General features: G+C 68.9%; 52 protein-coding genes (2 of these 52 cut by a window edge). 22 read left to right on the forward strand and 30 right to left on the reverse strand.

All coding sequences use genetic code 11. From position 1 onward, the window contains the following. Positions 1 to 528: the 3' end of an aldehyde dehydrogenase (NADP(+)) gene (locus tag AC1Q7H_RS07700; protein ID WP_492377785.1), read on the forward strand. The gene continues 1056 nt to the left of window position 1, outside the view; 528 of the gene's 1584 nt are visible here — the last part of the coding sequence; its start codon lies off the left edge, out of view; it ends in the stop codon at positions 526 to 528. Positions 529 to 531: 3 nt separating this feature from the next. On the opposite strand, the gene AC1Q7H_RS07705 is transcribed toward AC1Q7H_RS07700, so the two are convergent. After that, entirely contained in the window at positions 532 to 1458 is a 927-nt protein-coding gene (locus AC1Q7H_RS07705; protein WP_013951909.1) for a LysR family transcriptional regulator, read from the reverse strand. Between the two features lie 125 nt (positions 1459 to 1583). Then, positions 1584 to 2069, reverse strand: coding sequence for a SixA phosphatase family protein (locus tag AC1Q7H_RS07710; RefSeq protein ID WP_013951908.1), 486 nt, complete (start codon positions 2067 to 2069; stop codon positions 1584 to 1586). A 157-nt stretch (positions 2070 to 2226) separates the two neighbouring features. Between AC1Q7H_RS07710 and AC1Q7H_RS07715 the strand changes: the two genes are divergently transcribed. Then, on the forward strand, positions 2227 to 2883 hold the full coding sequence (locus AC1Q7H_RS07715) for a dienelactone hydrolase family protein (RefSeq protein ID WP_013951907.1): 657 nt from the start codon (positions 2227 to 2229) through the stop codon (positions 2881 to 2883). A 111-nt stretch (positions 2884 to 2994) separates the two neighbouring features. Then, positions 2995 to 4041 carry a phytoene/squalene synthase family protein gene (locus tag AC1Q7H_RS07720; protein WP_013951906.1) on the forward strand — a complete coding sequence of 349 codons (1047 nt, stop codon included), beginning with the start codon at positions 2995 to 2997 and terminating at the stop codon, positions 4039 to 4041. Position 4042: 1 nt separating this feature from the next. On the opposite strand, the gene AC1Q7H_RS07725 is transcribed toward AC1Q7H_RS07720, so the two are convergent. After that, positions 4043 to 5221, reverse strand: a complete 1179-nt coding sequence (locus tag AC1Q7H_RS07725) for an FIST signal transduction protein (RefSeq protein ID WP_041228516.1) — start codon at positions 5219 to 5221, stop codon at positions 4043 to 4045. Between the two features lie 152 nt (positions 5222 to 5373). Continuing rightward, positions 5374 to 6360, reverse strand: coding sequence for a Bug family tripartite tricarboxylate transporter substrate binding protein (locus AC1Q7H_RS07730; protein WP_211979558.1), 987 nt, complete (start codon positions 6358 to 6360; stop codon positions 5374 to 5376). Positions 6361 to 6559: 199 nt separating this feature from the next. On the opposite strand from AC1Q7H_RS07730, the gene AC1Q7H_RS07735 reads away from it, so the two are divergent. The 3 genes from AC1Q7H_RS07735 (at position 6560) to tcuB (ending at position 10193) form a co-directional block, all read left to right on the forward strand. After that, positions 6560 to 7486 carry a LysR family transcriptional regulator gene (locus AC1Q7H_RS07735; protein WP_013951903.1) on the forward strand — a complete coding sequence of 309 codons (927 nt, stop codon included), beginning with the start codon at positions 6560 to 6562 and terminating at the stop codon, positions 7484 to 7486. A 111-nt stretch (positions 7487 to 7597) separates the two neighbouring features. After that, positions 7598 to 9007 carry an FAD-dependent tricarballylate dehydrogenase TcuA gene (tcuA, locus tag AC1Q7H_RS07740; protein WP_211979557.1) on the forward strand — a complete coding sequence of 470 codons (1410 nt, stop codon included), beginning with the start codon at positions 7598 to 7600 and terminating at the stop codon, positions 9005 to 9007. Continuing rightward, complete coding sequence (gene tcuB, locus AC1Q7H_RS07745) at positions 8994 to 10193, forward strand: tricarballylate utilization 4Fe-4S protein TcuB (protein WP_492381089.1); 1200 nt, start codon at positions 8994 to 8996, stop codon at positions 10191 to 10193. The genes tcuA and tcuB overlap by 14 nt, the downstream gene beginning before the upstream one ends. Before the next feature lie 100 nt (positions 10194 to 10293). Here tcuB and AC1Q7H_RS07750 read toward each other — a convergent pair whose 3' ends face one another. The 5 genes from AC1Q7H_RS07750 to AC1Q7H_RS07770 form a co-directional block, all read right to left on the reverse strand. Next, the gene (locus AC1Q7H_RS07750; RefSeq protein ID WP_013951900.1) at positions 10294 to 11301 is read right to left on the reverse strand and encodes a Bug family tripartite tricarboxylate transporter substrate binding protein; all 1008 of its coding nucleotides are present in this window, start codon (positions 11299 to 11301) and stop codon (positions 10294 to 10296) included. Between the two features lie 204 nt (positions 11302 to 11505). Beyond that, positions 11506 to 12237: an SDR family NAD(P)-dependent oxidoreductase gene (locus AC1Q7H_RS07755; protein ID WP_211979555.1), complete on the reverse strand. Its 732-nt coding sequence runs from the start codon at positions 12235 to 12237 to the stop codon at positions 11506 to 11508. 90 nt (positions 12238 to 12327) lie between these two features. Then, positions 12328 to 13530 carry a 3-oxoadipyl-CoA thiolase gene (pcaF, locus tag AC1Q7H_RS07760; protein WP_492381090.1) on the reverse strand — a complete coding sequence of 401 codons (1203 nt, stop codon included), beginning with the start codon at positions 13528 to 13530 and terminating at the stop codon, positions 12328 to 12330. Positions 13531 to 13570: 40 nt separating this feature from the next. Beyond that, the gene (locus tag AC1Q7H_RS07765; protein WP_492381091.1) at positions 13571 to 14212 is read right to left on the reverse strand and encodes a 3-oxoacid CoA-transferase subunit B; all 642 of its coding nucleotides are present in this window, start codon (positions 14210 to 14212) and stop codon (positions 13571 to 13573) included. Between the two features lie 22 nt (positions 14213 to 14234). After that, positions 14235 to 14897, reverse strand: a complete 663-nt coding sequence (locus tag AC1Q7H_RS07770; RefSeq protein WP_041228515.1) for a 3-oxoacid CoA-transferase subunit A — start codon at positions 14895 to 14897, stop codon at positions 14235 to 14237. 482 nt (positions 14898 to 15379) lie between these two features. Between AC1Q7H_RS07770 and AC1Q7H_RS07775 the strand changes: the two genes are divergently transcribed. Then, on the forward strand, positions 15380 to 15637 hold the full coding sequence (locus AC1Q7H_RS07775; protein ID WP_013951895.1) for a hypothetical protein: 258 nt from the start codon (positions 15380 to 15382) through the stop codon (positions 15635 to 15637). An 18-nt stretch (positions 15638 to 15655) separates the two neighbouring features. On the opposite strand, the gene AC1Q7H_RS07780 is transcribed toward AC1Q7H_RS07775, so the two are convergent. Beyond that, positions 15656 to 18718, reverse strand: a complete 3063-nt coding sequence (locus tag AC1Q7H_RS07780) for an AAA family ATPase (protein WP_492381092.1) — start codon at positions 18716 to 18718, stop codon at positions 15656 to 15658. Continuing rightward, complete coding sequence (locus AC1Q7H_RS07785; protein WP_492381093.1) at positions 18715 to 19863, reverse strand: exonuclease SbcCD subunit D; 1149 nt, start codon at positions 19861 to 19863, stop codon at positions 18715 to 18717. The genes AC1Q7H_RS07780 and AC1Q7H_RS07785 overlap by 4 nt, the downstream gene beginning before the upstream one ends. 138 nt (positions 19864 to 20001) lie before the next feature. Between AC1Q7H_RS07785 and AC1Q7H_RS07790 the strand changes: the two genes are divergently transcribed. Further along, on the forward strand, positions 20002 to 20358 hold the full coding sequence (locus AC1Q7H_RS07790; RefSeq protein ID WP_211979553.1) for a YgiW/YdeI family stress tolerance OB fold protein: 357 nt from the start codon (positions 20002 to 20004) through the stop codon (positions 20356 to 20358). Between the two features lie 15 nt (positions 20359 to 20373). Here AC1Q7H_RS07790 and AC1Q7H_RS07795 read toward each other — a convergent pair whose 3' ends face one another. The 14 genes from AC1Q7H_RS07795 to AC1Q7H_RS07860 all read right to left on the reverse strand — a co-directional run bounded on the left by AC1Q7H_RS07795 (position 20374) and on the right by AC1Q7H_RS07860 (position 34576). Beyond that, on the reverse strand, positions 20374 to 21738 hold the full coding sequence (locus AC1Q7H_RS07795) for a sigma 54-interacting transcriptional regulator (protein ID WP_011616405.1): 1365 nt from the start codon (positions 21736 to 21738) through the stop codon (positions 20374 to 20376). Positions 21739 to 21776: 38 nt separating this feature from the next. Beyond that, complete coding sequence (locus AC1Q7H_RS07800; protein WP_211979552.1) at positions 21777 to 23465, reverse strand: TadG family pilus assembly protein; 1689 nt, start codon at positions 23463 to 23465, stop codon at positions 21777 to 21779. Then, complete coding sequence (locus tag AC1Q7H_RS07805) at positions 23462 to 23809, reverse strand: DUF3613 domain-containing protein (RefSeq protein ID WP_211979551.1); 348 nt, start codon at positions 23807 to 23809, stop codon at positions 23462 to 23464. Before AC1Q7H_RS07805 ends, AC1Q7H_RS07800 begins: the two co-directional genes overlap by 4 nt. After that, entirely contained in the window at positions 23806 to 24669 is an 864-nt protein-coding gene (locus AC1Q7H_RS07810; RefSeq protein ID WP_211979550.1) for a tetratricopeptide repeat protein, read from the reverse strand. The genes AC1Q7H_RS07805 and AC1Q7H_RS07810 overlap by 4 nt, the downstream gene beginning before the upstream one ends. After that, on the reverse strand, positions 24666 to 25712 hold the full coding sequence (locus AC1Q7H_RS07815; RefSeq protein WP_492381094.1) for a type II secretion system F family protein: 1047 nt from the start codon (positions 25710 to 25712) through the stop codon (positions 24666 to 24668). Before AC1Q7H_RS07815 ends, AC1Q7H_RS07810 begins: the two co-directional genes overlap by 4 nt. A gap of 31 nt (positions 25713 to 25743) precedes the next feature. Further along, positions 25744 to 26670 (reverse strand): type II secretion system F family protein, encoded by a 927-nt coding sequence (locus AC1Q7H_RS07820; protein ID WP_013951887.1) that lies wholly within the window; start codon positions 26668 to 26670, stop codon positions 25744 to 25746. Then, entirely contained in the window at positions 26663 to 27979 is a 1317-nt protein-coding gene (locus tag AC1Q7H_RS07825) for a TadA family conjugal transfer-associated ATPase (RefSeq protein WP_153954557.1), read from the reverse strand. Before AC1Q7H_RS07825 ends, AC1Q7H_RS07820 begins: the two co-directional genes overlap by 8 nt. 1 nt (position 27980) lies before the next feature. Beyond that, entirely contained in the window at positions 27981 to 29222 is a 1242-nt protein-coding gene (locus AC1Q7H_RS07830; RefSeq protein WP_492381095.1) for a CpaE/TadZ family protein, read from the reverse strand. Positions 29223 to 29268: 46 nt separating this feature from the next. After that, the gene (locus AC1Q7H_RS07835) at positions 29269 to 30714 is read right to left on the reverse strand and encodes a type II and III secretion system protein family protein (protein WP_492381105.1); all 1446 of its coding nucleotides are present in this window, start codon (positions 30712 to 30714) and stop codon (positions 29269 to 29271) included. Positions 30715 to 30733: 19 nt separating this feature from the next. Further along, positions 30734 to 31687 (reverse strand): Flp pilus assembly protein CpaB, encoded by a 954-nt coding sequence (cpaB, locus tag AC1Q7H_RS07840; protein ID WP_492381096.1) that lies wholly within the window; start codon positions 31685 to 31687, stop codon positions 30734 to 30736. 50 nt (positions 31688 to 31737) lie between these two features. Then, positions 31738 to 32214, reverse strand: a complete 477-nt coding sequence (locus AC1Q7H_RS07845) for a TadE/TadG family type IV pilus assembly protein (protein ID WP_013951882.1) — start codon at positions 32212 to 32214, stop codon at positions 31738 to 31740. Positions 32215 to 32286: 72 nt separating this feature from the next. Beyond that, complete coding sequence (locus tag AC1Q7H_RS07850; RefSeq protein WP_013951881.1) at positions 32287 to 32814, reverse strand: prepilin peptidase; 528 nt, start codon at positions 32812 to 32814, stop codon at positions 32287 to 32289. A gap of 24 nt (positions 32815 to 32838) precedes the next feature. Beyond that, complete coding sequence (locus tag AC1Q7H_RS07855; RefSeq protein ID WP_013951880.1) at positions 32839 to 33018, reverse strand: Flp family type IVb pilin; 180 nt, start codon at positions 33016 to 33018, stop codon at positions 32839 to 32841. Between the two features lie 370 nt (positions 33019 to 33388). Then, positions 33389 to 34576 carry a collagen-like triple helix repeat-containing protein gene (locus AC1Q7H_RS07860; RefSeq protein WP_211979547.1) on the reverse strand — a complete coding sequence of 396 codons (1188 nt, stop codon included), beginning with the start codon at positions 34574 to 34576 and terminating at the stop codon, positions 33389 to 33391. Positions 34577 to 35306: 730 nt separating this feature from the next. On the opposite strand from AC1Q7H_RS07860, the gene AC1Q7H_RS07865 reads away from it, so the two are divergent. Together AC1Q7H_RS07865 and AC1Q7H_RS07870 are read left to right on the forward strand one after the other, a co-directional pair. Further along, a complete protein-coding gene (locus AC1Q7H_RS07865; protein ID WP_492381097.1) occupies positions 35307 to 36734 on the forward strand; it encodes a collagen-like triple helix repeat-containing protein in 1428 nt (475 codons plus the stop codon). A gap of 183 nt (positions 36735 to 36917) precedes the next feature. After that, positions 36918 to 38585: a ShlB/FhaC/HecB family hemolysin secretion/activation protein gene (locus AC1Q7H_RS07870; protein WP_013951877.1), complete on the forward strand. Its 1668-nt coding sequence runs from the start codon at positions 36918 to 36920 to the stop codon at positions 38583 to 38585. 176 nt (positions 38586 to 38761) lie between these two features. Here the strand turns inward: AC1Q7H_RS07870 and AC1Q7H_RS07875 are convergent, their stop codons facing one another. Next, entirely contained in the window at positions 38762 to 38968 is a 207-nt protein-coding gene (locus tag AC1Q7H_RS07875; protein ID WP_013951876.1) for a dodecin, read from the reverse strand. Between the two features lie 233 nt (positions 38969 to 39201). On the opposite strand from AC1Q7H_RS07875, the gene AC1Q7H_RS07880 reads away from it, so the two are divergent. From AC1Q7H_RS07880 to AC1Q7H_RS07890, 3 genes are all read left to right on the forward strand, one after another. Continuing rightward, a complete protein-coding gene (locus AC1Q7H_RS07880; RefSeq protein ID WP_238553110.1) occupies positions 39202 to 39918 on the forward strand; it encodes a phospholipase D family nuclease in 717 nt (238 codons plus the stop codon). Positions 39919 to 40012: 94 nt separating this feature from the next. Continuing rightward, a complete protein-coding gene (locus AC1Q7H_RS07885) occupies positions 40013 to 40723 on the forward strand; it encodes a dienelactone hydrolase family protein (RefSeq protein WP_492381098.1) in 711 nt (236 codons plus the stop codon). A gap of 112 nt (positions 40724 to 40835) precedes the next feature. After that, positions 40836 to 42383, forward strand: coding sequence for an acyl-CoA synthetase (locus AC1Q7H_RS07890; protein WP_492381099.1), 1548 nt, complete (start codon positions 40836 to 40838; stop codon positions 42381 to 42383). Here the strand turns inward: AC1Q7H_RS07890 and AC1Q7H_RS07895 are convergent. Both AC1Q7H_RS07895 and AC1Q7H_RS07900 read right to left on the reverse strand, forming a co-directional pair. Beyond that, positions 42380 to 43099, reverse strand: a complete 720-nt coding sequence (locus AC1Q7H_RS07895) for a glycine zipper 2TM domain-containing protein (RefSeq protein WP_013951872.1) — start codon at positions 43097 to 43099, stop codon at positions 42380 to 42382. The genes AC1Q7H_RS07890 and AC1Q7H_RS07895 overlap by 4 nt on opposite strands. Positions 43100 to 43231: 132 nt before the next feature. After that, entirely contained in the window at positions 43232 to 43690 is a 459-nt protein-coding gene (locus AC1Q7H_RS07900; RefSeq protein WP_013951870.1) for a MarR family winged helix-turn-helix transcriptional regulator, read from the reverse strand. A 239-nt stretch (positions 43691 to 43929) separates the two neighbouring features. Between AC1Q7H_RS07900 and AC1Q7H_RS07905 the strand changes: the two genes are divergently transcribed. Continuing rightward, a complete protein-coding gene (locus AC1Q7H_RS07905; RefSeq protein WP_041228513.1) occupies positions 43930 to 44493 on the forward strand; it encodes a YggT family protein in 564 nt (187 codons plus the stop codon). A gap of 140 nt (positions 44494 to 44633) precedes the next feature. After that, entirely contained in the window at positions 44634 to 44915 is a 282-nt protein-coding gene (locus AC1Q7H_RS07910) for a hypothetical protein (protein WP_211979544.1), read from the forward strand. Between the two features lie 53 nt (positions 44916 to 44968). Here the strand turns inward: AC1Q7H_RS07910 and AC1Q7H_RS07915 are convergent, their stop codons facing one another. Further along, positions 44969 to 45949, reverse strand: a complete 981-nt coding sequence (locus AC1Q7H_RS07915; protein ID WP_013951868.1) for a LysR family transcriptional regulator — start codon at positions 45947 to 45949, stop codon at positions 44969 to 44971. Positions 45950 to 46010: 61 nt separating this feature from the next. Here AC1Q7H_RS07915 and AC1Q7H_RS07920 point away from each other — a divergent pair, with 61 nt between their 5' ends. Both AC1Q7H_RS07920 and AC1Q7H_RS07925 read left to right on the forward strand, forming a co-directional pair. Further along, positions 46011 to 47612 (forward strand): MFS transporter, encoded by a 1602-nt coding sequence (locus tag AC1Q7H_RS07920; protein WP_013951867.1) that lies wholly within the window; start codon positions 46011 to 46013, stop codon positions 47610 to 47612. A gap of 118 nt (positions 47613 to 47730) precedes the next feature. Beyond that, a complete protein-coding gene (locus AC1Q7H_RS07925) occupies positions 47731 to 48564 on the forward strand; it encodes an IclR family transcriptional regulator (protein WP_211979543.1) in 834 nt (277 codons plus the stop codon). 15 nt (positions 48565 to 48579) lie between these two features. On the opposite strand, the gene AC1Q7H_RS07930 is transcribed toward AC1Q7H_RS07925, so the two are convergent. After that, on the reverse strand, positions 48580 to 49401 hold the full coding sequence (locus AC1Q7H_RS07930) for a phytanoyl-CoA dioxygenase family protein (RefSeq protein WP_492381100.1): 822 nt from the start codon (positions 49399 to 49401) through the stop codon (positions 48580 to 48582). Positions 49402 to 49656: 255 nt separating this feature from the next. Between AC1Q7H_RS07930 and AC1Q7H_RS07935 the strand changes: the two genes are divergently transcribed. The 5 genes from AC1Q7H_RS07935 to AC1Q7H_RS07955 form a co-directional block, all read left to right on the forward strand. Next, a complete protein-coding gene (locus AC1Q7H_RS07935) occupies positions 49657 to 50583 on the forward strand; it encodes an AAA family ATPase (protein WP_013951864.1) in 927 nt (308 codons plus the stop codon). Between the two features lie 5 nt (positions 50584 to 50588). After that, positions 50589 to 51620 (forward strand): DUF58 domain-containing protein, encoded by a 1032-nt coding sequence (locus AC1Q7H_RS07940; protein ID WP_211979541.1) that lies wholly within the window; start codon positions 50589 to 50591, stop codon positions 51618 to 51620. Next, positions 51617 to 53587, forward strand: a complete 1971-nt coding sequence (locus tag AC1Q7H_RS07945; protein WP_492381101.1) for a transglutaminase TgpA family protein — start codon at positions 51617 to 51619, stop codon at positions 53585 to 53587. The genes AC1Q7H_RS07940 and AC1Q7H_RS07945 overlap by 4 nt, the downstream gene beginning before the upstream one ends. Before the next feature lie 123 nt (positions 53588 to 53710). Continuing rightward, positions 53711 to 54199, forward strand: coding sequence for a MarR family winged helix-turn-helix transcriptional regulator (locus tag AC1Q7H_RS07950; protein ID WP_013951861.1), 489 nt, complete (start codon positions 53711 to 53713; stop codon positions 54197 to 54199). Then, positions 54196 to 54877, forward strand: the beginning of a protein-coding gene (locus AC1Q7H_RS07955) for an MFS transporter (RefSeq protein ID WP_211979539.1). Its footprint extends 902 nt past the window's final position; only the first 682 of its 1584 coding nucleotides appear in the window; its start codon is at positions 54196 to 54198; its stop codon lies off the right edge, out of view. Before AC1Q7H_RS07950 ends, AC1Q7H_RS07955 begins: the two co-directional genes overlap by 4 nt.

Raw genomic sequence — 54877 nt, forward strand, 5'->3', positions numbered from 1 at the left:
AGCCATGCGCAAGTGCAGACCGTTGCGCGTGGCGCGGCGGGATCGGCTGCGCAGGGACAGGCCGCGCTGTTCGCCACCGACGCCGGTGCCTTCCTGGCCGACGAAGCGCTGCGCCACGAAGTCTTCGGCGCCGCCTCGCTGGTGGTGCGCTGCCGCGACCTCACCGAGATGCGGCGCGTCATCGACGCCCTGGAGGGGCAGCTGACCGCCGCCCTCCATATCGACGATGCCGACCACGACGCCGCCCGCACCTTGCTGCCAGCGCTGGAGCGCCTGGCGGGACGCATCCTGGTCAATGGCTTCGGCACGGGCGTGGAGGTCGGGCATGCGATGGTGCATGGCGGACCCTGGCCGGCTACGTCCGACGGCCGCAGCACCTCGGTCGGCAGCCTGGCCATCGCGCGCTTCCTGCGCCCGGTCAGCTACCAGGACATGCCGCCCGGCCTGCTGCCCGCATCGCTGCGCCCGGACAGCCCGCAACGCCACGCGTGGCGCCTCGACGGCAAGCTGCAAGGCATGCCCGGCTGAGGCTCACCTCGACAACGCCCGCAACGCATCGATCAGCAGGCTCATCGATGCCGTCGGCGGGCGGCCCCGCCGCGTGACGATGCCATAGGGCCCGAGCTTGCGCGGCAGGGGCAGCGGCAGTACCGCCAGCGCGCCAAGCCGGCCGTAGTAGGCGGCGACCGACTCCGGCAGCACCGCAATCAGTTCGCTGTCCGCCAGCAATGACGTGGTCATCAGCACCGCCGCCGTCTCGATGGTCGACGGCGGCGCCGGCACGCCGGCATCCTCGAACGAGCGGTCGATCAGCGCGCGCATCGGGCTGGGGCGCGGCTGCATGATCCACGGGTAGCCCGTCAGTTCCTCGAACGACAGCTTGCGGCGCCGCGCCAGCGGGTGCTGCGGCCCGACCACGATGGCCAGGCCCTCGTCGCCCAGCTGCTCGAATTCCAGCCCGCTGCTGTCCCAGCCATCCGGCACGCGCCCCAGCACGATATCGAGCTGGTCGCGCTCAAGCTGCGGCATCAGCACATCGCTGGTCTCCACGTGCACCGCCACTTCCAGCCGCGGATGATCGCGATTGAGCCGCCGGATCACATCGGCAAGCAGCCCCGGCGTGGGCGCCATCACCGCCCCGACCCGCACGCGCCCGATCTTGCCGGACTCCAGCGCCACCAGTTCATCGCGCAGCCCGCCCATGTCGGCAAACACCAGCCGGGCATAGCGCGTGGCCGCCAGCCCGAAGCGCGTGGCCCGCAGCCCGCGCGCATGGCGCTCGAACAGCGGCACGCCGAGCAGGTCTTCCATGTCCTGCAGCATCTTGCTGACCGCGGGCTGCGTCAGCGTCAGCGCCTCGGCGGCCTGGCGCAGCGAACCGCGCTCCTCCACCGCCAGCAGCAGGCGCAGGTGCTGCATTTTCAGGCGGCCGTGGAGGGTGCTGACGGGTGGGATCATGGGTGGGACGAAGCGTAGAGACGCGTGAGGGCAGGCTTTCGCCTGCGATCACAAATTCTTATCGCTTCGCCTCGTATGGTCAAGCCGGATATATCACTGTCACGCCGACGGCGGCCGGCATCGGATTACTCCTTCGGCGATTCCAGCGTGACTTTCGAGGGGGTGATTTCGCCGACATCCTCCCACGCCTTTGTGTCGAAGCTGAATCTGGCGACGGCGCAGGTCGGCATGTCGGTAATCTCGTCCGACAAGCGATGCGCGAAGTCGGTGAACTCGGGGTTGTGACCGAACAGCATCACGCAATCGAGCTTCTTGTCGAGCGCACGAACGACGGCCAGCAACTCCTCCGCGCTGGTGGCGTACAGCTGGTCATCGAGCGCGATGTCCTTGCGTGCATAGCCGAGCTCGTCGGCGATCAGTTGCGCTGTCGTCAGCGCACGCAGGGCCGGACTCGACAGGAGCAGGTCGGGCTTCAGCTTGCGCTCGGCCAGGCGCTTGCCCATTTCCGGGGCGTCTTGCCGGCCCCGGTCATTCAGGGGGCGCTCACGGTCGGGCAAGGAGGGATCATCTTTACTTGACTTGGCATGCCGGACGAGAAACAGGGTCTTCATGTTTCCTCCTGATCCAAAGGAATGATGTCGATTGCGCGCGTCAGGAGACCTGCACACGGCGACTGGCCTCGCCGCCACGCCCGCCCTATAGTGGACTTGGATGGGCGCGATTGCAACGCGATGCACGTCAACGCACCACCTGTCGGAGGACTGCGCCATGCGGAGCAATTCAGAAGCCATCGAGGTTGTGATCCCCGCCGGCGGCGTGGACCTGCAAGGCATACTCACGTTGCCACCTGGCGCAGTCGCATTGGTATTGTTTGCGCACGGCACGGGCAGTTCCCGGCTTAGCCCGCGCAATCGATATGTGGCCGCGGAGCTCAATCGCTGCGGCATGGCAACGCTGCTGATGGACCTGCTCCTGCCCGAGGAAGACCAGGTGCAGGCCATCCGCTTCGACGTCGAGCTCCTGGCGACACGGCTGGCGCAGGCGACCAGCTGGGTGGCGCGGCAGCAAGCCGTGCCACAGCGGTTCGGCTACTTCGGCGCCAGCGTTGGTGGCGCCGCGTCGATCCGTGCCGCGTGCCAGTCGCCCATCCCAATACACGCCGTCGTTTCGCGCGGGGGCCGGGTCGACCTGGCGGGCCCCGACGCCCTTGCCAAGCTGCTTGCGCCCACCATGCTGATCATCGGCGGGCTGGATCTGAGCGTGCTGGAACGCAATGAGTCGGCCTATGCCCAGCTGACATGCACCAAGAAGCTGGTGATCGTGCCCGGCGCTTCCCATTTGTTCGAGGAGCCCGGCGCACTGGAATCGGTCGCTCGCCTGGCGGCGCAGTGGTTCGAGCGTTATCTCGGCAAAGACTCGCCCTGACCAGGGCCTGCAACCTGCCCCTGGCGCCGAAGGTACAATGCCCGGGCCCGGCCTGACGGCCACCCGGGCAATGTCACTTTCGCAAACCTCTCAGGGAACAGGACACCAGCCATGCGCGACCCCAGCCGGGCGTTCCTCCTCGGTCCGCTGCTCAAAGGCGTCTCGCGTTCGTTCTATCTGACGCTGCGCGTGCTGCCTGTCCATATGCGCGATCCGGTCGGCCTGGCCTATCTGCTGGCGCGCGCCGCCGACACGATTGCCGATACCTCGCTGATCCCGCCACAACGGCGGCTGACGCTGCTGTTGTCGTTGCGCGACCAGGTCAACGGTGCCACAGCAGACTCAGCGCTGGCCGACAGCATCGCAACCGAGGTGGCAGGCCGGCAGGAACAGTCGGATGAGCGCATCCTGCTCCAGTCACTGGGCCCCGCGCTGGCGCTGCTGGCGCAGCTGGAGCCGGACGACCAGCAAGCGGTACGGCAGATCGTGTCGACCCTGACCGAGGGCATGGAATTCGACCTGCGAACGTTCCCCGACGAACACGCCGGCCGCATCGTCGCGCTTGGCGAACCGGAAGCGCTTGACCGTTACACGTACCTGGTCGCCGGATGCGTCGGCGAATTCTGGACCAGCATGACTGCCGCCCATGTGCCCGGCGCAATCCGCGTGCCCGACGCCATGCTGCGCCGCGGGGTCCGCTTCGGGAAGGCCTTGCAGATGACCAATGTCCTGCGGGACTGCGGCAAGGACCTGCGCATCGGGCGCTGCTATCTTCCGGCGACGATGCTGCACCAGCATGGCTTGAGCCCGCAGGATCTCCTGCTCCCGGACGCCTCGCTGCGCGCGCGGGCCTTGATGCTCGAACTCGTGCACGACACGCTGGACCACTTTCACGAGGCGATGGCCTACACGCTTGCCATTCCCCCGCACTTTATCCGGCTGCGGCTGGCTTGCCTGTGGCCCGTCCTTATCGGCATGGAGACCCTGCTGCTCCTGGTGCGCAACGACGACTGGCTGGACCCGGCAAAGACATCCCGGCTGCAGCGCAGCAAGGTATATCGGATCATTGCGTGTTCGCTGCCGATGGTGCCGTCGAACAGCCTGTTGCGCATCTGGTTTGCGCGCCAGATGCGCAACATCGATGCTGTCATTCGCTGATTCAATGGCCGGTGAATACCGTCAGCACCCCCGTATAGCCATAGAGGTGATCCCTTGCGATCTCGCCGCCGGCAAAGAAACCAGCCAGCGGCAGGTCGCCAAGCGCGCGGCGTACGGTTTGCAACTCGGCATGCGGCGCGCCGAAATGCGGCCCGCCCCGGCCTGAGCAACTGATGTAGAGCGCGCCACGTGCGCGGCTGCCGCCGCGTTCGATCTCTGTGCGAATCTCGGTGGCGACGCGCACCAGGTCCGCGCGCGCCGCGTCGGCATTGCGCATGCAGAAAGCCAGCCGCATGCCGGGCTCGACCATGTCGGCCAGCGCCAGCATGCGATGCTGCACGTCCAGGCCGATCAGGTGGCGCACCAGCGTGTCCGAGCCGAACCTGCCGGGCAGCACCGGAGCATCGTCGGCGGCTGAATTCAAGCCGGCCAGCGTTCCGGACAGCGCCTCCGCCATGGTCTCCACCTGGGCGTCGCGCTCGACGCCCAGGTCATGCAGGATGCAATCCAGGGCCGGCTTGCCGTCCAGCTCGAACAGGAGGTTGTGATCGCTGCGCGTCACGGCGCGCACCGGCCCGATCGGCTGGCAGCCCTGCGTGACGCGGGAGACCAGTTCGATTTCGGGGCCGAACAGCACGCCCGACAACCCACCGGAAAACACGCCATCGGCAATATGCAAGGTACGGTTGCGGGCCGACGACAAGCCGCCGAACAGGTAACCGGTGGCCGTGCGTGCGCTCAGCTCATGCAACAGGTCCTGCACATCCGGCGTACTGCCCTCGGCATGCACCAGCGCGGTATGGGGAACGAAGCCGGAAGACGCCGACGGCAAGGGCTGGCGCCCCGAAAACAACTGGAAGGCATCGCGCGGAAAAGGCGCCGCCATCAGCACCATGGCCGGCTCGTCGAAATACTCCTTGCCGCTGGCGGATACGCCCAGGCCGACCGTGCCGACCCAGGACACGCCGGGCCAGTTCTGCTGCAGCGCGGCAAGGATGGCCTCGGCGGCCAGCGCGTAGTAGTCGCTCAGGTAGCACCAGCCGAGCGTGAGCGGCGGCGCGTTGTCTGCCTTCGCCTGGCGCAGGAAATCCTGCGTGTCCAGCTGGCGCTGGCAGTCTGCCAGCGCGACCTGCCACTCGACGTGGGCCGCGTCAGCGTGAACGAAGGAAAGGTCATGCATGGTGGGTTCCTCCGTATTCAGGCTGGCGACATCCATTGGACCCTGGCCGGCAAGGGGTGTTCAGCCCCTGTTCTGGCGGCCGGTCGGCTGCCGCAGCCGCTCCTGCACAATCTCCTTCTGTAACGCCAGCGCCGCTCCTGTGAGCGAGGCCGTTATTCCGCTTTCGCCCCCGAATCCCGCGCGACCTTGGCCCACTTGTCGGTCTCGGCGCGGATAAAGGCAGCAAGCTGCGTTGGCGTCATGTCGCCGGCGGTCACGCCCTGCTCGTCAAACCGCTTCTGCACCTCCGGCGCCTTCAGCAGCTTGCCCAGCTCCGCCGAGACACGCTGCTCGATCGCCGCGGGCGTGCCGCGCGGCGCCATCAGCGCGAACCACGTGGTGACTTCGTAGCCCCTGACGCCGCTTTCCGCCAGCGTCGGCACGCCGGGATAGGCGGCGGAACGCTTCGCGGTGGTGACCGCCAGCGCCCGCACTTTGCCGCTGCGCACGTGTTGCGACGCCGACGGGCTGGTCTCGATCGCCATTTGGATCTGGCCTGCGATCAGGTCGGTCATCATCGGCGCGCCGCCCTTATACGGCACATGCGCAATGTCGGTGCCGGTCAGCGCGCGAAACAGCTCGCCGGACAGGTGCTCGGTGCTGCCGATGCCGGCCGAGCCGTAGTTGACCTTGCCGGGATGCGCCTTGATATAGGCGATCAGGTCGGACACGGACTTCACCGGGATCGCAGGATTGACCACCAGAACATTGGGCGTCAGCGCCACCAGGCCCACCGGATCGAGGTCGCGCGTGAACTCGTAGGGCAGGCTTTTGTGGATGGCCGGCGCCATGGTGTGGGCGACGGTGGCCAGCAGGAAGGTGTAGCCGTCGGCCGGCGCGCGCACCACGTTGGCCGCGCCGAGGGTGCCGCCGGCGCCGGGGCGGTTGTCCACCACCACCGGCTGCTGCAGCGCCTCGCCCAGCTTCTGGCCGATGGTGCGGGCGAGGATGTCAGTGGTGCCGCCGCTGGCGAAGGGCACTACCAGGGTGATCGGCTTGGTTGGCCAGTTGTCCGCGGCGAACGCGGCGGGCGCGCCCAGCACAGCGGTACCGGCGAGGCCGGCCACCACGGCGCGGCGCATGCGCGAAACGGTTGTCATGCAGTCTCCTTTGCGGGAAGTCATGTTGTTATGGAATGGCGGCTGCGTAGCGTTGCTTCCGCCCGTTTCTGACCGGTGCGACTCTACGCAGCCGCTGGCAAGCGCGCCATCGGGCGGGCGTTAAGGGGTCTTCAGGATTCGTGAACTGCGGCAGGTTTTCCGCTACCATGCGGGCAAATTGCGGCAACGGGGACGCGACATGGAACTGAGGCAACTGCGCTACTTCGTCAGCGTGATCGAGCATGGCAGCATGGGCAAGGCGGCGCTGGAGCTGGGCGTGGTCACGTCCGCGCTGAGCCAGCAGATCAGCCGGCTGGAGAGCGAGCTGTCGACGCGGCTGCTGCAGCGCACCTCCACCGGCGTGGTCGCCACCGATGCCGGGCTGGCCTTCTGGCGCCAGGCCCAGCTAGCGCTGCGCCATATCGACGATGCCGCGCTGGCCGCGCGGCAGGCGCGCCTGTCGGGCCATGTCAGCGTGGGCCTGCCGCCCAGCACCGCCGCGGTGCTGGCGCTGCCCTTCATGCAGGCCATGCGCGAGCGCTACCCCGACGTGCGGCTGCGCATGGTGGAGAGCCTGTCCGGCTACCTCGGCACGATGCTGAGCGCGCGCCAGATCGACCTGGCGGTGCTGTTCAGCGAGGAGCCCGCACAGCGCTGGAGCGTGCTGCCGCTGCTTGATGAGCGCCTGTTCGTGATCGGCGCCGAGGGGCTGGCCGGCATGCCGCGCGGCGAGCAGACCTCGGTGGCGGCACTGGGCAAGCTGCCGCTGATCCTGCCCAGCGGCTCGCATGGACTGCGCGCGCTGGTCGCCGCCTGCTTTCGCCAGGCGAAGCGCGAGCCCCAGGTGGTGGCGGAGATCGACGGGCTGGCGATCCTGATGGATGCCGTGCGCGGTGGCCTGGGCGCCACCATCCAGCCGGGTGCGGCGCTGGCGCGCAGCCATGGCACGCCCTACCGCAGCATACTGGTCACCGACGACGGCGCCACGCGGCCCAACCTGCTGGTCAGCCTGTCCGACGATGAACTGTCGCCGGCGGGCCTGGCCGCGCGCGTGGTGCTGGCCGACGTCGCCACCACGCTGGTGCGCGAGGGGCGCTGGCCCGGCGCCACGTTGCGCCCACGCTGAGCCCGCGTCGCCCTGGCCGGGCTTCACGAAAACTGAAGCCCCCTTGCCGCGCCCCTGCTGGCGCCCGCCCGCCTTGCCCGCCAAGATGGCACCTGCAAGGAGACAATCCCTATGGTCGACGTATTGGTAATTGGCGGCGGCAACGCGGCCCTGTGCGCAGCGCTGATGGCGCGCGAAGCCGGGGCCTCGGTGCTGCTGCTCGAATCCGCGCCGCGCGCCTGGCGCGGCGGCAACTCCCAGCACACGCGCAACCTGCGCTGCATGCACGACGCGCCGCAAGACGTGCTGGTCGATGCCTATCCCGAGGAAGAGTACTGGCAGGACCTGCTCAAGGTCACCGGCGGCATCACCGACGAACACCTGGCGCGGCTGGTGATCCGCGCGTCATCGACGTGCCGGCCTTGGATGCGCAGGCACGGCGTGCGCTTCCAGCCGCCGCTGTCGGGTGCGCTGCACGTGGCGCGCACCAACGCCTTCTTCATGGGTGGCGGCAAGGCGCTGGTCAACGCGTACTACCGCAGCGCCGAAGCGATGGGCGTGCAGGTCCGCTATGAAACCCCGGTGGATACAATCGAGCTGGACGGCGACCGCTTCGTCGCCGCGCGCAGCGGCAGCCAGCGCTTCACGGCGCGCACCTGCGTGCTGGCCGCGGGCGGCTTCGAATCCAACCGCGAATGGCTGCGCGAAGCCTGGGGCCAGAACGAACGTGGCGAATGGCCCGCCGACAACTTCCTGATCCGCGGCACGCGCTTCAACCAGGGCGTGCTGCTGCGGCACATGATCGACGCCGGCGCCGATACCATCGGCGACCCGTCGCAATCGCACTGCGTTGCCATCGACGCGCGCGCGCCGCTGTACGACGGCGGCATCTGCACGCGCATCGATTGCGTGTCGCTGGGCATCGTGGTCAATTGCGACGCCGTGCGCTTCTACGACGAGGGCGAGGACTTCTGGCCCAAGCGCTACGCCATCTGGGGCCGGCTGGTGGCGCAGCAGCCCGGGCAGATCGGCTATTCGATCATCGACAGCCAGGCCATCGGCCGCTTCATGCCGCCGGTGTTTCCCGGCGAGAAGGCCGACACGCTGCCCGAACTCGCACGCAAGCTGGGGCTGCCGGAAGCGCAGTTCGTGCGCACGGTGCAGGACTACAACGCGGCGTGCCGCGTCGGCACCTTCGACCATACCGCGCTGGACGACTGCCACACCGAAGGCCTGGCACCGGCCAAGACGCATTGGGCCAGGCCGCTCGACCAGACGCCGTTCTACGGCTACGCGCTGCGGCCGGGCATCACCTTCACTTACCTGGGGCTCAAGGTCAACGACTGCGCCCAGGTGCACTTTGGCGGCAAGCCAAGCGGGAATCTGTTCGTGGCAGGAGAAATGATGGCCGGCAACGTGCTCGGCAAGGGATACACCGCCGGTGTCGGCATGTCGATCGGCACGGCCTTCGGGCGCATCGCGGGCACGCAGGCTGCATTGGCGGCGGGCATCAACACGGGAGCCGTCCATGCAGAAGCTTGAGGCCCTGGCACGCGAGGCCGCGCAACTGGCCGGGCAGGACGCTGCCACGTCCGCGCCGCAACCCCGCATCATCCGCGTGCTGCCGTTAACCGACAATGAGGCCGAAGTCGCCCGGCAGATGCAGATCTGCAATGCCTGCCGCTACTGCGAAGGCTTCTGCGCGGTGTTCCCGGCCATGACCCGCCGGCTGGAGTTCGGCAAGGCCGACGTCAACTACCTGGCCAACCTGTGCCACAACTGCGGCGCCTGCTACCACGCCTGCCAGTACGCGCCGCCGCATGATTTCGGCGTCAATGTGCCGCAGGCGATGGCAAAGGTGCGGCTGGAAACCTATAGCGAGTATGCATGGCCCGCGCCGCTGGGCAAGCTGTACCAGCGCAACGGGCTCACGGTGTCGGTGGCGCTGGCCTTCGGGCTGGCGTTGTTCCTGGTGCTGGCCGCCACGCTGGGCGGCGAGCTGTGGCAGACGCATGCGCGCGGCAACTTCTATGCGGTATTCCCGCACAACACGCTGGCGGCGCTGTTCGGCGGGGTGTTCGCCTTTGCCGTGCTTGCGCTTGGCCTGGGCGTGCGCCGATTCTGGCGCGATGTGTCGGCCGGTACGGCATCGGCACCCGCCGTGGCAGAGGCGGCCCGGAACGTGCTGGCGCTCACCTACCTCGATGGCGGCCACGGCGATGGCTGCAACGAGGCCAGCGACCGCTTCACGCTGGCGCGGCGGCGCTTCCACCATTTCACGTTCTACGGCTTCATGCTGTGCTTTGCATCGACAGTGGTGGCGACCGGCTACCACTATCTGCTGGGCTGGCATGCGCCCTATCCGGTCATGAGCCTGCCAGTGCTGCTGGGCACCGCCGGCGGCGTGGGCCTGCTGGTGGGCCCGGCCGGCTTGATGTGGCTGAACCTGCGCCGGCACCCGATGCATGGGGATGCCCGGCAGCGGCCGATGGACCGCGGCTTTATCGTGCTGCTGCTGCTGACCAGCGCCACCGGGCTGGGGTTGCTGGCCGGGCGCGGCACGGCGGCGATGCCGCTGCTGCTGGCGGTCCACCTTGGCGTGGTGATGGCGTTGTTTGCGACGCTGCCGTATGGCAAGTTCGCACACGGCATCTATCGCAGTGCGGCGCTGCTCAAGGCCGCGATCGAGAAGCGGCAGAAGAACAAGCTGCAGCTTGGCAGCGACTGAGTGGCAGCCATGCCCGCACAAGCCGTCCCCGCCCACGCATAAACAAAAAGCCGGTCCCCGACAGGGAACCGGCTTTTCTTTGGCGCAGCCAGGATGTGAATCAATCCACCGTAGCGCCCGAAGCCTTCACCACCTTCGCCCACTTGGCCGTTTCCGACTTCATGAACGCGGCCAGCTGGGCCGGCTTTTCCGGGTTGGGTTCGGCGCCCTGGTCGGCCATCTGCTTCTTCACTTCCGGCATGGCCAGGATCTTCACCACTTCGGCGTTCAGGCGGTCGACGATGGGCTGCGGCGTGCCACCGGTGGCGTACAGCGCAAACCACGAGGTGGCTTCATAGCCCGGCACGCCCGATTCGGCCACGGTCGGCACGTTGGGCAGCGCCGGCGATCGCTTGGCCGAGGTCACGGCGATGGCGCGCAGCTTGCCGGCCTTCACGTGCGGGTAGGACGACGGCATGTTGTCGAACATCAGGCCGATCTGGTTGCCCAGCAGGTCGTTCACGGCCGGGGCGCTGCCCTTATACGGGATGTGCTGGATATGCAGGCCGGTCATCGAGTTAAACAGCTCGCCCGACAGGTGCATCGACGAGCCGCTGCCCGACGAACCGTACGACAGCTTGTCCGGGTTGGCCTTGACGTAGGTGATCAGTTCTTTGACGTTGTTGACCGGCACCTTGGGATTCACCACCACCAGGTTCGGCACCATGGCCACGCGCGTGATCGGCGCGAAGTCCTTGACCGGGTCGTACGGCAGCTTGGAGTACAGCGACTGGTTGATCGCGTGCGTGCCGATGGTGCCCATGAACAGCGTGTAGCCGTCGCCCGGGGCCTTGGCCGCCAGCGAGGCGCCGATGTTGCCGCCTGCGCCCGGACGGTTGTCGATCACCACCGGCTGGCCGAGCGCCTTGCCCAGCTGCAGGCCGACGATGCGGGCCAGGATGTCGGTGGTGCCGCCGGCCGAGAACGGCACGATCAGGGTGATCGGCTTGGTCGGGTAGCCGCCCTGCGCATGGGCCGCACCGGCAAAGCCGGCGATGGTGGTGGCCAGCGCCACGCCAGCGGCAAGCAGGCGGCGGCGCGTGGTGGAAGTCTGGGAATCTTGTCTCATCGGTAATGCTCCGGTGCTATATCGTTCCGGCGGTGATTGGGTACCGCGGGAGGTTGTGCTGAATGGCGTGATTGCCGTTCCCGAACGGATGGCGCGCACATGCGCGCATCCGGTGGGCGGCCCGGCCAGGGGCCGCCATGCGTGACGCTTGGTTAACGTCTCTTCTTGTTGAATGCTTAAATGCTGGATGCCGAGGCGCGGTGCTTACACCGGCGCAACGCCCAGCGTGGTGCCGCCGCACACGTACAGCACCTGACCGGTGACGAAGCCGCTGTCGGGCGACAGGAAGAACAGCGCGGCACGCGCAACGTCTTCCGGCGTGCCCATGCGCTTAACGGTGATGCTGGCCAGGATGCGCCTGGTCTGTTCAGCACCTTCGGGGTTGCTCTTGCGGAACAGCTCGGTGGCGATCGGGCCCGGAGCCACGGCGTTGACGGTGACGCCGTCGCCGCCCAGCTCCATCGCCAGCGTGCGGGTCATGCCGATCAGGCCGGCTTTGGTAGCGGAGTACACCACGCGCTCGGCCTTGCCCAGCGCGGCGCGCGAGGCCATGTTGACGATGCGGCCAAAACCGGCGGCGCGCATCGCGGGCAGGCACGCCTGCGTCAGCAGCAGCGTGGCTTGCAGGTGCAGGCCGGTCACGTAGTCCAGGTCGGCAACGGTGGCGGTGTCGGCGGTGCCGGGGCGCGTGGCGCCGGCGTTGTTCACCAGGCGCGTGACGGTGAAGCGCGAGGTCACCTGCGCGGCCACGGCGCGGGTCGCCTCGGCATCGGTCAGGTCGGCCTGGAAGAAAGTCATGTTCGGGTGCGACCAGGCCGGTTCGGCATAGTCGACATTGACCACCTGGGTCACGCCATCGGCCAGCAGCATTTCACAGATGGCGCGGCCGATACCGGAACTGCCGCCGGTCACGAGCGTGGCTACGGGAAGGGACATCTCTTGCTCACTCCAAGAACTACCGCTAACTCGCTCCCTCTCCCGCTTGCGGGAGAGGGAGTACACCCTCAGCTTTCCAACTGGCTTGACTTAGACCCGCTCGATCACCATCGCAATACCCTGGCCCACGCCAATGCACATCGTGCACAGCGCGAAGCGGCCGCCGGTGCGGTGCAGCTGGTACATCGCGGTGGTGACCAGGCGCGCGCCGCTCATGCCCAGCGGGTGGCCCAGCGCGATCGCGCCGCCGTTCGGGTTGACGCGCTTGTCGTCGTCGGCCACGCCCAGTTCACGCAGCACGGCCAGGCCTTGCGCGGCGAACGCTTCGTTCAGCTCGATCACGTCGATCTGGTCCATGGTCATGCCCAGCTGCTTGAGCAGCTTCTGCGACGCCGGTGCCGGGCCGATGCCCATCACGCGCGGCGCCACGCCGGCGGTGGCCATGCCGACGATGCGGGCGCGCGGGGTCAGGCCGTGTTTCTTGATACCGGCTTCACTCGCCAGCAGCAGCGCACAGGCGCCGTCGTTCACGCCCGAGGCATTGCCAGCGGTCACGGTGCCGTCAGGACGGACCACGCCGCGCAGCTTGGCCAGCGCTTCCATGCTGGTGGCGCGCGGGTGCTCGTCGCGCTCGACCACGATCGGGTCGCCCTTCTTCTGGGCGATGGTGACCGGGGTGATTTCCTGCGCCAGCGTGCCGTCGGCCTGCGCGCGCGAGGCCTTTTCCTGGCTGCGCAGGGCCATCAGGTCCTGGTCTTCGCGGCTGATCTTGTAGTCGGTGGCGACGTTCTCGGCGGTCTCGGGCATCGAGTCCACGCCGTAGGCCGCGCGCATGGCCGGGTTGATAAAGCGCCAGCCGATGGTGGTGTCGAAGATCTGCGCATCGCGCGAGAAGGCGCTGGTGGCCTTGCCCATCACGAACGGGGCGCGGCTCATGCTTTCCACGCCGCCGGCGATCATCAGGGTGGCTTCGCCGGCCTTGATGGCGCGCGCGGCGGTGCCGGTGGCGTCCATGCCGGAGCCGCACAGGCGGTTGAGGGTCGCACCCGGCACCTCTTGCGGCAGGCCAGCCAGCAGCGCCGACATGCGCGCCACGTTGCGGTTGTCTTCGCCGGCCTGGTTGGCGTTGCCGTAGATCACGTCATCGATCGCCTTCCAGTCCAGGTTCGGATTACGGGCCATCAGCGCCTTCAGCGGCACCGCGCCGAGGTCGTCCGGGCGCACCGCGGACAGGCTGCCGCCGTAGCGGCCGATGGGGGTGCGGATGGCGTCGCAGATAAAGGCTTCGGTCATGGTGTGTCTCTCTCGTTTTGGTGTGTGGTGATGCCGGCGCTCAGGCGGCCAGCTTCAGGGGAACGCCGGCAATGCGCTGCAGTTCATCGAAGCTCAGCCCTTCGACCAGGTCGCGCGCGACCAGCCCGTCGGCGGTCACGTCGATGGTCGCAAGGTCAGTGTAGATGCGGGTCACGCAGCCGATGCCGGTCAGCGGATAGGTGCACTGCGGCACGATCTTGCTCTCGCCCTGCTTGGTCTGGTGCTCCATCATCACGAACACTTGCTTGGCGCCAATGGCCAGGTCCATCGCGCCGCCCACGGCGGGGATGGCGCCGGGCGCGCCGGTGTGCCAGTTGGCCAGGTCGCCCTTCTCCGATACCTGGAACGCGCCCAGCACGCAGAAGTCGAGGTGGCCGCCACGCATCATCGCAAACGAATCGGCGTGGTGGAAGTAGGAACCGCCCGGCTTGATCGTCACCGGCTGCTTGCCGGCGTTGATCAGGTCGCCGTCTTCCTCACCCGGCGCGGGCGCGGAGCCCATGCCGAGCAGGCCGTTCTCGCTGTGCAGCAGGATTTCCTTGTCTGCGGGCAGGTGGTTGCCGACAAGCGTCGGCAGGCCGATGCCGAGGTTGACCACGGCACCTTCGGGAATGTCTTTGGCCACGCGGGCGGCCATCTGATCGCGGGTCAGGCGTTGCATGCTGTTTCTCCTGTGTTCGCGCTCAGGCGACCTTGACGACGCGCTTGACGAAGAGGCCCGGCGTCACGATGTGTTCGGGGTCCATCTCGCCCAGCTCGACCACGCGGCTGACCTGCACGATGGCGCAATTGGCGGCCATCGCCATGATCGGGCCGAAGTTGCGCGCGGTCTTGCGGTAGGTAAGGTTGCCCCAGCGGTCGGCCGTGTCAGCCTTGATCAGCGCGAAGTCGGCGTGGATCGGGGTTTCGAACACATAGCCCTGGCCGTCGATGATGCGCGTTTCCTTGCCTTCGGCCAGCGGCGTGCCGTACGCGGTGCGCGTGAAGAAGCCGCCGATGCCGGCACCGGCGGCGCGGATGCGTTCGGCCAGGTTGCCCTGGGGCACCAGTTCCAGCTCGATCTCGCCCGCGTGGTAGAGCGAATCGAAGACGTACGAATCCGCCTGGCGCGGGAACGAGCAGACGATCTTGCGCACGCGCTTGGTCTTGAGCAGCGCGGCCAGCCCGGTGTCGCCGTTGCCGGCGTTGTTGTTGACGATGGTGAGGTCTCGCGCGCCCTGCTCGATCAGCGCGTCGATCAGTTCCGCAGGCATGCCTGCAAGGCCAAAGCCGCCAATCAGGATGGTGGCGCCGTCGTGGATGCCGGCGACTGCCGCTTCCACCGTGTCGTATAGCTTGTTGATCACTTGCGTTCCAGGTCGGAAGATCCGCCAGGCTACCGGAGCGGGCCGCAAGACGCGGCGCATGAAAGGCTGTCTCCGGTAATCCTGCCGGAAGGAGTTTCGTCGCGGCGGGCGGCGGGGCGCTACCCATTTGAACGAGTCCAGCAGTCTGCGTGTGGCCTTTGTGGTGTGGACCGGTTGTTCGTTAACCGATTTGTTCGATATACGAACTTGAATTCGCAGAATGAACAGGTTACACCTGCGCGTCGACGACGGTCAAGCCGACCGGGCGGTCGGCCAACCAGATTGTGCGATAAGCGCGCGCGGGTGACGGGCACGCCCCGTATGTAGGAAGGGGCCGACATCACAATCGGCTCGCACTCGATATGGCCCGGGGGCCGCGCGGGCTATTGTGGAATCAGGCAAGGCAAGACCCGCACAGCAGCCACCGGACCACCCGGCTGAGCAGGGCAGCCTGGCAACAAACAAGAACGAGGAGCCCGATCATGGCCACCGTCCACGTCCCGTTTACATCCACGCCCCATGCAGCGGCGCTTGCGCGCATCCTGCATGTCACGCAGCAGGCGTGGGGACTGAAACCCCGCAAGGATCGACTGCAATCCCCCGTGCCTGCCCCGGCAGGCACCGACATGCCATCCCGCCCGCCGCCGCTGTCACGCCGTGCGCGCCTGGCGCGGGCAGCCGCCCGCGCGTTTGAAGCGCAAGTGATGGCGATTCGTTGCCGCCAGGTATTCGTCGCCTGACGGGGAAGTCACGCCGCACTACGCGGGTGTCGCCACACCCGTCAACAGTACCCGGCTGCCGCCAACCCCAGGGCGCACCTCCAACCGCACGTCGATGCGCTCACGCAGCTCGGTGACGTGCGAAATGATACCGACCAGCCGCCCTGCCTGCTGCAGGTCCAGCAGCGTACGGATGGCGAAGTCCAGGCTCTCGGGATCGAGCGTGCCAAAGCCTTCGTCGACAAACAGCGTATCGAGCTGGATGCCGCCCGCGCGCGACTGCACCACGTCGGCCAGGCCCAGCGCCAGCGACAACGACGCGAGAAAGCCCTCGCCACCTGACAGCGTATTGGCCGGCCGCGCCGCGCCGGTATCGTGGTCGAACACTTCGATATCCAGTCCGCCTGCACTGCGCTGGTCGGCCTGCTCGCGCACGCGCTGCAGCACATAACGGCCGCGGCTCATCGCCAGCAAACGCGCGGACGCGGCTTCCAGCACCTCATCGAGCAGCGTGGCCAGCACGAAGCGCTGGAACGTCATGCGGCGCGGGTTATTGCCGTTGGCGACTTCGGCCAGCCGGCCCAGCACCGCGTAGCGTGCCTCGATGTCGCGCCCTTGCGCATCGAGCTGCTGCAGGCGCAGCTGGCACTGCAGCAGCGTGTCGCGCGAACGGCCGCGCTCGGCCTGTTGCCGGACCAGGGCTTCCACCGCGGCTGTCGACGCATCCCGCGTTGCGCGCAGGCCGTCCAGGTCCGGCGCGTCCAGCGTTTGCGCGGCGGCCTCGGCGCGTTCGCGCCGGTCGGCGGCTGTGGCCAGTTGGGTATCGAAGGCGCGCAGCGTCGCGTCGAGCGCCTGCATGGCATCGTCGCCAAGACAGGCGGCGGCGTGGGCCGGCTCATTGGCAAAGCCTTGTTGCGCGAGCGCCTGCGCAAGCGCGGATTCGGCCTCGGCCAGGCGGTGGGCCGCCTGCGCCTGTGCCTGCTGTGCCGAAACCAGTCCGGCCTGGGCCCCTGCTGCGTCCGCCGCAGCCTGGCGCTCGGCCGCCTGCGCAGCGGCCAGCGCCTGTTCCAGCGCGGCGAGCATGGCCTGCGCCTGGCGCAGGGCCTCGCCCAGCGCCACGGGGTCGCGTGAATCCTCAGGGACCTGCGCGCTGGCGGCCTGCCATTCGCCACGGCAGTGGGCCAGCGCCTGGGCAGCGGCCTCGGCGGCGGCGGCGGCATCGCGGCTGGCGGCTTCCGCCGCTGCGAGCGCCGTTCGGCAACTGACAATGGCGACTTCGCATTGCGCAAGGCTTGCCGCTGCTTGCCGGCCTTCGGCCAATGCCGCTTCCAGCGCAGTGATCTCCGCCTTCAGTTTGCGGGCGGACTCGTCGCCGACCTCGCCCAGCGCCTGCGCCAGTTCGTCCAGCCGCTCGCGCGCCTGGGCAATGGCGGCTTGTGCCGCCTGGTGCTGGCCGGCGCTGCGCACCGCATGGGATTCGGCCTCGAGCGCGGCGTGGCGGGCCTGCTCCAGCGCCTGGTCCGACAGCGGCGCCGCCACATGCTGCGCCGGTGCCGGGTGCGCAGTGCTGCCGCAGACCGGGCAGGCATCGCCCGCTGCCAGGGTTGCAGCCAGCCGCGCGGCCTGTCCGGCGCGCCACGCGGCTTCCGCTTCGGCCAGTGCGGCGCGGCACTGCTCTCGCTGGCGCAGGGCCAGCTGTTCGGCAGCGGCGGCAGTGGCCGCCTGTGCGTTCGCGACATCCAGCGCCCGGGCAGCTTGCTGATGACGGTCAAGCTGCCGCGCACGTTCCTGCAATGCGGCCAGCTGCAACGCCGTGGCCTGTGCCTGCGCTGCGGCAATCTGGCCTTGCGCCAGCGCGGACTCCGCGGCAACGGCATCGGCTTGCCGCGTGGCAAGCTGTGCGGCGGCGCGTTCGCGCGCGGTGGCGGCTGCCACCTGCCTGGCTTCGGCCGCCTGCAGCGCGGCCAGCTGCGCACCCAGCTGCTGTGCGCGCGGCAGCATGTCTGCCAGCTGCGAAACCCGCCGCTGCGCGGACTGGCGCGCTTCGGCGCGTGCCGTTTCGGCCTGCAATGCGGCAGCCGCCTGCGTGGCCTGTTGCGCGGCGCGGGCCGCCTGCTCGCCGGCCCGCGTCAAGGCAACGGCGCTGGCGGCCTGGTCGCGCTGCGCGGCTTGCCATGCCTGTAGGGCCGGCCTGACACGCGCAGCGCGCTGGGCGGCGTGCAGGCGCGCGCGCTCATCCTCCATGGCTGGCTGGCGCGCCAGCAGCGCCGCGTGCGCGGCCTGCGCCAGCTGGCGTTCCTGCAATCGCGCCGCCACCTGCGCGCCGGCACCCAACGCCGCCTGCGCTGTGGCCAGCGTGGCGCGCGCGCCCTGTTCCTGCCCTTGCAGCGCCTGCAACTCGGCCTGCAATGCCTCGATTCCCTCGGCCAGCGCCTGCGCCGATTCCACGCCAACTTGGCGCAGCGCTTCGTCGCGCTGGATGGCGATGCGCTCGGCATCGCGGCGGATGCCGGCGGCCTCGGCCTTCAGCAGCTCTTCCACGCGCCGGTACAGCTCGGTGCGGAACAGGCGCTCAAGAATGGCCTGGCGCGCCTGCGAGCTGGCAGTCAGCAATTCACGGAAGCGCCCCTGCGGCAGCACGATCACCTGGCGGAACTGCGCACTGTCGAAGCCCAGCAAGTCGCGCACCGCATCGCTGACCCTGGCGGGCTGGCTGGCCTTGCTGACCCAGTCGTTGCCGTCATGCAGGTCCAGCTGCGCCCTGGCCGGCTCGGTCACCCAGCCCTCGCCGCGCTGCTTGGGCCGCTCCTGCACGGGCGAGCGCGCCACGCGCCAGCGCTGCGCGCCCAGGCTGAACTCCAGCGTCACCTCGGTGCGCAGCGCCGGCGCGGCGTTGGCGCTGCGCATGGCCTGCGCACTGCGCTCGCCGCCGGAGGTATCGCCGTACAGCGCAAAGCAGATCGCGTCGAGCAGCGTGGTCTTGCCCGCACCGGTGGGGCCGTGGATCAGCACGAAGGCCTGCTCGCCCAGCCGCGTGAAATCAACCTGCTCGGTCGCGGCAAAGGGGCCGAAGGCCTGCAGCGTCAAATGCAGCGGTCTCATGCCGACTCCCTGTCCGCGGCGGCGATCCCGGTCAGCACCTGGTCGAGCACGGCACGCTGGTCCGGTTCCAGCTCGGCATCCGCCACTTCGCGGAAGAAGTTGGCAAAGAGCTCGCCGGTTCCCAGCTGCCGCAGCTTGCGTCCGGCCTCCGAGGCCGTGCCGGTGCGCGCCAGCACAGTCCGCTCGATCGCGAGCGCATTGGGATAGACCTGCCGCAGCCTGGCCATCGGGTCCAGCAGTGCGCCGGTATCGGTGAGCCGCGCATGGATATAGTCATCGCGTTGCGGGTCATCGGCCCCCGCTGCCAGCACTTGCGCCAGTTCGCCTTCCACCACGCGCACGTCGCGCAGCGCCTGCAGCGCCACTGGCGTGATGGTGACGGCACCGGCCGCGCCCAGCTCGATACTCGACACTGATTTGTCGTGCGCGCACTCTGACAGCGAGTACTTCAGCAGCGAGCCCGCATAGTGGACGCGCCCGCCGCCCAGCGTCTGCGGCCGGTGCAGGTGACCCAATGCCACCAGGTCGAAGCCGGCGAACAGGTCCGCGGCCACCGCGCCGCTGCCGCCCACCGACAGCGGCCGTTCCGATTCGCTTGCCGCGCCGCCCACCACGAAGGCGTGGCCCACCACCACGGCACGCACGCCCGGCGGATGCACCGCGCGGATGGCATCGAGCTGCGCGCGCAGCGCGGCTTCATGCGATGGCAGGTCGGTGTCCATGGCATCGCGCACCACCGCCGGCTCCGCATACGGCAGCGCGTAGATGCGCACCTCGCCGTGGGCATCGTGCAGCGTCACGCAGGCAGCCTCGGCCAGCGTGCGGCCGGCCACGTGCAGGCCCTGGGCCCGCATCAGCCGCGCGCCGAATTCCAGCCGCTGCGCGCTGTCGTGGTTGCCCGCGATCATCACCACCGGCACGCCGGTGTCGATGACGATGCGGCCCAGCACGTCGTCGAGCAATGCCACCGCCTCGGGCGGCGGCACGGCGCGGTCGTAGACGTCGCCGGCGATCAGCACGGCGTCGGGGCGTTCGGTGCGGACCAGTTCGACAAACTGGTCGAGGATATGGGCCTGGTCTTCCAGCAGGCTGCGCGCATGGAAGAGCCGGCCGAGATGCCAGTCGGCGGTGTGAAGGAAACGCAATCCGGGATCCGGTGGATGAAAAGGGCGAAACCCGCATCATAATGCGTCGCGACCTGACCACCCGTTCAGCAATGGTTCAGGCGGACGCGTGCATCATGCATGCAGTCGCCCCCAGATTGAAGCTAACGGAGAACGCTCATGAAACGCATTTTGACCGCCACTGCCCTGACGCTCGCCCTGGGCCTGGCCGCCACCGGCGCCAGCGCCCAGTACACCGGCCCGTCGGCCATCCCGGCGATGACCGTCAAGGCGCTGCAGGCGGAAGGCAAGGACGACCAGCATGCCATGCTGCGCGGCAAGATCGTCAGCAACGTCGGCCACGAGCACTACCTGTTCTCGGACGGCACCGGCCAGATGAAGGTGAAAATCAAGGCCAGGCTCTGGCCGGCACAGAAGCCGGTGGATGCGCAGACCACGGTGGAACTGGTCGGCGAGTACGACAAGGAGCTGATTGGCGAATCGCACTTCGACGTGAAGGAGATCCGCCTGCAGTGAGGCGAATGCGCGCGCTCACACCGGCTCGGCCTCGCTGTCGGCGATCTGGTACTTGCGCATCTTTTCCCACAGCACCTTGCGGCTGATGCCCAGGCTTGCCGCCGTGTCCTGCCGCCGCCAGCCATTGGCATCGAGCGCGGCCAGGATGCGGCGGCGTTCTTCCGTATCGGCACGCAGGTCGTTGCGCTCGCCGCCATCGAACGCACCCGGATGCAGCGAGCGGAACAGCGGCCGGATGCGCTCTTCGTCCCAGTGCCCGGTCTGCTGAACGGTGATGCCCACACGCTCGGCCAGGTTGCGCAGCTCGCGCACATTGCCGGTGAAATAGGCGGTGCCGACCGCGCCCTTGAGCCAGTCCGGCATCGGCGGCAATGCGTCGAAGCCGGATTCCCCCAGCATATGGCGCAGGAACGACTGCAGCAGCGCCACCTTGTCGGCCTGGCCACGCTCTTCCAGGCTGGGGATGCGCATCTCGATCACCGCCAGGCGGAAGAACAGGTCGGCGCGGAAGCGCCCCTGCCGCACCGCGTCGCGCAGGTCCTTGTTGGTTGCCGCCACCAGCCGGAAATCCAGCTTGACCGCCAGGGTCGAGCCAAGCCGGGTGATCACGTTCTCTTCGAGCACGCGCAGCAGCTTGACCTGCTGGAACAGCGGCAGGTCACCGATTTCATCGAGAAACAGCGTGCCGCCGTTGGCCTGCTCGAAATAGCCACGGTGCGCGAATGAGGCGCCGGTGAACGCGCCCTTGGCATGGCCGAAGAACTGCGACTCGAACAAGCCGTCAGGGATCGCGCCGCAGTTGACCGCGACGAACGGCCCCTTTCCGTAGGTGCCGTTGCGCTCATGAAACAGGCGCGCGATGCGTTCCTTGCCCGCACCGGTTTCGCCATACAGCATCACGTTGCTGCCGAAGTCGGCAAAGGTTTCCACATGCTGCAGCAGCTGGCGCATCGCCGGAGAACCGGCCACGAGGTCGGCCTCGCGCTCGCCCGGCGCGTCCGTGGCCAGCAGTTGCGGCAGCAGCTTGCCGATCTGGCTGCGCAGGTCGGCGCCGGTGAAGTCATCGGCAAGGATATGCGCGTACTCCGGCGGAAAGCGTCCGGGATCGGCCTCGCGGCCCGGGCCGGCCACCCAGATCACCGGCATGCCGTGCGCGGCCTCCCAGTCCAGCGAGAAGCGCGCCGCGCCAATCACCGACACGCTGATCACCGCGATGCAGGGCTTCAGGCGCGGCTCGGCGGGCAAGGCTTCGAGCGCGCCGGCGCGGATCACGTCCACGCCCAGCGGCGCCAGGAAACGCGTGACGCGGTCGGCAATCTCGTACTTGCCTTCCCACACGTAGACTTCAAGGTTTTCGTAGGCCCAGCGGTCTGTCTTCATTCGATTTCTGCCATCAGGCGGTTTGGCGCGATCATGGCTCAGTACACCAGTTCGGCATTGTTGCAGTCGATGCTGTGGACCCAGAGGTCGGCGGTGCCTAGCTGGATGCCGAGGCTGTTGAGCAGCGGCGGGACCAGCGCGTCGAGCGCTGCCCCGACCGGCGCGAGTAGCGGGCCGAGATCGATGGGCACGCTAAGGATCCCCAGCAGCTTGGTCCGCACCTTCAGGGCCAGCACTTGGGAGAACAACCCGCCAAACGGATCGGCAGTACCAACTTGCGCATGCCCGCCCGGTGCCAGCGTGACCTCCTGGCCAGCCGTGCTGCCATAGCGTGGGACGTCCGTGGCAATCACGTCCGCAATGTCGAACAGCCCCAGCTTAGCCTGGCCGAGCACCACATCGCTACCTGTGCAGCCATCGGTGAGGCACGCCGTGACGAGACCGCTCTTGACGTGCATCGTGGCACGGCGGTCCCCAGGATTTGCCGCGCATTGCAGCTTGGTCAGGTCGGCGGTGGCGTTGGCCACATCGAGATAGAGCGGCACGTTCAAGTTGGCGTCCAGTACCGGTTTCAGGATATTGGCGGTGATCTGGAGCATCAGGGTCAGTTTTACCTGGGACGCGCTTGCGGTCGTCTGCCAGGTGTCAGGGTTGCTGGAGAGCTGTCGCGCCGGACCCGCCGCCGTCACCGGCGGCTCGATGACGCGCATGTTGGCGCTGATGCCCCCCAGGCCAAGCGGGAGCTTGGGTATGTTCAGCGGCAGGGCAACTGCCGTATCCCCTCGCGCCACCTGCGCGGAGGCCAGCAGCAACTGCGCCACGTTCAGGCCCACCTCCACCGCCGACGATGCCGCAGGCGCCATCACACCCAGATCAAGCAGCCTGGCCAGTGACACCGTAGCCGCCGCCCCGCTGGCCCCAAGCGCGGTTGGCGGGCTGCCCAGCATCGTCGTCAGCAGCGCGTCGCGGCCAGCGGCGCCAAGCACCAGCGCGTAGAAATCACGCAGGTTCAATGAAGTATTCAGCAGCTGGTCCACCGTGCCGACATCCGCTTTGAGCCGCAACTGGTCCAGCGTCACGTTGGTATTGACCAGTCCCTGCCAGTCCACCAACGACAAGCTCACCGTATTGCCCAGCAACACACTCAGCATGCTGTTGGCAGTGGAGACGTCCAGCAACCCAGTAGCCAGCGAAAACGCCGCCACCGGCGGACTGCCACTGGCAATCGATTCCGCAAACAGTTGCCGGCCGCCCCCCCCATTGATCACGAACAGGATCGGCACAGTCTGCGTGGCCTGAACGCGCACGGCATTGGGCGACACCTGGGCCGGATTGTAGGCAGCGCTGAAATGCCTGGGCCCGCCGCTCGCCGGATCCCACACGCCAAGGCAGGCAGTCATGGCATCCGCGCTGCCACCGGTGGCATCGCCGCAACCCATGGCAATGCCCGACGGATACCCGTTCTTCGCACCGATATTTCTGACCGTACCCAGCACAGCGGCGTTGAGATTCGCCGCGCTATCCGCCCGCTTGAGCTGCTGCGCCGCCGACATCGCGGCCAGGTCCACCATGTTCTGCAACTGCCGCTGGCGCATGAACACATGCCCCACGTCGATCGACACCAGCGCGGCGATCGCCACGGTGGCGATCAGCAGCGCCGCCATCACACTGATGGCGCCGCGCGCGGATCGAGGTGCCCGGCGCAGCCGCGGCTGGCGCAAGCTCATTTGCCGCCCAGCATCTGGCCAGCGGAGCCGGAGCGCGCGGTGCTGGCGTTGGCCTGCCCCGTGTAGAACTCCGGCAGCGCGAAGCGGAAGCTGTTCATGTAGCGCTCATAGCCCAGCGCCGCCTGCTCGCCGTGCATCGGCAGCATGGGGCCGGCCTGCGTGCCTTCGCGCTGGATGGCAAGGATGGCACGCGTGTCGGCGCCGATCTCGCGTTGTGCGGGGCTGCCTGCCGGCATGCCGGTGGTGGCGGCTTCGGTCGTGGCACGGTCGGTCTGCGCCTGCGCGGCGGGCGCCAGCATCAGCAGGCAGAGCGCAGGGATGGCAATGCGGAACATGGCGGTCATGGGGTAACCCCTGCTGTTGCGGCCACGGCCGCCACCGAGGTGGCCGGTGCGGTCGTGGCGGGTTTCGATGGCGCCCGCACTGCCGGCGCAGGACGGGCCGCTGCGCGGTCGCGCGCCGCGGTGGCGCGGGCGATGCGGTCGGCTTCCTTGCGGATGGCGCTGCGCGTGGCTTCGGGCAGTGCGGCCTTCTGCATCATGGCGTTGGCCTGCGCGCGCTTGCCGTCGGCCATCAGCCACACCACGGCGTTGCTGATCACACGCGGATTGTGCGCGTCCAGTTCCAGCGCCTGCATCACCGGCACGCGCGCGTCCTGCAGCGCGCCGGCACGCATCAGCGCGTAGCCCAGGTCGCCGGAGATGCGCGGATTGACGGGGTCGAGCGCGGCGGCCTGGCGCAGCTCGGTGACGGCGCGCGCAAAGTCATCCTGGCGCCCCGCCAGCAGGCCGAGCCCGTGGTGCGCATGCGCGGCCTGTTCGCCCTGCGACGTCGCTGCAAGTTGCTGGTAAGCATCGGTGGCAGCCTTGTCCTGCCCGGTCTCACGCAGCGCATCGGCGCGCATGGCCTGGATCTCCGGGCCGGCGCCGAAGCGCTTCACGTAGACCTCGATATGCGCCAGCGAGGCGAAGTAAAGTCCGTCCTGCTGCATCTTGCGGATCAGGCCCAGGTAGACCGCCTGCTCGCTGTATTCGGCACGCGCGGTCTTGTCGCGCAGCTTGGCCAGTTCCACCTGGGCCTCCGCCTGCTCATGCATGGCCGCGGCGCCGTTCTGATTGGCGGCGCAGCCGGACAGCGCCGCCAGCAGCAGGCATGCCGCCGTTTTGGAGATCCGGCCCAGCGCCGGACCGACTGAGCGCGTCATCGCGTCCCTCCCATATGTGCCAGCATGCGGATCACCCCTAGAAAGCCGGGGCCCGCGGTCAGGATCAGCAGCACCGGCAGCAGGCTTACCACCATCACCGCAGTCATCTTGACCGTGAGCCGGCCGATCTCGTCCTTCATGCGCGATTTGCGCGCCTCCTGCATGCGCAGGCCGAACTGGCGCAGCGGCTCCTGCACCGCGCCGCCGTGCTTGTCGACCTGCGTCAGCAGCGTGATCAGGCTCTTCAGGTCTTCACTGTCGAACAGCCGGCCGATGCGCAAGAGCGTCTGTTCGCGCGAGCGTCCCGAGGCAAACTGCTGATTCGCGCGTGCCAGCTCCGGCCCCAGCACGCGCAGCATGCTGCCGAACTCGGCCACGATCACCTGCAGGCTCTGGTCGATCGACAGGCCCACGCCCTGCAGCAGGCGCAGCATGTCGATCAGCACCGGCAGTTCGTCATCGACCATGCGCAGGCGGGCCGCGGCACGGCGGCGCAGGTGCCACTTGGGGGCCAGGTAGGCCAGCGCAAACGTGCCGAAGCCCCACGCAACGATGGCGAAGGCGCCCGCGCCCACCTGCCAGAGCATGGCAGCCAGCGCCAGCGCCAACGGCAACCCCAGCCGCAGCACGCCGAACAGCATGCGCGACTGCGGCCCGTACCAGCCGCATTGCTCCAGCAACTGCTGGTCTTCCGGCGTCACCACCGCGCGCCCAAGGCGCGAATCCAGCCAGTGAGCGCTGATGCGCTCGCCCACGCGCGCGCCCAGTTGCACCCCAATCGCTGTGGCCGCCCCGCCCCTGCCCTGCGGCGCTGCGGCACCGGCCTTTGCCGCAGCCTGGGCGCTAGGCGCAGCGGGGGCTGCGGCCTGCGCGGCGTGCGCGGCCTGGGCAGCTTCTGCCGCGCGCTGCCGGGCCAGCGCGCCGTCGATGGTGCGCGCCGCCAGCCGGCGCTGGCGCCAGTCGCGCAACAGCGGCAGCGTCAGTACGCCCACGCCGCAAGCGGCGACCAGCAGGCTGAGCGAAATCAGTGTCAGGCGGTCCATGTTGGCTCTTGTCTGCGTGCTGGCATGCCGCTCAGATCGACTTGGCTAGCCGGTACAGCATGAACGCCCCGGCAATTTCCAGCGCCAGGGCCGACAGCAGCATCGATTTGCCGGTGGGGTCCTTCCACATCATCATGATGTAGCCCGCGTTCAGCATGAACAGGCCGCCGGCCACCACCAGCGGCAGCAGCCCCAGGATCCACGCCGACAGCCGGGTCTCGGCCGACAGCGCCATCAGCTCGCGCTGGGCCTGTTCGCGGTCGCGCATAAAGGCGGCGGTGCGCTCCATCACCACATCGGCGCGGCCGCCGTAGCGCACTGATAGGCGCAGCACGGAAGCCACCAGCACCAGTTCCTCGACCTTGTACACGCGCCCGACCTGCAGCACCGCCTGGTCCAGCTCCTTGCCCGCGCGCTGCAGGTGTATGGCCTGCACCAGGCATTGGCGCAGCGGCGCCTCGGTATTGGCGATGGAGTTCTGGAACGCCGCCGGCACGCTGCTGCCGATCGTCATCAGCCGCACCACGCCGTCCAGGAACCCGGGCAGTTGCGACAGCAGCTTCTTGTGCAGGCGGCGCACGCGGTTCCATGCCGCGAACGCCGCCACGGCCAGCGCCACGATGAGGGCCGACACCGCGCCCAGCCATTGCCCCGCCACGGCGCCGGCCAGCGTGCACAGCACCACCGGCGTGATCCAGACGATGGCGGTGCGTCGCGTCGGCGCCAGGTCGGCACGCCGCAGAAAGTCGTCCCAGCGGCGGCGCAGGTCGCGCGCGGGCGCTTGCAGCGCCGGATCCGGCGCCTGCGCATAGCGCAGGCGCACCTGCTCGGTCTGCGCCTGCAGGAAGGCCTGCTGCTGCTCGCGGCGTGCACGCGCCTGCGCGCTGGCCAGCAGCAGCAGGCCCAGGCCGGTGATGACCAGGGCCATGGCGGCGAGCAGCAGCGTGGCGCTAGACATCGAAGCGATCGTCCAGCATGAAGCCCTGTCCGCGCATGCGCGCCAGCTTGGGCGAGTGCGGCAGCAGGCCGAGCGAGAGCCAGCGGTCGGTCTCGGTGCCGTCCGGGTTCATGAAGGGCTCGTGGCGGTACAGCTCCTGGGTGGAGATGATGTTGTCGCCCAGCCCGGTGATCTCGGTGATCGAGACGATGCGGCGCTTGCCGTTGGAAAGCCGCGCGATCTGCACGATGAAGTCGATGGCGTTGGCGATCTGCCGGCGCAGGCTCGCCTCGCTGCCCTGGAAGCCGGCAAAACCGGCCAGCATCTCCAGCCGGTACAGGCATTCGCGCGGGCTGCTGGCGTGGATGGTGCCCATCGAGCCGTCGTGGCCGGTGCTCATCGCCTGCAGCATTTCCAGCACCTCGCCGCCGCGCACTTCACCCACGATGATGCGGTCCGGACGCATGCGCAGGCTGTTGCGCAGCAGGTCGCGGATCGACACCACGCCGGTGCCCTCGAAGCCGCCGGGACGGCTTTCCAGCCGCACCACGTGCGGGTGGTTCAGCGCCAGCTCGGCGGTGTCCTCGATGGTGATGACGCGCTCGGTGGTCGGCACGAAGGTGGCCAGCGCGTTGAGCAGCGAAGTCTTGCCCGAGCTGGTGCCGCCGCTCACCAGGATATTGCAGCGCGCCTGCACCGCGGCCTGCAGCAGGTCGCAGATCTCGGGGCTCATGGTGCCCAGCGCCTGCAGGTCAGCAGGCGTCATCGGGTCCTTGCGGAACTTGCGGATCGACACCACCGGGCCTTCCAGCGCCAGCGGCGGGATCACCACGTTGATGCGGCCGCCGTCGGGCAGGCGCGCATCGACCATCGGGTTGGACTCATCCAGCCGCCTGCCGATCGGCGCCAGGATGCGGCGCACGATGCGCAGCAGGTGGCCGCTGTCGGTAAAGCGCACCGGGATGCGCTCCAGCACGCCGTGGCGCGACACGTAGACGTCAAGGTGGCCGTTGACCAGGATGTCTTCCACCGCGGGGTCGTTGAGCAGGTCTTCGATCGGCCCGAAGCCGGCCAGCTCCTTGGTCAGCGCCTCGGCAATCTGGCGCAGCTCGGCCTCGTTGATGGGGATGCGGCGCAACCGGGTAAAGCTCTCTAGCTCCAGGTCGACAAAGCGCTGGATCGCGGTGCGCGACCAGCGGCCGAACTCCGCGCCAAGCTCTTCGATGCGGGTCAGCAGGTGCTCGTGCGCCGCTTCCTTGATGTTCTGGAATTCCTGCGAGACCGGGAACGGTGCGGGGGTATTGTCGGAGAATTCAATCGCTTGCGTCATGTCAGCTTCCAGTGCGTGCCACGCGCACCGCGCGCAGCGCCTCAGGCAGTTTGTCCTTCATCCGCGCCAGCAGGCTGGTTTCCCTGGCCTGCGCCGCGCGGTAGCCCAGTCGCGCCAGCAGGTCGGCCAGCGCGCGCACATAGGGGTCGTGCGGATCGTCGTCGGCCAGCACCGCGCCGCGGTTCATGGCCAGCACTAGCGGCGCGCGGCTGTCAGGCAGCGTGCCCACCGACTGCACGCCCACGCGCTGCGCGATCTGCGCGGCATCCACGCCCAGGCGCGCATCGAAGCGCGACACCAGCAGGTGCAGGTCGTCGCGCTCCACCTCGCGCGCGCGCAGTTCATGCACCAGCTCCGCGGCCGAGACGATCGCGCCCACGCTCTGGTCGGCTACCAGCACCACGCTGTCGGCGGCCTTGAAGATTTGCGCGGTGAATTCGGCATTGCCGAAGCCGCCCAGGTCGATGATCTGCATGTCGAAGAACGCGCGCAGCCGCTCCAGCAGGCTGCTGGCTTCGGAGTAGGAGATGTCGCGCAGCTCGCCCAGCGCCGCAGGCAGGGGGAGCACGCACACGCCGTTGCCGTGGCGCGTAAGCGCGGTCTGCACGAAGACCTGGTCGAAGCGGCGCAGGTTGCGCACCGCCTCGACAAAGTGGAAGCCCGGACTTAGGTTCAGGTACAGCGCGCCGTCGCGCGCCGGCAGGCCCAGGTCCAGCAGCAGCACTTCGGCGCGCGCATCGGTCTTTTCGTTCAGCGGCAGGTGGCGGCGTGCCGCCGCCGCTAGGTTCACGGCCAGGCTGGTCACGCCCACGCCGGGGCGTGCGCCCAGCAGCGCCACGATCTTGCCCTGGCGCACCGACTGGGCCGGGCGCACCTGCTCGCCCGGCACGGCCAGGCGCTTGACCGCGGCCTCGGCATCGGCCGGCGCGTCGCGCAGGTCGATAAAATCCTTCACGCCCACGCGCAGCGCCGCCAGCATGATGCCGGGCTCGTCGGCGTGGCCCACCGCGACCAGCGGCAGGCCTGGGAAGAGCCGCAGCAGCTGCTCGCCCAGCCGCGCCGACGCGCCGGCCAGTTCCGTCGAGAAATGCAGGAACACCAGCCCCGGGCGCAGCTGGGCCGCGCGCTCGAGAAAGGCTTCCTGGGCGCCGCCTTCAGCCACCAGCGTGCCCAGCCCGCCCAGGACCCTGCCCAGCCAGTCCTTCACTTCGCCCTGCGTTGCATGCAACAGAAAATAGTCCATCTCTCTGCCTCAAGCCGTTGGCCATGCCTGCCGGCACGGCCGGCGGCTATTTTGAGAAACCCGGCAAAGTCGGGTCCGCGTATTCGCCCAGCACATACCAGCCCCATACATTGGGGTTGCCGCTAGTGCGGCCGTCGGCACCAACCGCTTGCGCCGCCGGCGCGCCCTTGGCCAGCGGCTTCACCAGGCGCGGCGTGACGACGATCATCAGCTCACGGTCTTCCTGGTGGAAATTCAGGTTCTTGAAGAAGGCGCCGATCACCGGCAGGTCGCCCAGCACCGGCACCTTGTTGACGTTGCTGACGGTGTTGCGGCTGACCAGCCCGCCGATCACGAAGCTCTCGCCGTCACCCAGCTCCACCGTGGTGTCGGCGCGCCGCGTGACGATGGCGGGCACCACCGCGCCATTGATCGAGATGCCGCGCGAGGGGTCGAGGTCGCTTGCCTCCGGTGCCACCTTCAGCGCGATGCGGTCGGCCGACAGCACCGTGGGCGACACCGTCAGCCCGATGCCGAACGGCTTGAACTGGATCGTGGTCGTGCCCAGCGCCTGCGGCACCGGGATCGGGATCTCGCCGCCGGCCAGGAAGCTGGCGCTCTGGCCAGACAGCGCCACCAGGCTGGGCTCGGCCAGCACGCGCACCAGACCGTTGGCCTCCAGCAGGCTGATATTGGCGAAGATGCCGTGCGTCAGCGACGCGGCCACCAGGTTGAAGGCATTGCTCATCGGCGACGCGATGTCGGCACTGAAACTGCCCGGCGCGCCGCCGCTGCCGGGCGTAAAGGTGAACTTGTTCAGCGTCGATGGCGAGAACGTGCCGAAGGCAAAGCCGGAGTTGTTGCGGAAGAAGTTGATGCCGACTTCCTTGAGCACGGTCTTGCTGATCTCCACCACCTTGACGTCGACCTGCACGGTGCCGGAGAGCGGCACGGTCGAGCGGTCCACCACCAGGCCGGGCTTGCCATCGCTCTTGCCGTTGGTGGCCGCGCGCGCAGCGGCCTGCGCGCGCGCCGCGGCATAGGCATCGGGCGACTGCCCGGTGATGGTGGTACCGGCCGCGGAATAGCCGAGCTTCGCGCCATCGGCATCGGCATCGGGCGCGATGGCATCGACCTGCACGTTGTAAGTCAGAGGCTCGGCGCCGCCGCGCGTCCACACCATCACGTCGGTCACACCGGGTTGCTTGGCCACCAGCAGCACGCTGGGGGCACCGCGTGTGCGCAGCACCAGCGCATCGGCCACCGCCGGGTTGCCCACCGCCACGCGCTCCACCGGCTGCGCGCTGCGGATCTCCTTCTGCGCGCCGGCCAGCAGGCGCAACTGGCGTGCGTTCACGGCTTCCTGCGCCTGTGCGCGCGGCGCCAGTGCGCACCACGCGGTAGTGGCCAGCATCGCGGCCAGCGCGAGCTGCATCAGCCTGCGGCGCAGGGCCGCCGAATGGGGGTAATTCCGGGCCTGGTACTTCCGGGCCTGGTTCTTCTGGATATGCATAAGGTCGGCGCCCACGTTCTTATTCGATCTCGCGCTTGCCCGCGCGGATCACTTCCACGCCTGCGCTTTGTCTTGCCAGGGCTGGCGCGGGCGGCGCGGCAACCTGCAACGGCCGCGGCACCGGGGCTGCCACCGGCGCGCGGGGGGCAGAGGCACCGGTGGTAGCAGCCAGGCCGGACAGCACCACGCCGGCCATGGCCTTGTCGGGGGCGGCGCGCGGCGCGTCGGCGGGAACGCCGGCGCGCGCGGCCAGCGCGGGCTGGGGTTCGGCAAACATGCCGTCGCTGGGCATGGCTTCATCCTGCGGATTGCGCAGCGCCAGCAGCAGGCGCCCGGACTGCTGCGCCATCGCCAGCCGGCTGACCTGCTCCAGCGGCACCGACAGCACCGCGGTCTTGGCGCCTTCCTGGCGCGCCATCATCTGCTCCGGCTTGGCGTTCTGCGGCCGGTTGACCGAGGCGACGCCATAGGCCAGCACGCGCAGGCGCGACAGCAGCATGCGCGCCTGGCTTTCCGGGATCTCCTGCTGGTCGCGGCGCAGCACCAGGAAGACATCGACATAGTCGCCCGGCTGCACCTGGTTGCCGACGCCGATGACTTCATCGACCGACACGGCCACCGCGCGTTCGCCCTCCCGCACCTGCGTGGCCAGGCCGGCCAGCAACTGGCTTTCGAGCACCGGCACGTTGGCACCCAGTGCCAGCAGCGGCGCCTGCCCGGTCACGCGTGCCACCTCGCTGTAGGCGCCGGCGGGATCGATGGGCAGCATCTCTACCTTGAGCGCATCGGCGTCAAGCGGCTTGCCAGCTTCCGCCGCGCGCGTGGTCACCACCACCGGATGCAGCGGCCTGGCCGCATTCGACGCCGCGGGCACCTGGGCCGGCTGGCGGCCCACCTGCCACGCCAGCAGCGCAAGCAGCAGGGCCAGGCCGAGCAGCACCCCCGCCAGGAGTCGGATCTGCTTGCTGGTCATGCGGGATTCCTTGGGATGAGCATGGCGTGGGGGCGTCGCGGCATGGCGGCTCAGATATCAGGAGAAAGCTGGACCATGGCCGAGCCCGACAGCATCGCGGGGATCGGGACCATCGGCACGGCGGGGAGGATGTTGGTGGTGGGAAGGTTCAGCGTGACCTGCACGCAGACATCGGTGGAACCGGGCGCGCAGGGCACCGCCTGCGCAACGTTGCCGGGGGGCAGCAGATTCCTGATGGAGGTGGGAAGCGTGCCCCGCGCCATCGCTGCCGCGGCATCGACGCGCGCGCCCTGCGTGGCCGCGAGGCCTGAGCCGGAAACGCCCGCTGGATAGCGCAGCGCAGCGCGCGCGCCTTCCTCGGCGGCCAGCGTCAGCACCTGCTGCAGCGCCAGCATCACGCCGTAGTAAATGATGCCGATCACGATGGCGAGCAGCACCGGCGCCACGATCGCAAACTCGATCGCAGCGCTGCCGGCGCCGTGGCGGCGTCGGTTGATCCCCCTGTTGGCCCTTGCGTGCAGCAACATCTGAAACCCCGGTCCTTTGGTGTTCTTTCGCGCCGACCGGCGACGCAGCCTGCTTGCCCGTGGCCTGTCCGGCTATTGGCCCGCGGCCATCCAGACCAGCACGCCCACGGCCAGGTACGCGGCATATGGAATGCCGCGCGCCCGCGAAAACTGCGCCGTTGGAATGGGTCTGTCCTGGTGATGCAAGGCTTGCTCCGTAGCCGGCGTGCTCGCTGCCACGCGCAGGCGTGCCGCGGCCCGCTGCCGAAGCGCGGCCAGTACGCTGCTGTCCAGTGCCAGCGCCAGCAGCGCGTGCACCAGCCCGAGCAGGCTGCCGACGACCCATGCCACCACCAGTCCTTGCGGGCCGGTGAACAGGCCCACCACCGCCAGGAACTTGACGTCCCCTGCGGCCATGCGCCCGAGGGCGTACGCCGGCAGCGTGACGGCAAGACCCAGCCCCGCGCCGGTCAGACGCGCGGCCAGCGGCAGTTCCGTGGCCTGCCCGGCGAGCAGTGCAAGTCCGAGGACCAGCACGGCGGCCGCCAGCAAGGCGTTGGGAACGCGCCGGTAGGCAAGATCTGTGTAGAGGGTCGCCGCGCAGAGGAGCGCGGCAATCACGCCGGTCTTATGGTTTCGGCCTGCTCAATTGACGAACCATCCCGAAACCTTGACTGAGAGCCGGGTGAAGCTGGCGTTGAGTTCTGTGCCGAGTTGGCCGGCGCCGACTGCGATGGCCAAAGCGACGAGCCCGACGATCAAGCCATACTCGATAGCCGTCGCCCCGCGCTCATCTTTAATAAAGCGTGCAATGAGTCGTTTCATGTTGTCACTCCCGAGTGATCTAAGAAGCCGCGATCACGCTTCCCCCGTTCGATTATCACGGTGCTCTGTGGCCCGCTCTTTTATCGACATTTCACGCTTGCTGCGTTTTCTTTTTAAGATATGGAATGTCTCAACCATACCCCTCCTATGGGTGATAGCAATGACCCAAAGGGGTTAAGACATGCGTTTGAAACGACCCGGCACGCCCGGGTCACAGGTTGTCAAAGAACAGGCTTGCAGGCCGGGAACCGGCCTGCAAGCTGGCATTGCGGTCATTGCGGCCGCAATGCCAGCCAAAATAAAAAGATGCGCTGCGACGGGGTGATGAGCGACAGCGCACCGTGAAAACACCTAGCCGGTATGAGACATTTCAGCGCAGCAGGCCACCCACCAGCGGCAATTGCAGCGTCTTGACGTCGCCGCTGCCACCCTGGCTGTCTTGAGCGCCCTGCTTCAGCCCGCCGACCAGCCCGGTCACCGGCGCCAGCAGCGCAGTCACGGGACTGAGCGCGCCGCCCGCGGAGCCGCCCTCACCTCCGCCGGCGACCTTGGCCAGCGGCAGGTTGTTCACCACGCCGCCGAGCGGGTTGCCGCCATGGCCGCCATCGCCGCCGTACCCGCCGCCCGCGCCTGCCAGCGGCAGGTTGTTCAGCAGGCCACCAAGCGGGTTGCCGCCGCCCTGACCATTGCCGTTGAGGAGCGCGCCAGCGGCCGCGACCGTCTTGCCGGCCTCAGTCACCACGCCGCCCAGCGGCGAGACCACCGGCGCGTGGCTGTTGCTGATCATGCTGCCGCCGGCAGCCGCGGTATTGCCGACCTTGTAGAGCAGGCCGTTGGCCGGATCGCCCAGGTGCGTGACCGCGCCCAGGGTCTGCGTGCCGTCGGTGACCTTGCTGGTCAGCGGCACGATGACCTTGCTGACCGAATTCGTGACCTGCGCGACCGGGCCTTCGGACAGCACGCTGTGCACCTTGCCGCTGCTATCGTGCACCGCGATGCCCACGTGCCTGACCAGGCCGCCCACCGGCTCGGTCACCGGCGCCAGTGGTGCCAGCTTCTCGGTGCCCAGGCCGTATACCAGGTCGCCGCCGCTGATCAGCGTCTCGCCCACGTCGTGGACCACATTGCTGGTGCTGGCAACCGTCACGCCAACCGGGTTGTCGACCGAACCCATCTGCCCCAGCCCGTCGCGCACGCCCGCGCCGAGCGAGCCAACGGCCCTGCCGGCATTGATCACCACGTCGCCGGCGCCTTCGCGCGCCTTGGTGGGCAGCAACGGCAGCGGCGCTTCCTGGATGCTCTTGCCGACCTCGCTGATGGCATTGCCCGTGGCCACCACGGTATTGCCCGCGCCTTCGGTCACCTTGGCGGTGGGCGTGGTCTCGCCCGATGCGGACGGTCCCGGCGTGACCGGCGTGTCGATGTTGCTGTTCGGCCGCGGATTGGCGCCGCTGCCGCCACCGCTCGACGAACAGCCTGCCATCAGCAAGGCAATAGCGGCCACGCCGGCCGCGGCCAGTGAGGTCATGGAATGCTGCGACGGATGCTTGGTTTGCATTGTCCTTCTCCTGTCTTGTTGGCCACGGTGCTGCCGGCCGTCTTGTCTTATGTGCGCCGCATGGGATTGCCGACGAGCCTCCCCGGAGTCCCGCTTTGTTCCTCTGGCGGACCGCTCCGAACCGGCACGGCAAGACAGTGGAACGCGGGATCGTCGGCGCGTCTGGACAACAAATGGCAAGGCCCGTGCCAGCGGCGCCGGCGGTGCCGGCACGGAACCGGCCGCGGCGCTGCAAGCCTTGCCTGGCGCGGATTGCCGGGGTCCGGGGTAGCCACGTGCTGGGCCCAAACGCCGTTGCGGCGCGGGCCTGACGTGTTACGTGCTACGTAACGTGTTCCTGGAACACGGGAACACGGCGGCGCGGATGACCGTGGCGGGAGGGCGGTGGCAGCGCACGGCACGGCGCGCTTTCCTGGCTGGGTCGCCATCGCCGCATGGCCCGCCGTTCCGGCTGTTTTGTTCCCTGCAGACGCCACACGTTACGTAACGCGTAACGCGCAGCCGCCCCGACACCCCGTCCCCGGCGGCGCCGCAAGCGGTTCCCGCCACTCCCCTGGGAACCGCGCCCGGCAAGGCTTTGCGGGCACCACACCCGAATTCCGCAGGGTCCCTTCCGGGACGCGTCGCGGCGCTGGCATACCGATTGCGCCATATCCGTCACCGCCGCACGCAGAAAGCGAACGCGTTGCGCGGCCGAGCGATTTAAACGACGGGAATGAGGGAACAGAACATGCGCAAACAACAACTCGCCGTAACGGCACTCCTCGCAACCTTGCTGGCCCTGGGTGGCTGCGCCAGCGGCAGCGGATCGACCTCCATGGGCACCAGCGATACGGCGGGCACCAATGGCGGCACTAAGACTACGGGAACCGATGGCACTGGCGGCATGGGTGGCTCCGGCGGCAGCACCGACCTGGCCGGCGGCGGTACCGGTGGCACGGGCGGCGGCACGGGTGGTACCGGCGGCACCGGTGGAACGGGTGGCAACGGCGGCAACACTGGCGGCGGCGAAACGCCCACCTCGCTGACCCCGACCGCCACGGTCATCAACAATGCCGGCACGGTGCTGGGCAATACGGGCAGCACCGTCACCGACCTCGGCAACCAGCTCGGCAGCGCCAACCTGCCGCTGGTGCCGACGCAGACGCAAAGCGGCCTGGGCGGCGTGGTGGCCTCCACCGGCGATGCCGTGGGCGCGCTGGCCACGGGCCTGCAAGCGGGCCTGGGCAGCATCCCCAATTCGACCAACCCGGTTGGCACCACGGTCGCCAGCACCGGCAATGTGGTCACCGAACTCGGCAAGGGAGTGTCCAGCGCCGGCACCGCTGTCAGCGGGCTGGGCACCGGCCAGCTCGCGCCGCTGGCGCCGCTGACTTCGCCGCTGGGCACGGTGGTGGACAAGCTGGGCGACACGGTGACCAGCACCGGCGGCACGCTGACCACGGTGCTGTCGACCGGCGCGGTCGAGCAAGTGACCACTACCACCAGCAAGCTGATCGTGCCGATCACTTCGCAGCTGACCGGCGCCACCCAGACGCTGGGCGCGGCCACGGGCCTGGGCGCTCCGACCGGCGGGCTGCTGGCGACCGTGGGCGGTGCGCTGGCCACGGCCGGCACCAAGCTGCAACAGACCAACACGCCGGTGGTCTCGGGCATCGACGGCGTGGTGAACGCCACCGGCACGACCGTGGCATCGCTGGGCGGCGCAGTGAACGGGCCCGCCAGCGGCGGCGGCCTGGGCGCGCTGAGCCCGGTACTGGCACCGGTGACTGCGCTGGCCGGGGGGCTGACTGGCGGTGCAGGCGCCGGCGGCACGGGTTCGCCGCTGGCGCCTGTCACCAGCCTGGTCAGCACCATCACCGGCGGCCTTGGCAGTGCCACCGGCGGCAGCACCGGTTCGCCGCTGGCACCGGTCACCACCGCCGTCAGCGGCGTGGTGAATGGCGTGGTTGGCGGCGTCTCTGGCGCCGCGGCGGGCACGGGCACCACCAGCCCGCTGGCCCCCGTCACCAATGTTGTCGCCGCCGTGACCGGCGGCGCCACCTCCACCGCGGGCAGCACCACAAGCAAGGGTTCGACCACCGGCGCCACCGGCCCGATCGGCGGTCTGGTGGGCGGCCTGCTGGGCGGCCTGACCGGCGCGCTCGGCCAGAAGTAATCCAGTCTCAGCCGCTGCCCGGGCGATCGCCTGATCGCGGGCAGCGGAGCACACCAGGTTCAACGTAGCGGCCACGCGCTAAGCCGGCAGCATCGGACAGCAGGCGCCCGGGGGTAGCGGCAATCCCCGCGCCAGTGGCACGCGACGTCAATAGCCGCAGTATTTCCTTACAGGGGTATTACCATGCGTGCACGTCATCGCGTTGCCGCGCTGCTGGTCAGCGTCGGCGCGTTCCATCACGGCCTGGTCCAGGCCGATCCGCGCAGCCCGGTCCAGGGCGACCCGACCCAGACGCTCCCGAAGATCGCTCCGGCCCGGCCGGACAGCAGCGTGACCGTGCAGGTCGAACGGCCGCAGGCGGCCATGCAGGACCTGCTCAATACACGCCTGACACCGCGGCGCTTTCGCATCGAGGGCGCGAAGACGCTGCCTTTCGAGGAAGTGGCCGCGCAGTTCAAGCCGCTGGCCAATCGCGAGATCACGGTGGCACAGCTGCTGGAAGCGGCCAGCACGGTGACGCAGATGTACAAGGACCGTGGCTATCCGCTCTCGTTCGCCTTCGTGCCGGCGCAGGATTTTGCCAACGGCGATGTGCTGATCACCGTGGTCGAAGGCTATGTGGCCAAGGTGACGGTCACTGGCAAGGCGGGCCCGGCAGAGGGCCGGCTGCGCGCCATTGCCGAGAAGCTGCAGCAGGACCGCCCGCTGCGCCAGGACCGTTTCGAACACTACGTCAATGCACTGGCCCTGCAGCCCGGACTGCAGGTGGCGGCCACGGTGCAGCCGCCGACCACCACCGACGGCGCCTGCGAGATGGTGCTCGACGTCAAGCGCAAGCCGTTCACCTTCGGCACCGGCATCGAATACATGTCGCCGGGCCTGCGCGCGATTGCAACCGCGACTACCAACAGCCTGACGCCGCTGGGCGAGCAGATCTCGGTGTCGGCGCTGTTCCCCAAAGGCCGCGACAACGAGGAGTACTACGCTGCCAGCTACGCGCAGCCGCTCGGCACCGAGGGCATGATCGCGCGGCTCAATGCCTCGCACTACCGCGGCGTGCCGCAGAACGCCACGCTGGAGGCGATCGGGTTCAACCCTCGCTACGTCAACGACACCAAGCGCATCGGCGGCTCACTCAGCTATCCGCTGCTGCTGTCCAACGCACACTCGCTCACGCTGACCGGCGGCTTCTACGGCGCCGACCAGTTCGAGCGCTACACCCACACCGCCACCGGCACGCGCGTGACGCTGGGCACCAACGTGCGCGTGGGCACCGCGGAGCTGACCTACGCGCAGCGCGGCGAAGGCGTGAGCCGCAACGCCACGCTGGGCCTGTACAAGGGCTTTGATGCGCTGGGTGCGAGCCGCCAGAACAATACCAACGACCTGAGCTTCTTCCGCACGCGGCTGCTGCTGTCGCAGTCGAAAGACCTGCCGGCGGGCTTCGGCCTCACCGTGGCCGCGGCGGGCCAGTACAGCGGCGACCGCCTGGCCTCGGGCGAGCAGATCAGCTTCGGCGGACGCTTCTTCGGGCTGGGCTATCCCGCCGGCGAAGTGGCGGGCGACAAGGGCTGGGGGGCCTCGGCCGAAATCAGCCGCCTGTTCCTGCCCGACATGGCCTACCTGCGCACGATCCAGCCATATGTGTCGGCCGACGTGGCGCGCGTGTTCTCCAACAGCGTGTCGCTGTCGCACCGCAGCCTGTCGTCGGTGGCCATCGGCGCGCGCTTCTCGGACCGGCGCTACTACACGCTGGACCTGTCGGTGGCACAACCGGTGGGTGACAAGCCGACCAATGCGAGCCATCGGTCGCCGCGGATCAACATGACCTATTCGTACCAGTTCGATTGAGCTGGTCGCGTTTGGGCTGACGACACCAGGTTTCCCTGTACCCGGCCGACGGCAGTCTCGCGTCGGCCGTTTTTTTATCCCGATGGCTGCGTCTGGAGCGAGCACGCGCACCAACCCGCACAAGCAGCGCAGCCTGTGCCGTCGCGCGATACCGCCGCGCAAGCGCGGCGCCGCACTCAAGTCACGCGGAAACCGACCTTCAGCGTGACCTGGTAGTGCGCGATCTTGCCGTTGGTGATGTGGCCGCGCGTTTCCACCACTTCGAACCAGTCGATGTTCTTGATGGTTTCACCGGCCTTTTCAATGGCGCTCTGGATGGCCTGGTCGCAGCCATCGGGTGAAGATCCGACGATCTCGACCAGCTTGTAGGTATGGTTGCTCATATCCCTCTCCTTGGCGGGCGGCCCGCGGGGGTTCCATCCATCATAGGCGCGGGTGCGGATAGTCCCAAGGGCAGCGGCGGCGCACCGATGCTGCACCGCATAGCCGGCCACAGATCCTGTTACACAATCACGCTTTGCCAGTGGCGTATGCGGCTGCTACGCTGCGGACCCGCCCCGACAGCATGCGGCGCGCGGCGCGCGCATGCTGTCATTCACCGACGCAAAGATCCGCCGTGACCTACAGATTCATTCGCCGGGCCGTGCTGGGCCTGGGCCTGGCCGCCGCCGTGTCGGCCTTCACCTCGTTCAGTCCCTTCGCGCTGCTGGCGCACGCCCGCTCGGCTTCCACCTTCGACCAGGTGACCGACACCATCGCCAACAGCATTAGCGAGACCTTCAACGAGGCCGTCGCCAACCACTTTCCCACGCGCGCCGGCAAGCCGGCCCAGCCGGCGCAGCCGCCGGACGCGAAGCCGGTGCCGGCCAGGCCCTTTGCCGATGGCAGCGGCTACACGCTGTGCTTCGTGCCCGATGGCGCGAGTTGCCAGGCGCTGCTGGTCAATGCCATCCGCAGCACGCGCCATCGCCTGCTGATCCAGGCCTATTCGTTCACCAGCGCACCGATTGCCGAGGCCGTGGCACAGGCGCACCGGCGCGGCGTGGACGTGCGCGTGATCCTGGACAAGAGCCAGCAGTCCGAGCGCTATACCAGCGCCACCTACCTCAAGCACGCCGGCGTGCCGGTGGTGATCGACAACAAGCCCGCGATCGCGCACAACAAGGTGATGGTGTTCGACGACCAGGCAGTCTTCACCGGATCGTTCAACTTCACCAAGTCGGCGCAAGAGCGCAACGCCGAGAACGGCATGCTGATCCGCGGCGACGCCGCCGTGGTCAGGGCCTACACCGACAACTGGAACAAGCGCTACAAGCAGTCGCGCGCGTACTGACGGCAGCAGCGTCGGGGCGCCCTGCCCTGCATGAATTGGCGCGCAGTGGCAAACTTGCAGGTTTCCTGTTCAGAGCCTTCCGGAGCCTTTCCCCATGACAGCCATCCCCGACAGCCAGTGGATCCGCGTTGACACCGCCGCGGGCAGCTTCGATGCCTACCTGAGCCTGCCGCCGGCAGGCGTGCAGCCCGGCGCGCCTGGCATCGTGCTGCTGCAGGAGATCTTCGGCGTGAACGAGCATATCCGCGCCGTGGCGGACCAGTACGCCGCCGACGGCTATGCGGTGCTGGCGCCAGACGTGTTCTGGCGCCAGGCGCCGCGCGTGCAACTGGGCTACGAAGGCGACGACATGGCGCGCGCCATGGCGCTGCGCAAGGCGGTGGATGTGCCGGCCGCGCTGGACGATATCGCCGCCACGGTGCAGGTGCTGCGCCAGCACACCGGTGCCGGCAAGGTGGCCGCGGTGGGCTACTGCTTCGGCGGCCTGCTGTCGTACCTGAGCGCGGCGCGCGGACTGGTGGATGCCGCGGTGCCCTACTACGGCGGCGGCGTCCAGAACCAGCTGCAGGAGGCGGCAAACATCCGCGTGCCGGTGCAGTTCCACTACGGCGCGCTCGACGCGCATATCCCGCCAGGGGCCGTGCAAGGCGTGCGCGACGCCATGACCGGCAAACCCGGCAGCGAGATCTTCGTCTATGAGGGCGCGGACCACGGCTTCAACTGCTGGGCGCGCGGCTCCTACCACCAGCCCAGCGCCGCGCTGGCGCATGGGCGCGCGCTGGTGTTCCTGTCGGAAGCGCTGTAGTCCCTCATCCCCGAGAGCCGCTGCCGCCTTGCCATGGCCGGGCGGCAGCCTTTATCCTCGGCGCTTGGCTTCAAGACTTGCTGGACCCCAAACCATAACAATGGAGACCACCATGCAGTCAGAGCAGCAGCGCGCCCTGCGCAACACCATCCCCGACGCCATTGCCCGCGCCGTGCGGCGCAGCCCGGGCAAGACCGCGATCCGCTTCGGCGATCGGGCCTGGACCTACCGCCAGCTGGATGAGGCCGCGGCCCGCGTGGCGGGCGCGCTGGCGCAATGGGGCCTGCGCCCCGGCGACCGCGTGGCCGCCTTCGGCAAGAACTCCGACGCCTACGTGCTGCTGTGGCTGGCCTGCCTGCGCAGCGGCCTGATCCATGTGCCGGTCAATTTCTCGATGACGCGCGCGGAGGCCGAGTACATCGTCACGCAATCGGGCGCCAGCGCAATCTTTGCCGATCCGGCGCTGGCCGACCGCGTCGACGGCCTGCCCTGCAAGGTCAGCGGCACGCTGCATGGCGGCAAGGTGCGCGATATCCTGGTGGCGGCGGCCAACGGCCCCGTTTCACCGGTGTCCGAAGCGCTGACCGACAACACGCCCGCGCAAATCCTGTACACCTCGGGCACCACCTCCGCGCCCAAGGGCGCCGTGCTGACCCACCGCGCGCTGCTCGCTGAATACGGCAGCACCATCGCCGCCTGCGATATCCGCGCGTCGGATTACTCGCTGGCCGCGCTGCCGCTGTACCACTCGGCGCAGATGCATGTCTTCCTGATGCCGCTGCTGCTGTGCGGCGGCACCACGCTGATCGCCGACAGCCCCGCGGCCGGCTATTGCCTGCGCACCATCCACGCCGAGGGCATCACCAGCTTCTTCGCGCCGCCCACGGTGTGGATCGCGCTGCTGCGCCATGCGGACTTCGATCCGGCGCGGCTGGGGTCGCTGACCAAGGCCTACTACGGGGCCTCGATCATGCCGGTGCCGGTGCTGCTGGAGCTGCAGCAGAAGCTGCCGGCACTGCGTTTCTACAACTGCTATGGCCAGAGCGAGATCGGGCCGCTGGCCACGGTGCTGGGGCCCGACGAGCATGCGGGGCGCCCGGCGTCCGCCGGCCGGCCGGTGCTGAATGTCGAGACCCGCATCGTCGACGAGACCATGCAGGACGTGCTGCCTGGCGAGCTGGGCGAGATCGTGCATCGCTCGCCGCAACTGCTGACGGAATACTGGGCCAAGCCCGAACAGACCGCCGAAGCCTTCACCGGCGGCTGGTTCCATTCCGGCGACCTCGGCTATATGGATGCCGAGGGCTACCTGTACGTGGTGGACCGGATCAAGGATGTGATCAACTCGGGCGGCGTGCTGGTATCGAGCCGCGAGGTGGAAGAGTGCCTGTACACCCACGGCGCGGTGGCCGAGGCAGCGGTGTTCGCGCTGCCGCACCCGAAGTGGGTCGAGGCGGTAGCCGCCTGCGTGGTGCGCAAGCGCGGCCATGAAGACGCCGCCGAGGAGGAGCTGATCGCCCATGCCCGCCAGGCGCTGGCGCCGTTCAAGGTGCCCAAGCGCATCGTGTTCGTCGCGGACCTGCCGCGCAACACGGCGGGCAAGCTGCTCAAGCGCCAGCTGCGCGAGGACTACGCGCAGCTGTTCGGCACGCAGGCTTAGTACGGCACGGCTACGCCGTTCTCGACCTTGACGCGGTCGCCGATGCGCATCTGGTAGGCATTGGACTGCGTCAGCGTCAGGTAGGCGTTGTCGCTGGTGCGCACGCGCACGCGGTAAGCCGCGGCCGAGGATCCGGTGCGCTTCTCGACCTCGTTGCCGGCCACCGCGCCGGCCACGGCGCCACCGATGGTGGCCACGGTATTGCCGCGGCCGCCGCCGACCTGGTGGCCCAGCAGCCCGCCCACGATGCCCCCGACCACGGCGCCCGCGCCGCTGGTCGAAGGCGGCTGGCCGGGCACCACCTCGATCGCCTCGACCCAGCCGTAGCGCACGCCATAGGCCTGGTTGCCATGGTTGTTGCCATAGCTGCCGTCCGGATATGACTGCTGCGGATACGGCTGCTGCGGGTAGGAAGACTGCGGGTATTCCTGCTGGGGATAGCCTTGCTGCGGGTAACCCTGTTGCGGATACCCTTGCTGCGGATACCCCTGCGGGTAGCCCGATGCCTGCGGGTAGCCCTGCTGCGCCGGGTAGCCGCTGATGGTGGTGCTGCCGCCATAGCCGCTGCTGCCGTAGCCGCTGCTGTTATAGCCACCACCGTAGCTGCCGCCGTACCCTCCGCCATAGCCGTTGTCGTAACCGTACGGCGAGGCACACCCGGCCAGCGCACCGGCGCCAAGCACCGCAAGCACAACCGAACGAAAGGGGATCGACATGTCAGGACTCCTGCGCGCTGCGCGTATTGGGGAATGCGCGCGAGTCTAGGGCCGCCGGCGGCCGGCGGGTGTCACCGGAACTTGTGATTGGTAACTGCCTGTAACCGGCTGGCAGTGCTGGCCTGCCGGGGCTCAACCGCGCTCGGCGCCGTCGTCGTTGAACTGGGTGATGCGGGCCACGCGGAAAGCGCCGCGCAGCGATTCCAGCTCGGACCGGTGCAGCATCGCCAGGCGGTTCAGGTAGCGCTCGCCCTTGGCCAGCAGGTGCACCTGCACGACGCGGCGGTCCTCGGGGTTGAGCCGGCGCTTGACCAGCCCCGCCGCCTCGCAACGGTTGACCAGCGCCACCACGCCGTGCTGCTTGGCCTGCAGCCGTTCTGCCAGCTCGCCGATCGAGGCCCAGTCCTTGTCGGCACAGCCGCGGATATGCAGCAGCAGCAGGTATTGCTGCACGGTCAGCCCTTCCTCGCGCGCCGCATCTTCGGAAAACCGCAGGAAGCGCCGCAACTGGTAGCGGAAATCCGAGAGCGCCTCGAAGTCCGCCTTGGTAAGCGATGTGGATTTCCGGGACGGGGCGGACTTGCTGGGCATAAGGTGGCGAAAAAAGCGCAAAGGAGGATGAAAGCGCAGGCACAACGCGCAAGACCACGGTCGCGCGGCCGGTCCCGCAACCGGGGCGCACGCAATTATAGGGGCCGCGCACCGGGCCGCCAGCACAATCCTGTCAGCCAGGTCACGTGCCCGGCGCATAGTTGCATGGTGCCGGCGTCCGGCTATGGCAGAATCTGTGCGGTTGCAGACACCTTCACCCGTCACCGGAAAACGCACCGATGTTCTCGGAAATCGCTCTCTTCCTGCTGGATACCGTCTTCACCCTGTTCGGCATGGCGCTGTTGCTGCGCGTGTGGATGCAGCTCACGCGGCTGCCTACGCGCAATGCGGTCTCCCAGGGAGTGTTCCAGATCACCGACTGGCTGGTGCGCCCGCTGCGCCGGATCATCCCCGGGCTGGGCGGCATCGACTGGGCCACGGTGGTGGGCGCCTGGCTGACCGCGGTGGTGTTCCTGGTGCTGGTCGCGCTGATCAGCGGCATCGACTTGCTGGGCTTCCTGCCGGCCATGCTGCTGACCGCCCTGCTCTATGTGCTGAAATGGGCGATCAGCCTGGTGATGTGGGTCACGCTGCTGATGGCGATCCTGTCGTGGGTCAACCCGCATTCGCCGGTCACCCCGGCCATCGACCACCTGACCGCGCCGGTGCTGCGCCCGATCCAGCGCGTGGTGCCGCGCCTGGGCGGCTTCGATGTTTCGCCGCTCGTGCTGTTCGTGATCGCGCAGATCCTGCTGATGGTGATCGCGCGGCTGGGCGCCGGCATCTTCGGCATGCACTACTGACCTACCGGCGGCTCGGCACATTGTCCAGAGTCCTGGACAGTGTGTCGAGAATTGCCCCTTTTTCTGCCCAGTGTGAAGTCCTACATTACAGGCACCGCGGCGCTTCCGCCACGTACCCTGCCTTAGAAGGACCACACATCATGAAGACCATCACCCAACGCCGCAGCCTGGCGCTTTCCCTGCTGTGCGCCGTCAGCCTGTCGTTTTCCGCGGCCGCCGCCCACGCCTCCGAACCCGTTTCCGACATCGCCCGCCTGGACGGCAGCATCGCCCACGTCGGCAAGGCCGACCCGTTCCTGGACGGCGCCAAAATCGGCCAGCCCGATCCGTACACCGATGGCGCGCGGGTTGGCAAGCCTGACCCGTTCACTGACGGCGCCAATGTCACCGACCGCCGCGACGCCTTCACCGACGGCGCCTGAGTCCCTGCCCCTTCCCTTGCCACGGCCCCGGCCGTGGCGGCCCGCCAGCGCCCTCAACCCGCCGGGTGGGCCTCTCCCTCAGCATGCCCGCTCGCGGCTGCTTCCGCCCCCATGCCCCCGTCCAGGCCCGCGTTGGGCTCCAGCTCGGACACCATCATCGATTCGATCGCTTCCATGAAGGCCCGCACCTTGCGCGGCTGCAGCCGCCGGTCCGGCAGCAGCGCGAACACGCGCAGCGGCGGCAGCGGGTAGTCCGGCAGCACGCGCACCAGCCGCCCTTGCGCAATCTCGGCCTCGCAATAAATGACCGACAGCCGGGCGATGCCAAGCCCCGCCAGCGCACCCTGCACGCGCAGTTCGGCGTTGTGGGTCTGCATGCGCGGACGGATCGGCACGGACACGGTCTGGCCGTCGCGGGTGAATTCCCAGACGGTGTCGCCGGGCGTGGTCAGCGTCGGCATATTGGCCAGGTCTTCCGGGCGCAGCTGCGCCGGCAGGCTGTCCGCCAGCGCCGGCGCGGCAAACAGGCCGCGTTCGACGTGGTAGATACGGCGCGCCACCGTGCCCGAGTCCGGCAGGTCGGTATCGACGACGACAAAGGCCACGTCAAACCCGTCGCGGATCGGGTCGACCAGGCCCTGGGTGATTTCCACGGCCACATCCAGCGCCGGGTGCGCCGCCAGCGTGCGGCAAATCACGCCGCCCAGCTGCTGGGCGCCGAACTCATAGGGTGTGGCGATGCGCAGCACGCCCTGTACGCGCTCTTCACGCGCCAGCGTTTCCTGGCGAATCTCGCGCAGGCGCGCAAACAAGGGGGCAACATCGCGGTAGACCGCCTTGCCCGCATCCGTGAGGCGCATGCGCCGCGTGGTGCGCTCCAGCAGCTTGGCGCCGATGGCGGTTTCCAGCCGCGCCACCGCGGCCGAGACTCGCGACTTGGGGCAGTCCAGCTGCTCCGCCGCGGCCGTGAACGTCCCCTGCTCGACCACGCAGCAGAACGCCTCCCAATCATTCCATTGGATTGTTTCGTTCACCGGACAATGTTTCCCTGACAAGCTGTAGTTCCCGACGGCAGGCCTACATTATGCTTGAGCGATGCAACAAACGCCTGTCCCAGCTGGACCGGACGCCTCAGCCCCCGCAGTTCCAGCAGCCCTAGCCCCCGCCGCCCCCACACCCCAGCGCCCGCGCATGCAGCTCGCCAGTCACCCGGAAATGGGTCACTGGCGTCTTTCATTGTTCGGCCTGACGCTCGGGCTGGTGACCGGCATCGACTTCTCTTCCACGCTGATGATGGGCGTGGCCAGCCAGCATATCCAGGGCGGCGTCGGTGCCGCGCCGGAAGATTATCTGTACGCGATCTCGGCCTACGCGGCCACCGCGGTGCTGATGAACATGGTGCTGGACCAGGTCGCGCGCCGCATCACCTACAAGCGCTTCACCATGGGGTCGCTGCTGGTATTTGTCCTGGGCTCGCTGATCTGCGCCGAGTTTGCCAGCCCCACCGGGCTGATCACCGGCAAGGCGGTGCAGGGGCTGGGTGCCGGCGGCCTGTTCGCGGCCTCGCGCATCCTGGTGCAGCTGGTGTCGACGCCGGCCGAGCGCGGCCCGCTGATGCTGCGCTTCGGCGGCGGCGCGTTCTCGATGCTGGCCATCACGCCCTGGCTGACCAGCATCTTCCTGGACGATATCGGCTGGCGCGCGGTGTTCCTGTTCCAGGCCGGCATTGCCCTGCCGGTGCTGCTGTCGGTGGCGCTGACCTACCCGACCCGCGCGCCGCGCGACCCGCATCCGCCGGTATCGACACTGGACTGGCCCGCCGCCATCGCCGCCGCGCTGGGCGCGCTGGTGTTCCTGCACACGCTGCAGGAGATGCGCTATACGCGCTTCTTCAGTTCGCTGGAAATGCCGCTGGCCGCGCTGTGCGGGCTGGCATTGTTCGCCTTCAGCGGCTGGCGGCTGTATCGCCATCCCGACCCGTGGATCGACTTCTCGCGCCTGGCCGGGCGCCAGTACCTGTACGGGCTGGGCTTCTACACGCTGTACTACCTGCTCTCGTCGGCCTGGTCGTTCCTGCTGCCGTCGCTCACGCAGACCGGCCTGGGGCTGACCTTCCGCACTACCTGCATGCTGCTGTCGACCAGCGGCACGGTGTCGACCATCGGCGCCGTCGTCATCACGCTGGGCATGGCGCTGGTGTTCCGCAAGCGGCGCGTGATCGCCATCGGCTTTGTCGTCTACGCCTGCGCGGCGATGCTGCTGTCGCACCAGTTGATGCCGGGCGCGCCGGACTACGCGCTGGTGCCGGTGGTGCTGCTTGAAGGGCTGACGCCGGTGCTGCTGATGGTGCAGGTGGCATCGATGACCTACCTGGAAGTGCCGGTCGAGGATTTCTCGCACGCCTACCAGTTCAAGAACGTGTGCAAGCAGATCGCCTCGGCGATGGGCACCGGCCTGGCCAGCGTGTTCATGCAGGACGGCCTGGCGCAGCACCGCACCCACCTGGTGGAGCACATCACGCGCTACAACCCGGTGCTGCAGGCGCCGGATGCGCTCTCGGCAACGAGTCTGGCCAAAATCTCGCTGGAAGTCGACCGGCAGGCCACGCTGCTGGCCGGCATGGACATGCTGCACGGCTTTGCCGTGTTGTGCGTGGTGGCAGCGGTGTTCGTGCTGGCGCAGCGCAGCTTCCGGTAAGGAACCCACGCCCCGGGCGCCAGGCCGCGCCCGGGGCCGGTACTGGCGCAATCCCGGCATTTCCTCTACCCTTTCGGCCTTTCCGTGCCAATCCGGCGAACCGCGCCGGGCTACGTAAATGGCCAGTCCCGCCGATTCCCGCCAGAACCCGCCGCAAGCACCGCAGACCGCCGCCGCCACGCCCGAAAAGCCGAGCGACAGCTATGTGCAGTCCTTTGCACGCGGGCTGTCGGTCATCCGGGCCTTCAACGCGCAGCACCCGGCCCAGACGCTGACCGAGATCGCCCAGGCTAGCGGCCTGACGCGCGCCGGCGCGCGCCGCATCCTGCTGACGCTGGTGGGGTTGGGCTACGTGCAGGCCGACGGCCGCCTGTTCCGGCTGACGCCCAAGATCCTGGACCTGGGCTTCGCCTACCTGACCTCGATGCCGTTCTGGAACCTGGCCGAGCCGATCATGGAGACGCTGTCGCAGCAGGTGCATGAAAGCTGCTCGATCTCGGTGCTGGACGGCACCGAGATCGTCTACGTGCTGCGCGTGCCGGCGCGCAAGATCATGACCATCAACCTGTCGATCGGCAGCCGCCTGCCGGCCTATTGCTCGTCGATGGGGCGGGTGCTGCTGGCCGGCCTGGCTGAGCCCGAACTCGACAGCGTGCTGCGCGCCACCGAAATGCGCGCGCGCACCGGCCGCACCGTCACCGACGTGGATGCGCTCAAGGCCATCGTCGCCGACATCCGCAAGCGCGGCTGGGCGCTCAACGACCAGGAGCTGGAAGAAGGGCTGGTGTCGCTGGCCGCGCCGATCCGCAACCGCGCCGGCCACACCATCGCCGCCATCAATATCAGCGGCCAGGCCAACCGCACCAGTGCGCAGGAGATGCTGGAGCGTTTCCTGCCGCCGCTGCTGGAAGCTTCGGAGAAGATTTCCGGGCTGGTCGGGCTGCGCACCTGAGCGCGGCCGCCGGGATCAGACTGCCGCGGGCAGCTCCACGCTGCCGAATTCGGCCGAGCGCGTGCCGTCCAGCGGCCGGTTGCTGGCCCCGAAATACGCAAACGCCACTGACAGCTTGACCGCGTTGGACGCATTGCGGCCAGCCGCATGGAACAGCCGGCTGTCGAAGAAGAGCACGTCGCCGCGGTGCAGCGCCAGCGGCTGCGCGGCATCCAGCAGGGGCTGGCTGGCCGGGTGGGCCTCGATCAGGAATTCGGCCGGGTCCAGCTGGCCCGGCTCCAGCTTCGCCTGGTGCGAACCCGGGATGACGCGCAGCACGCCGTTGCGCTCGTCCTCGTCGCCCAGCGCCAGCCACACTGTCACCAGTTCCGGCCGGGCAAACGACCAGTAGCGCGTATCGCGGTGCCAGCCGGTCTGGCTGCCGTAGTGCGGATGCTTGGTCATCACGCAGTTGTGGTGCGCCAGCGTGATGCGGGCGGGCTCGCCCAGCAGCGCCTGCACCACCGCCACCAGCTGCGGGTCGCTGGCCCAGCGGCAGAAGACCTCGTCGCGCCCGTAGGCCTGGCGCAGCCGCCTGACCGTGCCGCCGCCAGCGGCATCGCGCGCGGCCGGCGCGCCGGGATAGCCCAGGTCGGCCTCGAACTCCACCGGCGGCACCGCCGCCGCCAGGTGCTCACGCGTCACCGCCTCCAGCGCCGCGCACGCCGGCTCATCGGCAAAGCCGCGCAGGATCACGAAACCGTTGGCGTGGAAGGCCTGCACCAGGCGCGGCAGCGCGCCGGGATCGGCAGACAGGACGGAGGAAGGCAGGTCGGCGCAGGGGTCCAGCGAGGTCATTGCAGCAGGCGCGGCACAGGCAGCGGAAAGAGGAATGGGAAGGGCCGCGGTGGCCCGACAGGCTCATGATGCCAGAACCTGCGCGATCTGGCGCAGGCGCTGCACCATAACCATGCAGACAGCGCCGGGGCATCGTCTGTCTCCGTACGGAAACAGACGGTGCCGCGTGCCGCCCGCGCCGCTACAATGCGCTGGTCTTCACCCGATATTCCCCGCATCCACCCGCTTTTTCCACCTTTTGCGCCGAGGTCCAACGTGACAGCTCGCCCACGCATCGTCGCTTCGCTGTCCGAGGCCCAGGCCCAGCTGGGCCGCATCGTTCTTGGCAAGCCGCAACAGGTGCGGCTGGCGCTGGCCTGCATGCTGGCACGCGGCCACCTGCTGCTGGAAGACGTGCCCGGCGTCGGCAAGACCACGCTGGCCCATGCGCTGGCGCGCACGCTTGGGCTGCAATACCAGCGCGTGCAGTTCACCAGCGACCTGCTGCCGGCCGACCTGATCGGGGTTTCCGTCTTTGTCCGCGACGCTGGCGAGTTCCGCTTCCATCGCGGCCCGGTGTTCGCGCAGGTGGTGCTGGCCGACGAAATCAACCGCGCGCCGCCCAAGACCCAGAGCGCGCTGCTCGAGGCCATGGCCGAGGGGCAGGTGACCCATGACGGCACCACGCACGCGCTGCCGTCGCCGTTTTTCGTGATCGCCACGCAGAATCCGCTGGAGCAGATCGGCACGCATGCCTTGCCCGAATCGCAGCTGGACCGCTTCACCATGCGGCTGTCGCTCGGCTACCCCGACCCCGTCTTCGAGCGCGTGCTGTACCTGGGCGGCGCCAGCGCGCCGGAGCTGCCTCCGGTGATGGATGGCAGCCAGGTGCTGGCGCTGCAGGAGGCTGCCGCACAGGTGTACGCCAGCCCGGCGCTGGTGGACTACGTGCTGGCGCTGGTGCAGGCCACGCGCAGCCACGGCGGCTTTGCCGCGGGGCTGTCGCCGCGCGCGGGGCTGGCGCTGCTGGCCTGCGCGCGCGCCTGGGCCCTGCTGGCGCAGCGCAACATGGTGCTGCCGGAAGATGTGCAGGCGGTCTTCACCGCAGTGGCCACGCACCGGCTGCTGCCCGCCGGCGCGGGCGGCCATGCGGCCGTTGCCGGCGAGCTGGCCGCGCTGCAGGCCGGCGTGGCCATTCCCTGAAGGCCATGGCGGCGCGCAAGAGCGTGCTCCGCGGCGCGCCGGCCATGGCTCAGCGCCGCACGGCGGGCCGGCGCCCGGCCGGCGAAACCGGCGGCACGCTGCTGCTGGATCGCCGCCACCTCTATATCCTGCCCACCCGCGGCGGCCTCGGCTTTGCGGTCGTGCTGGCGGCGATGCTGCTGACTTCGCTGAACTACAACATCAGCCTGGGCTTTGCGCTGACCTTCCTGCTGGCCGGCATCGGCATGGCCTGCATGTGGCTGGCCTACCGCAACCTGCTCGACCTCGCCGTGGCCGCGGGCCCGGCGGCGCCGGCCTATGCCGGGCAGGATGCCGTGTTCCAGCTGCGCATCGACAACCGCGATGCCGACGCGCGCATCGGCATCGAGGCGCACGTGCCGACGCTGCCAAACGTGGCAATCGCCATGCTGATGCTCGAGGGCAGCGCCAGCGGCATGCTCGCCCTGTACGTGCCAACAGCGCGCCGGGGCCGGCTGGTGCTGCCGCGCGTGGCAATCGCCAGCCGCTTTCCGTTCGGGCTGTTCCGGGTCTGGAGCTATGCGGACCTGGACATGTCGACGCTGGTCTATCCTGCCCCGGAGCCCGATGCCCCGCCACCGCCTGCCGCATATCGGCCCGACGGTGGCGACGCCGTGCACACCACCGCCAGCGCGGCAAGCAGCGACGACGGCATCGACCAGCTGCGCCGCTACCGCAGCGGCGACCCGCTGCACCGCATCGCCTGGAAGCACAGCGCGCGCACCGGCCGCTGGCTCAGTCGCGCCGGCGATCCGCCGCAGCAGCCGGCGCGCTGGCTGGACTGGCACGCACTCCCGGCCGGCATGGAAGCGGAAGCGCGGCTGTCGCGCCTGTGCGCGTGGCTGCTGGCCGCCGGTGACGATGCCGAGATCGGCCTGCGCCTGCCCGGCGTTGAACTGCCGCCGGCGCGCGGCGCCAGCCACCGGCGCGCCTGCCTAGAAGCGCTGGCGTTATGGCCGCAACGGCCCGCGGCCTGCCGTGCCGGAGACCGGGTGTGAAACCCGTCGCGCGACCGCTGCAGCATGACGACCATGGACTGCTGCTGGGCCAGCTGGCGCTGGTGCTGGCGCCGCAGGCGCGCACGCTGCCGGTGGCGGTCAGCCTGCTGCTGGTGCTGCTGCTGGGCTGGCGCTGGCTGCTGTGGCGGAGGCGGGCGCCGCTGCCCTCGCGCTGGATGCTCGGCATCACGGCGGTCATGGTGCTGCTGGTGGCCAGCGCGCTGGTGTGGCAGGACGGCGGCGGCATGGGGCGCGAGCTCGCGGTGGCGCTGCTGGGCGCCTTTGTCATCCTCAAGCTGCTGGAATGCCGCGCGCTGTCGGACGCGACGCTGGTCACGCAGTTGTCGTTCTACCTGCTGCTGACGCTGTACCTGTCCGACCAGCCGTTCTGGCTGGCGCTGTACAGCCTGGCAATCGGCGCCTGGGTGCTGCGCAACTGGCTGCTGCTGCACCACCCCGAGGCGAGCAGCCGGCTGGCGATCTGGCCGCTGCTGGGACGCATGGCGCTGCTGGGCCTGCCCTGGGCGCTGGCGCTGTTCGTGCTGTTCCCCCGGCTGGAGCACCCGCTGTGGCAACTGCCGCAATCGGCGCCGCGCGGCACCACCGGCATCAGCGACACCATGCGGCCGGGCAGCGTCGGGCAGCTGATCCGCTCGCCGGAAGTCGCCCTGCGTGCCGAGGTCGCCGGCCCGCCGCTGCCCTCCGCAGCGCTGTACTGGCGTGCGCTGGTGCTGTGGGAATACGACGGCACCACCTGGCACCCGTCGCGACAGCGCCGGCAGCAACTGGCGCCCGCGCCCGCCGCCGGCAACACGGAAGGCATCGACATCAGCATCACGCTCGAGCCCAGCCAGCAGCGCTGGCTGTTCGCGCTGGACCGCGGCCAGGCCCTGTCCGCCGGCGTGGACGCCGCCGCCACGCCCGACGGCGAATTCATGGTGCGCGGGCCGGTGGACCAGCGCATCCGCTACCGCACGCATTCCACGCTGTCCCCCGCGCCCGAAGCGCTGACAGCCGCCACGCGCCGGCTGGCCCTGAGCCTGCCCGACGGCAATCCGCGCGCCCGCGCGCTGGCCGCCCAATGGGCCGACCGCCATGCCGATCCCGCCGCGCGCGTGCAGGCCGCACTGCGGCTGTTCGCGGCGGCGCCCTTCGCCTATACGCTGAGCCCGCCGCCGCTGGGCAGCGAACAGGTCGACAGCTTTTTGCTCGACACCCGGCGCGGCTTCTGCGAGCACTACGCCAGCAGCTTCGTCTTCCTGATGCGCGCTGCCGGCGTGCCCGCGCGCGTGGTCACGGGGTATCAGGGTGGCGAGTACAACCCCATCGGCAACCACTACGTGGTGCGCCAGTCCGATGCGCATGCCTGGGCCGAGGTCTGGCTGGACGGCCGCGGCTGGGTGCGCGTGGACCCGACAGGCGCCGTCGCGCCGAGCCGCATCGAGCAGGGACTGGATGCGGTGGTGGGCAGCGAAGCCGCCGACTGGCGGCCGTCGCAGCAACCGGCATGGCTGAAGGACCTGCGCTGGGCCTATGAAGGCGTCGTCTACACCTGGCAGCGCTGGGTGCTGCAGTACGACCATGCGCAGCAGCAGCGGCTGCTGCTGGCACTCGGCGCCGGCGTGGGCGCCGGGCAGTTGCTGGCCGGCGTGCTGGGCGCACTGTGCCTGCTGGCACTGGTGCCGCTGTGGCGGCGCCGCGGGCCGGCAGACCCGGTCGATGCGGCCTATGCCCGCTTCTGTGCCCTGCTGGCCCGCCACGGCTGCGAGCGCGCCCAGGCCGAAGGACCGCAAGACTTCGCCGCGCGCGCCAGCGCACGGCTGCCGCGCGCGGCCGACGCAATCGCTGCCGTCAGCGCCGCCTATGTCGGCTTGCGCTACGGCAACCTGCCGGCCGCGCGCCATGCGCAGGCGCTGGCAGCGATGCGGGCAGGCATTCGCCAGATCGCCGCGGCGTTGCGGCATTAGGCCCCCGCCAGCCAGATCGGCCGGCACGCCCCGACAGAATTAGCTTCGTTTGATATAATTTCATCTGTAACTATATCGAATGCAACCGATCCGCCGCTCGCGTGGATCGCAACGCCTCCCGCCATGTCTTTCGAACAACGCATCGACCGCTTCTGCGCCAGCCATCCCGAGGCCCCGCGCGACCTGATCCTGGCCTCCAGGCTGCTGCTGCGCACCGCGCGCCTGCTGCGCGGCCATATCGACCAGGCGCTGGCCCCGTTCGAACTGGACATGAGCCAGTACCTGCTCCTGAGCATGCTTGCCGTCGACGACAACCAGCCCAGCATGCCGTCCGAGCTGGGCACCACGCTGGACGCCACGCGCACGCAGATGACGCGGCTGCTGGACGGCCTGGAAGCGCGCGGGCTGCTGCGCCGGCGGGCGTCGGCCAGCGACCGGCGCAGCCTGGAGCTGACCCTGACCCCGGCCGGCCGCCGGCTGCTGGAGCGCGCCGCGCCGGCGGTGCATGCCGCCTACGGCGAGGCCTGGGCGCCGCTCGGCGCAGGCGGCCTGGCCAGCGCCACGCGTGCACTGACCCAATTGCACCAGACCCTGGAGGGGCTCCAGCCATGAATCCCGGCTCACCCTGGCAGCCGCTGTGGCGATTGCGCGTCAGCATGCGGTGGCTGCGCTGGCTGAGCCACCGGCAGCGCCAGATCCTGCTGATGATGCTGCTGGCGCTGGCCACCGGCGTGGAGTTCCTCGAGAACATCATGTTCGTGTTTGCCTCCAGCCATATCGTCGGCGGCCTCGACGCCGACCCGCGCAGCTTTGCGCTGGTGCAGGCGGCCTACGCGGTGGGCAGCATGCTGATGATCCTGAAGCAGCAATGGCTGTCGCGCCGGTTCGGCTACCGCTACTACCTGACGGGGGCGCTGCTGCTGTTCATGGCGGGCACGGTCGTGGCCGCGACCAGCCATGCGCTGCCGCAGATGGTGGTGGCGCGCTTTATCCAGGGCGTGGGCGGCGGCGCGCTGTTCACCAGCTGCCGCATCCTGGTCAACGTGCTGTTCGGGCCGACGGCACGCCCGCGCGCCACCCGCATTTTCATGATCGGCATCTTCTCGGCGTCGGCGCTGGGTCCGGCCTTCGCCGCCGAGCTGATCGACCATGGCGTATGGCAGGACGTGTTCTACGGCGTGCTGCCGTTCGCCGCGCTGGCCACGCTGGGTGCCTGGCTGCTGCTGCCGGATGCGGAGCCGCGCGCCGATACCAGCGGCCCCGCGCTCGGGCCGCTGCTGCTGTTCGGCG

The organism is Cupriavidus sp. GW823-FHT06D04 (assembly GCF_058795055.1).

What these genes read in the sequence shown, in the direction of transcription:
- AC1Q7H_RS07705 (WP_013951909.1), bottom strand. Translation starts at nt 1,458, where the DNA reads ATGATCCCACCCGTCAGCACCCTCCACGGCCGCCTGAAAATGCAGCAC.
- AC1Q7H_RS07710 (WP_013951908.1), bottom strand. Translation starts at nt 2,069, where the DNA reads ATGAAGACCCTGTTTCTCGTCCGGCATGCCAAGTCAAGTAAAGATGAT.
- AC1Q7H_RS07715 (WP_013951907.1), top strand. Translation starts at nt 2,227, where the DNA reads ATGCGGAGCAATTCAGAAGCCATCGAGGTTGTGATCCCCGCCGGCGGC.
- AC1Q7H_RS07720 (WP_013951906.1), top strand. Translation starts at nt 2,995, where the DNA reads ATGCGCGACCCCAGCCGGGCGTTCCTCCTCGGTCCGCTGCTCAAAGGC.
- AC1Q7H_RS07725 (WP_041228516.1), bottom strand. Translation starts at nt 5,221, where the DNA reads ATGCATGACCTTTCCTTCGTTCACGCTGACGCGGCCCACGTCGAGTGG.
- AC1Q7H_RS07730 (WP_211979558.1), bottom strand. Translation starts at nt 6,360, where the DNA reads ATGACAACCGTTTCGCGCATGCGCCGCGCCGTGGTGGCCGGCCTCGCC.
- AC1Q7H_RS07735 (WP_013951903.1), top strand. Translation starts at nt 6,560, where the DNA reads ATGGAACTGAGGCAACTGCGCTACTTCGTCAGCGTGATCGAGCATGGC.
- tcuA (WP_211979557.1), top strand. Translation starts at nt 7,598, where the DNA reads ATGGTCGACGTATTGGTAATTGGCGGCGGCAACGCGGCCCTGTGCGCA.
- tcuB (WP_492381089.1), top strand. Translation starts at nt 8,994, where the DNA reads ATGCAGAAGCTTGAGGCCCTGGCACGCGAGGCCGCGCAACTGGCCGGG.
- AC1Q7H_RS07750 (WP_013951900.1), bottom strand. Translation starts at nt 11,301, where the DNA reads ATGAGACAAGATTCCCAGACTTCCACCACGCGCCGCCGCCTGCTTGCC.
- AC1Q7H_RS07755 (WP_211979555.1), bottom strand. Translation starts at nt 12,237, where the DNA reads ATGTCCCTTCCCGTAGCCACGCTCGTGACCGGCGGCAGTTCCGGTATC.
- pcaF (WP_492381090.1), bottom strand. Translation starts at nt 13,530, where the DNA reads ATGACCGAAGCCTTTATCTGCGACGCCATCCGCACCCCCATCGGCCGC.
- AC1Q7H_RS07765 (WP_492381091.1), bottom strand. Translation starts at nt 14,212, where the DNA reads ATGCAACGCCTGACCCGCGATCAGATGGCCGCCCGCGTGGCCAAAGAC.
- AC1Q7H_RS07775 (WP_013951895.1), top strand. Translation starts at nt 15,380, where the DNA reads ATGGCCACCGTCCACGTCCCGTTTACATCCACGCCCCATGCAGCGGCG.
- AC1Q7H_RS07780 (WP_492381092.1), bottom strand. Translation starts at nt 18,718, where the DNA reads ATGAGACCGCTGCATTTGACGCTGCAGGCCTTCGGCCCCTTTGCCGCG.
- AC1Q7H_RS07790 (WP_211979553.1), top strand. Translation starts at nt 20,002, where the DNA reads ATGAAACGCATTTTGACCGCCACTGCCCTGACGCTCGCCCTGGGCCTG.
- AC1Q7H_RS07795 (WP_011616405.1), bottom strand. Translation starts at nt 21,738, where the DNA reads ATGAAGACAGACCGCTGGGCCTACGAAAACCTTGAAGTCTACGTGTGG.
- AC1Q7H_RS07800 (WP_211979552.1), bottom strand. Translation starts at nt 23,465, where the DNA reads ATGAGCTTGCGCCAGCCGCGGCTGCGCCGGGCACCTCGATCCGCGCGC.
- AC1Q7H_RS07805 (WP_211979551.1), bottom strand. Translation starts at nt 23,809, where the DNA reads ATGACCGCCATGTTCCGCATTGCCATCCCTGCGCTCTGCCTGCTGATG.
- AC1Q7H_RS07810 (WP_211979550.1), bottom strand. Translation starts at nt 24,669, where the DNA reads ATGACGCGCTCAGTCGGTCCGGCGCTGGGCCGGATCTCCAAAACGGCG.
- AC1Q7H_RS07815 (WP_492381094.1), bottom strand. Translation starts at nt 25,712, where the DNA reads ATGGACCGCCTGACACTGATTTCGCTCAGCCTGCTGGTCGCCGCTTGC.
- AC1Q7H_RS07820 (WP_013951887.1), bottom strand. Translation starts at nt 26,670, where the DNA reads ATGTCTAGCGCCACGCTGCTGCTCGCCGCCATGGCCCTGGTCATCACC.
- AC1Q7H_RS07825 (WP_153954557.1), bottom strand. Translation starts at nt 27,979, where the DNA reads ATGACGCAAGCGATTGAATTCTCCGACAATACCCCCGCACCGTTCCCG.
- AC1Q7H_RS07830 (WP_492381095.1), bottom strand. Translation starts at nt 29,222, where the DNA reads ATGGACTATTTTCTGTTGCATGCAACGCAGGGCGAAGTGAAGGACTGG.
- AC1Q7H_RS07835 (WP_492381105.1), bottom strand. Translation starts at nt 30,714, where the DNA reads ATGCATATCCAGAAGAACCAGGCCCGGAAGTACCAGGCCCGGAATTAC.
- cpaB (WP_492381096.1), bottom strand. Translation starts at nt 31,687, where the DNA reads ATGACCAGCAAGCAGATCCGACTCCTGGCGGGGGTGCTGCTCGGCCTG.
- AC1Q7H_RS07845 (WP_013951882.1), bottom strand. Translation starts at nt 32,214, where the DNA reads ATGTTGCTGCACGCAAGGGCCAACAGGGGGATCAACCGACGCCGCCAC.
- AC1Q7H_RS07855 (WP_013951880.1), bottom strand. Translation starts at nt 33,018, where the DNA reads ATGAAACGACTCATTGCACGCTTTATTAAAGATGAGCGCGGGGCGACG.
- AC1Q7H_RS07860 (WP_211979547.1), bottom strand. Translation starts at nt 34,576, where the DNA reads ATGCAAACCAAGCATCCGTCGCAGCATTCCATGACCTCACTGGCCGCG.
- AC1Q7H_RS07865 (WP_492381097.1), top strand. Translation starts at nt 35,307, where the DNA reads ATGCGCAAACAACAACTCGCCGTAACGGCACTCCTCGCAACCTTGCTG.
- AC1Q7H_RS07870 (WP_013951877.1), top strand. Translation starts at nt 36,918, where the DNA reads ATGCGTGCACGTCATCGCGTTGCCGCGCTGCTGGTCAGCGTCGGCGCG.
- AC1Q7H_RS07875 (WP_013951876.1), bottom strand. Translation starts at nt 38,968, where the DNA reads ATGAGCAACCATACCTACAAGCTGGTCGAGATCGTCGGATCTTCACCC.
- AC1Q7H_RS07885 (WP_492381098.1), top strand. Translation starts at nt 40,013, where the DNA reads ATGACAGCCATCCCCGACAGCCAGTGGATCCGCGTTGACACCGCCGCG.
- AC1Q7H_RS07890 (WP_492381099.1), top strand. Translation starts at nt 40,836, where the DNA reads ATGCAGTCAGAGCAGCAGCGCGCCCTGCGCAACACCATCCCCGACGCC.
- AC1Q7H_RS07895 (WP_013951872.1), bottom strand. Translation starts at nt 43,099, where the DNA reads ATGTCGATCCCCTTTCGTTCGGTTGTGCTTGCGGTGCTTGGCGCCGGT.
- AC1Q7H_RS07900 (WP_013951870.1), bottom strand. Translation starts at nt 43,690, where the DNA reads ATGCCCAGCAAGTCCGCCCCGTCCCGGAAATCCACATCGCTTACCAAG.
- AC1Q7H_RS07905 (WP_041228513.1), top strand. Translation starts at nt 43,930, where the DNA reads ATGTTCTCGGAAATCGCTCTCTTCCTGCTGGATACCGTCTTCACCCTG.
- AC1Q7H_RS07910 (WP_211979544.1), top strand. Translation starts at nt 44,634, where the DNA reads ATGAAGACCATCACCCAACGCCGCAGCCTGGCGCTTTCCCTGCTGTGC.
- AC1Q7H_RS07920 (WP_013951867.1), top strand. Translation starts at nt 46,011, where the DNA reads ATGCAACAAACGCCTGTCCCAGCTGGACCGGACGCCTCAGCCCCCGCA.
- AC1Q7H_RS07925 (WP_211979543.1), top strand. Translation starts at nt 47,731, where the DNA reads ATGGCCAGTCCCGCCGATTCCCGCCAGAACCCGCCGCAAGCACCGCAG.
- AC1Q7H_RS07930 (WP_492381100.1), bottom strand. Translation starts at nt 49,401, where the DNA reads ATGACCTCGCTGGACCCCTGCGCCGACCTGCCTTCCTCCGTCCTGTCT.
- AC1Q7H_RS07940 (WP_211979541.1), top strand. Translation starts at nt 50,589, where the DNA reads ATGGCGGCGCGCAAGAGCGTGCTCCGCGGCGCGCCGGCCATGGCTCAG.
- AC1Q7H_RS07950 (WP_013951861.1), top strand. Translation starts at nt 53,711, where the DNA reads ATGTCTTTCGAACAACGCATCGACCGCTTCTGCGCCAGCCATCCCGAG.